At 63.3% G+C, this 57671-nt stretch carries 50 protein-coding genes (2 of these 50 only partly in view); 28 read left to right on the top strand and 22 right to left on the bottom strand.

From position 1 onward, the window contains the following. The 4 genes in view from HMI59_RS15700 to HMI59_RS15685 are tightly spaced (at most 2 nt apart) and all read right to left on the bottom strand, a layout consistent with a single transcriptional unit that may run on beyond the window. Window positions 1–46: the 5' portion of a Wadjet anti-phage system protein JetD domain-containing protein gene (locus HMI59_RS15700; protein ID WP_227471409.1), read on the bottom strand. Its footprint begins 1235 nt before the window's first position; only the first 46 of its 1281 coding nucleotides appear in the window; the start codon lies at window positions 44–46; its stop codon lies beyond the left edge, outside the window. Continuing rightward, window positions 36–3461, bottom strand: coding sequence for an ATP-binding protein (locus tag HMI59_RS15695; protein ID WP_193591812.1), 3426 nt, complete (start codon window positions 3459–3461; stop codon window positions 36–38). The genes HMI59_RS15700 and HMI59_RS15695 overlap by 11 nt, the downstream gene beginning before the upstream one ends. Before the next feature lie 2 nt (window positions 3462–3463). Continuing rightward, window positions 3464–4054 carry a DUF4194 domain-containing protein gene (locus HMI59_RS15690; protein WP_021472670.1) on the bottom strand — a complete coding sequence of 197 codons (591 nt, stop codon included), beginning with the start codon at window positions 4052–4054 and terminating at the stop codon, window positions 3464–3466. Then, window positions 4051–5505 (bottom strand): DUF3375 domain-containing protein, encoded by a 1455-nt coding sequence (locus HMI59_RS15685; protein WP_166187220.1) that lies wholly within the window; start codon window positions 5503–5505, stop codon window positions 4051–4053. The genes HMI59_RS15690 and HMI59_RS15685 overlap by 4 nt, the downstream gene beginning before the upstream one ends. A gap of 288 nt (window positions 5506–5793) precedes the next feature. On the opposite strand from HMI59_RS15685, the gene HMI59_RS15680 reads away from it, so the two are divergent. The 5 genes from HMI59_RS15680 to HMI59_RS15660 all read left to right on the top strand — a co-directional run bounded on the left by HMI59_RS15680 (window position 5794) and on the right by HMI59_RS15660 (window position 13904). Then, window positions 5794–5997: a cold-shock protein gene (locus tag HMI59_RS15680; protein WP_021472668.1), complete on the top strand. Its 204-nt coding sequence runs from the start codon at window positions 5794–5796 to the stop codon at window positions 5995–5997. 400 nt (window positions 5998–6397) lie between these two features. Continuing rightward, window positions 6398–8959 (top strand): helix-turn-helix transcriptional regulator, encoded by a 2562-nt coding sequence (locus HMI59_RS15675; protein WP_227471408.1) that lies wholly within the window; start codon window positions 6398–6400, stop codon window positions 8957–8959. A gap of 19 nt (window positions 8960–8978) precedes the next feature. Continuing rightward, a complete protein-coding gene (locus HMI59_RS15670) occupies window positions 8979–10229 on the top strand; it encodes an APC family permease (protein WP_193591811.1) in 1251 nt (416 codons plus the stop codon). A gap of 306 nt (window positions 10230–10535) precedes the next feature. Further along, the gene (locus tag HMI59_RS15665; protein WP_193591810.1) at window positions 10536–11795 is read left to right on the top strand and encodes a plasmid pRiA4b ORF-3 family protein; all 1260 of its coding nucleotides are present in this window, start codon (window positions 10536–10538) and stop codon (window positions 11793–11795) included. Between the two features lie 288 nt (window positions 11796–12083). Further along, window positions 12084–13904, top strand: coding sequence for an FG-GAP-like repeat-containing protein (locus HMI59_RS15660; RefSeq protein ID WP_193591809.1), 1821 nt, complete (start codon window positions 12084–12086; stop codon window positions 13902–13904). Between the two features lie 158 nt (window positions 13905–14062). On the opposite strand, the gene HMI59_RS15655 is transcribed toward HMI59_RS15660, so the two are convergent. Together HMI59_RS15655 and HMI59_RS15650 are read right to left on the bottom strand one after the other, a co-directional pair. After that, complete coding sequence (locus tag HMI59_RS15655) at window positions 14063–14956, bottom strand: hypothetical protein (protein WP_227471407.1); 894 nt, start codon at window positions 14954–14956, stop codon at window positions 14063–14065. A gap of 123 nt (window positions 14957–15079) precedes the next feature. Then, window positions 15080–15523 (bottom strand): MerR family transcriptional regulator, encoded by a 444-nt coding sequence (locus HMI59_RS15650; RefSeq protein ID WP_193591808.1) that lies wholly within the window; start codon window positions 15521–15523, stop codon window positions 15080–15082. A 144-nt stretch (window positions 15524–15667) separates the two neighbouring features. Between HMI59_RS15650 and HMI59_RS15645 the strand changes: the two genes are divergently transcribed. The 4 genes from HMI59_RS15645 (at window position 15668) to HMI59_RS15630 (ending at window position 18812) form a co-directional block, all read left to right on the top strand. Further along, the gene (locus tag HMI59_RS15645) at window positions 15668–16093 is read left to right on the top strand and encodes an Hsp20/alpha crystallin family protein (RefSeq protein ID WP_021474099.1); all 426 of its coding nucleotides are present in this window, start codon (window positions 15668–15670) and stop codon (window positions 16091–16093) included. 237 nt (window positions 16094–16330) lie between these two features. Then, complete coding sequence (locus HMI59_RS15640; protein WP_166187229.1) at window positions 16331–16771, top strand: J domain-containing protein; 441 nt, start codon at window positions 16331–16333, stop codon at window positions 16769–16771. Further along, entirely contained in the window at window positions 16768–17145 is a 378-nt protein-coding gene (locus tag HMI59_RS15635; protein WP_166187231.1) for a hypothetical protein, read from the top strand. The genes HMI59_RS15640 and HMI59_RS15635 overlap by 4 nt, the downstream gene beginning before the upstream one ends. A 335-nt stretch (window positions 17146–17480) precedes the next feature. Next, window positions 17481–18812 carry a DUF6350 family protein gene (locus HMI59_RS15630; protein ID WP_193591807.1) on the top strand — a complete coding sequence of 444 codons (1332 nt, stop codon included), beginning with the start codon at window positions 17481–17483 and terminating at the stop codon, window positions 18810–18812. A 30-nt stretch (window positions 18813–18842) separates the two neighbouring features. Here HMI59_RS15630 and HMI59_RS15625 read toward each other — a convergent pair whose 3' ends face one another. Further along, window positions 18843–19292, bottom strand: a complete 450-nt coding sequence (locus HMI59_RS15625) for a hypothetical protein (protein ID WP_193591805.1) — start codon at window positions 19290–19292, stop codon at window positions 18843–18845. 11 nt (window positions 19293–19303) lie between these two features. On the opposite strand from HMI59_RS15625, the gene purN reads away from it, so the two are divergent. Then, window positions 19304–19879: a phosphoribosylglycinamide formyltransferase gene (gene purN, locus HMI59_RS15620; protein ID WP_166187238.1), complete on the top strand. Its 576-nt coding sequence runs from the start codon at window positions 19304–19306 to the stop codon at window positions 19877–19879. 15 nt (window positions 19880–19894) lie between these two features. On the opposite strand, the gene HMI59_RS15615 is transcribed toward purN, so the two are convergent. The 3 genes from HMI59_RS15615 to HMI59_RS15605 are packed head-to-tail and all read right to left on the bottom strand — an operon-like array spanning window position 19895 to window position 23157. Further along, complete coding sequence (locus HMI59_RS15615; protein ID WP_193591804.1) at window positions 19895–21247, bottom strand: MFS transporter; 1353 nt, start codon at window positions 21245–21247, stop codon at window positions 19895–19897. A 37-nt stretch (window positions 21248–21284) separates the two neighbouring features. Continuing rightward, window positions 21285–22235, bottom strand: a complete 951-nt coding sequence (murQ, locus tag HMI59_RS15610) for an N-acetylmuramic acid 6-phosphate etherase (protein ID WP_193591803.1) — start codon at window positions 22233–22235, stop codon at window positions 21285–21287. After that, entirely contained in the window at window positions 22210–23157 is a 948-nt protein-coding gene (locus HMI59_RS15605) for an N-acetylglucosamine kinase (RefSeq protein ID WP_193591802.1), read from the bottom strand. Before HMI59_RS15605 ends, murQ begins: the two co-directional genes overlap by 26 nt. 140 nt (window positions 23158–23297) lie before the next feature. Between HMI59_RS15605 and purH the strand changes: the two genes are divergently transcribed. Beyond that, on the top strand, window positions 23298–24968 hold the full coding sequence (purH, locus tag HMI59_RS15600) for a bifunctional phosphoribosylaminoimidazolecarboxamide formyltransferase/IMP cyclohydrolase (RefSeq protein WP_193591801.1): 1671 nt from the start codon (window positions 23298–23300) through the stop codon (window positions 24966–24968). An 86-nt stretch (window positions 24969–25054) separates the two neighbouring features. On the opposite strand, the gene HMI59_RS15595 is transcribed toward purH, so the two are convergent. Continuing rightward, window positions 25055–26053 carry a serine protease gene (locus HMI59_RS15595; protein ID WP_193591800.1) on the bottom strand — a complete coding sequence of 333 codons (999 nt, stop codon included), beginning with the start codon at window positions 26051–26053 and terminating at the stop codon, window positions 25055–25057. Window positions 26054–26398: 345 nt separating this feature from the next. On the opposite strand from HMI59_RS15595, the gene HMI59_RS15590 reads away from it, so the two are divergent. Beyond that, window positions 26399–28618: an NADP-dependent isocitrate dehydrogenase gene (locus tag HMI59_RS15590; protein WP_021474111.1), complete on the top strand. Its 2220-nt coding sequence runs from the start codon at window positions 26399–26401 to the stop codon at window positions 28616–28618. A 71-nt stretch (window positions 28619–28689) separates the two neighbouring features. Here the strand turns inward: HMI59_RS15590 and HMI59_RS15585 are convergent, their stop codons facing one another. Continuing rightward, the gene (locus tag HMI59_RS15585; protein WP_193591799.1) at window positions 28690–29799 is read right to left on the bottom strand and encodes an FAD-dependent oxidoreductase; all 1110 of its coding nucleotides are present in this window, start codon (window positions 29797–29799) and stop codon (window positions 28690–28692) included. A 224-nt stretch (window positions 29800–30023) separates the two neighbouring features. On the opposite strand from HMI59_RS15585, the gene HMI59_RS15580 reads away from it, so the two are divergent. Then, window positions 30024–30458 carry a DoxX family protein gene (locus tag HMI59_RS15580; RefSeq protein WP_021474113.1) on the top strand — a complete coding sequence of 145 codons (435 nt, stop codon included), beginning with the start codon at window positions 30024–30026 and terminating at the stop codon, window positions 30456–30458. A gap of 34 nt (window positions 30459–30492) precedes the next feature. Here HMI59_RS15580 and HMI59_RS15575 read toward each other — a convergent pair whose 3' ends face one another. Then, window positions 30493–31563 (bottom strand): Gfo/Idh/MocA family protein, encoded by a 1071-nt coding sequence (locus HMI59_RS15575; RefSeq protein ID WP_193591798.1) that lies wholly within the window; start codon window positions 31561–31563, stop codon window positions 30493–30495. Window positions 31564–31803: 240 nt separating this feature from the next. Here HMI59_RS15575 and HMI59_RS15570 point away from each other — a divergent pair, with 240 nt between their 5' ends. The 3 genes from HMI59_RS15570 to HMI59_RS15560 are packed head-to-tail and all read left to right on the top strand — an operon-like array spanning window position 31804 to window position 34753. Continuing rightward, window positions 31804–32844 carry an efflux RND transporter periplasmic adaptor subunit gene (locus HMI59_RS15570; protein WP_193591797.1) on the top strand — a complete coding sequence of 347 codons (1041 nt, stop codon included), beginning with the start codon at window positions 31804–31806 and terminating at the stop codon, window positions 32842–32844. A gap of 2 nt (window positions 32845–32846) precedes the next feature. Continuing rightward, entirely contained in the window at window positions 32847–33575 is a 729-nt protein-coding gene (locus HMI59_RS15565) for an ABC transporter ATP-binding protein (RefSeq protein WP_193591796.1), read from the top strand. Next, a complete protein-coding gene (locus tag HMI59_RS15560) occupies window positions 33572–34753 on the top strand; it encodes an ABC transporter permease (protein ID WP_193591795.1) in 1182 nt (393 codons plus the stop codon). The genes HMI59_RS15565 and HMI59_RS15560 overlap by 4 nt, the downstream gene beginning before the upstream one ends. A 97-nt stretch (window positions 34754–34850) precedes the next feature. Here HMI59_RS15560 and HMI59_RS15555 read toward each other — a convergent pair whose 3' ends face one another. From HMI59_RS15555 to HMI59_RS15540, 4 genes are all read right to left on the bottom strand, one after another. Beyond that, window positions 34851–35948, bottom strand: a complete 1098-nt coding sequence (locus tag HMI59_RS15555; protein ID WP_043427207.1) for a sugar-binding protein — start codon at window positions 35946–35948, stop codon at window positions 34851–34853. 69 nt (window positions 35949–36017) lie between these two features. Next, the gene (gene mmsB, locus HMI59_RS15550) at window positions 36018–37289 is read right to left on the bottom strand and encodes a multiple monosaccharide ABC transporter permease (protein ID WP_193591794.1); all 1272 of its coding nucleotides are present in this window, start codon (window positions 37287–37289) and stop codon (window positions 36018–36020) included. A 47-nt stretch (window positions 37290–37336) separates the two neighbouring features. Continuing rightward, window positions 37337–38896, bottom strand: a complete 1560-nt coding sequence (mmsA, locus tag HMI59_RS15545; protein WP_021474120.1) for a multiple monosaccharide ABC transporter ATP-binding protein — start codon at window positions 38894–38896, stop codon at window positions 37337–37339. Window positions 38897–39028: 132 nt separating this feature from the next. Further along, entirely contained in the window at window positions 39029–40216 is a 1188-nt protein-coding gene (locus HMI59_RS15540) for an ROK family transcriptional regulator (protein WP_062095646.1), read from the bottom strand. Window positions 40217–40445: 229 nt separating this feature from the next. Here HMI59_RS15540 and HMI59_RS15535 point away from each other — a divergent pair, with 229 nt between their 5' ends. Further along, a complete protein-coding gene (locus tag HMI59_RS15535; protein ID WP_193591793.1) occupies window positions 40446–41276 on the top strand; it encodes a carbon-nitrogen hydrolase family protein in 831 nt (276 codons plus the stop codon). Here HMI59_RS15535 and HMI59_RS15530 read toward each other — a convergent pair. Further along, window positions 41273–42868, bottom strand: a complete 1596-nt coding sequence (locus HMI59_RS15530) for a PucR family transcriptional regulator (RefSeq protein ID WP_193591792.1) — start codon at window positions 42866–42868, stop codon at window positions 41273–41275. The genes HMI59_RS15535 and HMI59_RS15530 overlap by 4 nt on opposite strands. Next, window positions 42858–44090 (bottom strand): alanine racemase, encoded by a 1233-nt coding sequence (gene alr / locus HMI59_RS15525; protein ID WP_227471406.1) that lies wholly within the window; start codon window positions 44088–44090, stop codon window positions 42858–42860. Before alr ends, HMI59_RS15530 begins: the two co-directional genes overlap by 11 nt. Before the next feature lie 195 nt (window positions 44091–44285). Between alr and HMI59_RS15520 the strand changes: the two genes are divergently transcribed. Beyond that, window positions 44286–45716 (top strand): amino acid permease, encoded by a 1431-nt coding sequence (locus tag HMI59_RS15520; RefSeq protein ID WP_227471641.1) that lies wholly within the window; start codon window positions 44286–44288, stop codon window positions 45714–45716. Continuing rightward, window positions 45713–47422, top strand: coding sequence for an NAD(P)/FAD-dependent oxidoreductase (locus tag HMI59_RS15515; protein ID WP_193591790.1), 1710 nt, complete (start codon window positions 45713–45715; stop codon window positions 47420–47422). Before HMI59_RS15520 ends, HMI59_RS15515 begins: the two co-directional genes overlap by 4 nt. 7 nt (window positions 47423–47429) lie before the next feature. On the opposite strand, the gene HMI59_RS15510 is transcribed toward HMI59_RS15515, so the two are convergent. The 3 genes from HMI59_RS15510 to purU form a co-directional block, all read right to left on the bottom strand. Next, window positions 47430–47951 carry a gamma carbonic anhydrase family protein gene (locus tag HMI59_RS15510; protein WP_021474128.1) on the bottom strand — a complete coding sequence of 174 codons (522 nt, stop codon included), beginning with the start codon at window positions 47949–47951 and terminating at the stop codon, window positions 47430–47432. An 83-nt stretch (window positions 47952–48034) separates the two neighbouring features. Beyond that, entirely contained in the window at window positions 48035–48712 is a 678-nt protein-coding gene (locus HMI59_RS15505) for a class I SAM-dependent methyltransferase (protein WP_193591789.1), read from the bottom strand. 90 nt (window positions 48713–48802) lie between these two features. Next, window positions 48803–49651, bottom strand: coding sequence for a formyltetrahydrofolate deformylase (purU, locus tag HMI59_RS15500; RefSeq protein ID WP_166185056.1), 849 nt, complete (start codon window positions 49649–49651; stop codon window positions 48803–48805). A 239-nt stretch (window positions 49652–49890) separates the two neighbouring features. Between purU and glyA the strand changes: the two genes are divergently transcribed. The 9 genes from glyA to HMI59_RS15455 form a co-directional block, all read left to right on the top strand. Beyond that, a complete protein-coding gene (gene glyA, locus HMI59_RS15495; RefSeq protein ID WP_217376012.1) occupies window positions 49891–51183 on the top strand; it encodes a serine hydroxymethyltransferase in 1293 nt (430 codons plus the stop codon). Next, window positions 51177–52067 (top strand): bifunctional methylenetetrahydrofolate dehydrogenase/methenyltetrahydrofolate cyclohydrolase, encoded by an 891-nt coding sequence (locus HMI59_RS15490; protein ID WP_193591788.1) that lies wholly within the window; start codon window positions 51177–51179, stop codon window positions 52065–52067. The genes glyA and HMI59_RS15490 overlap by 7 nt, the downstream gene beginning before the upstream one ends. 176 nt (window positions 52068–52243) lie before the next feature. Further along, a complete protein-coding gene (locus HMI59_RS15485; RefSeq protein ID WP_193591787.1) occupies window positions 52244–53173 on the top strand; it encodes an ABC transporter ATP-binding protein in 930 nt (309 codons plus the stop codon). A 10-nt stretch (window positions 53174–53183) separates the two neighbouring features. Then, on the top strand, window positions 53184–54038 hold the full coding sequence (locus HMI59_RS15480; protein ID WP_193593783.1) for an ABC transporter permease: 855 nt from the start codon (window positions 53184–53186) through the stop codon (window positions 54036–54038). Continuing rightward, window positions 54035–54868, top strand: a complete 834-nt coding sequence (locus HMI59_RS15475; protein WP_193591786.1) for an ABC transporter permease — start codon at window positions 54035–54037, stop codon at window positions 54866–54868. The genes HMI59_RS15480 and HMI59_RS15475 overlap by 4 nt, the downstream gene beginning before the upstream one ends. Window positions 54869–54934: 66 nt before the next feature. Then, window positions 54935–55501, top strand: a complete 567-nt coding sequence (locus tag HMI59_RS15470; protein ID WP_166185065.1) for a hypothetical protein — start codon at window positions 54935–54937, stop codon at window positions 55499–55501. 10 nt (window positions 55502–55511) lie between these two features. Continuing rightward, complete coding sequence (locus HMI59_RS15465; RefSeq protein ID WP_062095664.1) at window positions 55512–56345, top strand: exodeoxyribonuclease III; 834 nt, start codon at window positions 55512–55514, stop codon at window positions 56343–56345. 22 nt (window positions 56346–56367) lie between these two features. Then, on the top strand, window positions 56368–57477 hold the full coding sequence (gene trpS / locus HMI59_RS15460) for a tryptophan--tRNA ligase (protein WP_166185068.1): 1110 nt from the start codon (window positions 56368–56370) through the stop codon (window positions 57475–57477). 4 nt (window positions 57478–57481) lie between these two features. Continuing rightward, on the top strand, window positions 57482–57671 hold the beginning of the coding sequence (locus HMI59_RS15455) for a 2'-5' RNA ligase family protein (protein ID WP_021474139.1). It continues 488 nt past the right edge of the window; 190 of the gene's 678 nt are visible here — the first part of the coding sequence; it begins with the start codon at window positions 57482–57484; its stop codon lies off the right edge, out of view.

Genomic DNA, 57671 nt, shown 5'->3' with positions numbered 1-57671 from the left:
AGTCAGCCAACGAGGTCCACCGGGAAGCAGCTGACTTACCCGGCACGCCGCTCCCGTTCCTCACGGTACTCAGTGATGGTCATGTTCCGAAGTTGGGAATCGTTGCCGTTGGTGTTTGCAACAAAGCCCACGTGTGCCACAAACGGCTCGATGACGTTGATCTTCTGCAACGGAGTGACGATCAGCAGTTGGAGCTTCATGCGTTGGAACAGCTCCATGCCGTACCGTGCGGACTCGTCGGAGCCTCGACCGAAAGCCTCGTCGATCACCACGAACCGGAAACTCCGGCCCTTCCCGGAACCGCCTCCCCGCGCAGCTCCCTTCCCGGCCGCGAGCCCAAACTGGAATGCCAACGCCGCCGCCAGGATGGTGTACGCGAGCTTTTCCTTCTGTCCACCGGACTTGCCGCCCGAATCCGTGAAGTGCTCGAATTCCTCGCCGGTCTCCGTCCACCTTTCGGAAGCTGAAAAGGTAAACCAGTTCCGCACGTCAGTGACTTTGGCCGTCCAGCGCTCGTCAAGACTGGTGAAGCCTTCGCGACCCCGAAAGCGTTCGATCAGACGTTCAACCTGCAGATACTTCTGCTCCGAGTACTGCTCGTCGTCGCCAATGGTGCCCTCGGAGCAAGCACGTAAGTCAATGCCGAACTGCCTCACATCAAGATCTGACGAGCTCTGGTGTTCCAGTTGGATATGACGGCCCGGGTTGTATTGGATCTCCGAAAGCGACTGGTTGATCTCGTTGATGCGGTTCACAATGTCCTGCCGCCGGCTGTCCAGGAACGCATTGAACGCAACCACCTCGTGGATGGTGTTCTGCGTCAGCGAGTCCTTGAACCGTGCCTCGAACCTGGGCAGATCATCACGCTCCAGCTGCTCAAGCAAACGATTGAACTCCTCCGCGGACTCCAACGTCGCGTCGATGTCCGTGGTCTCGTTGGGGTATTTATGGCGGAAATCAGACATAAGCCGGATCGTGGTGGCACCCGCCGTCGCGATACGTTTCGTCAGAGCATCGATCCTTGCCGTCAAGCTCGACCGGACAGAGCTCTCGGCGGCGCCGGTGTTGCGGTACGTCAGGGCTTTATCACCCAACGCCTCGGCGGTGAGCTGCGCTACGGCGGCCAGCACATCGCCGTCGTCCGTCAGTGGTTGTTCGACGAGAGTCAGGCGGCATTCCTCGATAGCCGCAGCGATTTCCCGGGCAGCATTCTCATTGCCGCCGAGCCTCTGCTGAACCTTGTCCGAGCGCTCCTGCAATCGCTCAATGCGGCCGGACACCTCCAATTCCTTAACAGTCAGCTGCTGCAACACACTGCTGGCCGACTGAAGCTCGAGCTTTTCATCCTTGAGCTCCTGAACCCTGCGGGCGGTCAGCTGCCAGGCGATGTCGGAAAACTCAGCCACGGAGCCGACGTTGCCCAGCAATTGCCGTAACCGGCCCATGTCACCGAGCCCGGCGTCCACCTTCGCCAACTGGGTGCCGACGCTGCGATGCTTGCCATCGATGTGGTCACGCTCGGCCCTGATGCGGACGATCTTGTCGTGGTTGTCCCAGCCGAGCACGAAGGTGCGCCGGTCCATGAGGCCCTTGCGGTCGTCCTTCTCATGCCGCCCCCGCGCGCCCTTTATCTGACCATTGATCGTCAGGGCCTTGGGATACCGGCGGAACTCATCCATGGTGTCGCAGCACATGTAATCGAACCGTGCGCTGAGCTCGTCCAACAGGAAATCCCGGAACGGCGTGCCCTGCTTGATCGCGATCTTCGCCCCTAATGTCCCAGGTGCGGGCGGACGCGATGAATAGGAGTCACCCACCTTCCGGTACACCAGTCGGCCTTTGAGATTGTTGGCATCCACCCACGAGCTAACAGCCGCGTAGTGTTCCGTTGACACCAGCAGGGACAGCGCAAAGCTCCGCAGCGTGCGTTCGGCAGCACCCTCCCACTCGGCCTCGCCTTCGCGGACCCGCAGCAGCTCCGCCGCGTAGGGGAGCGCGGACTCGGCAATGCCAGTGCCGTCACAGATACGACGCCGGAGCTCAAGTTGCGGACGTTCGAGCAAGGTGGGGCGGGAGCCAAGGCTGGCAAGCTCGGCGTCCAGATCGTCCCGTCGGGCGGCTAGCTCGTTGAGCTCTGAATGCAACGCCGTGCGCTGCTCCTGCAGTTTGGCCGCCTTGGACGCGAGGTTTCCCTCCACCTCGCCCAGCCGGGACCGGTTCGCGTCAAAGAGCACTCGGTCTTCGGGGGCATTCAGTCCAAGCTCGACGGCGGCAGCCGCGTAATCCTCGAAACGGTTGCGTTGCTTCTTCGCCGACTCCTCAAGTCGGGAGACCTCCGCGTCAATCGCGGCGAGCCTGCCACCGCCGTTTGTACGGATGTCCTCCTGGACGATCGCGAGCTCGTGCCGGAGCCTGGCCACGTCCGAGGCCAGCTGGGCGCTGTCTTCGCGAAGCTTCTGACCAGTCCGCTCCAGCTCCTCCTTATGTTCGAGGCTTAACGTAAGTTGCTGGTCAATGAACCAGGGATGCAGCTGGTCGCGTTGCCTGCGGGCCTGGTTTTCTTCGGAACTGAGCTTCCGGTGGGTGGCGGCGCCATCGCGGATCGGTTTCAAAAGCTCGATCTGGTCTTTTGCCCGGACCACAGCCTCGTGCGCTTTCTTCAGATCGTCAAAATGGCTGATCAGCTTGTTGATCCGTGTCTGGACGTCATCGTCTTCCAGCATGTTGGTGCGCACGAAGTGGGTGATGTTCTCCACCTGCTTCATGGAAACAGTGCGGTGGAACAGCTCCATCGCCTGGTTGCCGCTGATGCCAAAGTGGCGCTTGAAAGCTGCAGCATAGGGATCGAAAGTGTCGTGGACAGCGACGCCCGCGGCGCGGAGCTTCTTCTTCAACTTGGCGGGGTCCTGCCCGAAGTTGGAGAAGTCATCCGCGATCGATTGCTCGCCCTCGGCAAGGGAATAGAAGCGTGTGGGCTGGCCGGCCTCCTGCATGGTCCAGAGGGTGATGCCCAGCGTGATGGTCTTGTCCATGACGGCGTTATGGAAGACCCCAAGGACAACAGTGAGCGTGCCGGGCGCTCGCAAAGCAACCGGCTTCGAGTACTCGCCGCCCGTACTGCGCGTGCTCTTATGGAAGCCCCTCACATAAGACATCAGGGTCCGTTCACGCTTCTGAGCCCCTGCCGCCTTGTTGTACTCGATCCGGTTGGCAGGAAGCAGGAGAGTGGTGATTGCATCCACTACGGTCGACTTTCCCGAGCCGATGTCGCCCGTCAGAAGGCTGTTGGCCCCGTCCAAACGGAACGTGCGCACACCGCCGTGGAACGTGCCCCAGTTGAGCAGCTCCAAACGGTGGAGTCGGAACCCGGGCGGAAGGCCGCCGTCGTTCGCTTGCTCGTCGGAGGGTTCCTCGGAGGGTTCCTCGAGGGAGAAGAGGCTGTCCTGAACGTCAGTGCTCATGGTTATTTGCTTCCGGTGAGTGATTCACGGTAGTCGGCCAGCCGCGCGTCGAACTCTTCCAGCCACTGAGCATCAACGTATGCCTTCAAGATGCGCGCTACCTCGTAAGTCCCCGTTTCGCCGCGGAGCTTCCTCAAGAAGCCGAGCTCCACCACCTTCTTGATGTTGGTGCCTAGCCGGTCCAGAATCCTGGCCTCGTTGCTGGACTCGGGCAGGAACACTGCCACCATGTCCTTTAGCTCCTCTTCGGTCATGATCAACCGGAGTTCACTGCTGTTGGTATCGAACTCCAACAACCGTTTCCTGAGTAAAACAAGCAGCAAGCTCACATCGAAAGTAAGCTGCCTGCGGGGAATGAGCCGCGGGAGCGTGCCCTCGGGATCCTCCCGGGACCTCAGAAAGGCGTAGCCCTCGGATTCGTCTAGAATCAGGTTCAGCCCCAGCACTGCCACATAATCGCGCACCTGGGACGTCAAGGCGAGCAGCGATTGCCAGACCTTCTCATCCGTCTCCGCGTAGACCACACCCTTGAACAGTTTGGTCACGATTCCCGGCAACTCTTCCGGGCTGGACGTTTCGCTTGCAGTATTCATGCCGGCCTCACAAAAATGATCTGATCGATGACTGCTTCCCGGACGCTGCCATCCTCCAAAGTCCAATGGAGGCGCTGCGTAGTTTCGGGGTTGATGCTGGCCCAGTCCGACTCCGCAGCGAGCTGGTAGTACGCCACAATCTCCGCGAGCCCTTGGGACAACGGATGGGCCGCCGTGATGTCCGCCAGCGTCGCCTGGCTCTCCTCCTCGAGGACACTTTCGATATTGAATTTCAGGCGCTCACGGTCCACATGAAACTGACTGAACAGCGCGCTCGCATCCAGGTCCTGATCATCCGCGGTAACAACATCATCCATCACCATCACGCGGCTGCCCGGCTCGTAAAGAGGCCGCTCGAACGGTAAGGCGACGTCCACGGAGGACGCTTCAATCTCCATGGCAAAGTTCGACGGCGGCTGGTCCCGTTGGTCCAGCGCGTTCGCCTCGATGCTTCGGATAAGTTGCATGATGCGTTTGTTCTCGAGGAAGACTTTGTCGTCCAAGAGGCGTCTCATCTGTTGTGAGAGCTGTCTAACCGTGGCCTGAGTTTGCTCCACTGCGGGTAGCCAATCCTGGTGGAGGTTGGTGATGGTGTGGAGGTTATCCATCCGGGCCAACGCCTCGATCTGGGTAGCCCTGTGGAGGAGGTCGTTGAGTTCTCTCCTTAGCTGCGGAGACATGAGGTAGTCCCAGAAACCCTGGAAAGTGCGGCCTTGGAGCGAGCTTCCGATGTCTTGCTGGTTGGCGAAGATCGAGTCCAGGAGTTCTCCTTGGCTGCCGTCCCACGTAGCAATCTGCTCACGGACCTGTCTGTCCAGTTTCCGGAAGTTCTGCTCGACTTCGCGGAAGTCGGAGAGCAGGTCCTTTGCCAGGGTGGTGAGCTGTTGAAAGTGGTCCAGGGCCTCCGGTGCAGTCATGACTTTGAGGTCTCCCTCACGAATCCGCTGCATCTCGGCATCAATCTGGTCCCGTTGCTGTTGAAGTTCAGCCAATCGCACGTCCGGGTCTGTCTCTGACTGCTGTACGAGGGTCTTCAACACGGCAAAGATGCTTGTCAGCCTCGATTGGGTGGCCACGAACTCGCGGCCTTTGAGGCTCTCAACCCACCGCACCACGTCTTCAGCCGCCGGTGTGAGGTCGTAATGCGGCTCGTCTTCGCCTTGGACGTAGTACTTTCGCAACCAAGCGCGCTCAGACGCCGCCCAGTCATCCAGGTACTCCGAGGCGTTGCGCGGAAACTTCTCCTCCCCATAGGTCTCCCGCACGCCGAACAAGACGTCGTCCAGAACGTCGATCAGTTGTTGGCGCCCGACGTTCCGCTGATTGGGGTCCGTGAAGGCGGATATGAAGAAGTGCAGGGCGAGGGGCGCGTTTTGGGCTCGAAGCAATGCCCAGCCTGGATGCTTTTCGCGCAGCGCGTTGATCGCGTAGTAGTCCATCTGGCCCTTCAACAGTTGGTCCTTCTTGCCTTGGACAGGGTTCCTGTTTCAAAGGCTAAGCCAGATCCCTGACAGTTTCTTCTTGCTCTAACCCCCATCGGATTGATTAATCTGCTCCAGCACTAGCTATCCCCGCAGAAGTCTGTAGACTTGACGGTGTTGTTGTGTTTGGCATTTCGTAGTTCAGGCAGTCCCCGCGGTCCTTTGGATCGCGGTCTACTGAAGTAACGGTGGAGAACACCCCACACCCGGAGACCCGAAAGTCGGGAACAATCTCCACCTTCAGTAAGGACTGAAATTATGGCTACAGGTACCGTCAAGTGGTTTAACGCTGAAAAGGGCTTCGGCTTCATCTCCCCGGAAGATGGCAGCCAGGACGTTTTCGCTCACTACTCCGCAATCAATTCCTCGGGCTACCGCTCCCTCGAAGAGAACCAGAAGGTTTCCTTCGACGTCGAGCAGGGCCCCAAGGGTCCCCAGGCAGTGAACATCCAGGCTATCTAGTCTTCGGATAACTCAAAAGCAGGGCCGGTCTCATGACCGGCCCTGCTTTTTGTCGTGCCCTTCGTATATATGTACTACTGGGTCGGGTGCCCATAGAACACATATCCACATAGCGAATTACACCCATGTAATTTGCTTCCGGAGGCCCATAACGTTGAGTTCAACAGGCCGATACGCAAGGGGTACCGATGATCTGCCCGACCATGAACCAGACCCAACTCCAACCACAGTTGCACCACCTAGAGGATTCGAACCACCACCTAATTCGCAGGAAACAGGCCGCTTTTCCGGTCCAATCGGCCTGTGCAGGGCCCTTTTGGACCCCTAGTCCCGATTTTCGGCTTTAGTCTCCGGGGTGAGCCACATGCCGGTGATGGTGGGAAACAGAAGGTTGGATCGGGTGTTCGATACAGAAGTTCAGCGCATCCTCGATTACGTGGGGCATGGCATCGGCGTGCGCATCGTAGGTGCCCCGGGCAGCGGCAAAACAACGGTTGCCTCCAGCGCGGTGTTCAACCTGGAGAAGACCGGGTTCACCATTCACGCGGTCACCGGACTGAGGACCCACCGGGCCATCCCGTACGCCGCCGTCAAAGGCCTCGGCATGGAGATGCGGCCTGGCCGCAGCGGAGTGCTGGACCTGGCGGACGTTCTTGCCAGCCAGCTCGCCAAAGCCGGCAAACATCTGTTGCTCGTGGACGACCTTCACTTGCTGGACAATGAGTCATTGGCTGTCCTGGAAGCGGTCAGGCAACAGTCGGCCGCGCCGATGATCGCCACAGTACCGGAAACGCACGCTTTCACCCGTGGACAATTGGCAGTTCTCAATCAAGGCCGTGAGGCTGTCCTCCAACTGGATCCGCTGCATTACGAGCAGGTCCACGCGCTCGTAGCACGCGTGCTGGGCGGTCCTGCTGACATTGATACCACTGCCAGAATCCTCACCAAATCGGGCGGCAACCCGCGGCTCGTCGTACGGATCGCGGAAACGGCTTCCCTGAGCAACCTCCTTGTCCGGCGCGATGGAACATGGCAGATGTCCGGCACATCCCTGTGGAACGACCACCTCCGTGGGACCGTCGAGGCTCTTTTGGCAGAGCTTCCGCCGGAGGACGTCACCGCCCTGCACAGCATGGCTATCCTCGGAACTGCCCGGATTGATGTCCTGCAGAAGATCGTCTCCGCGGACGCCTTGGACAGCCTTGAACGCCAGGGATTCCTCTCCATCATGGATGACCACCACAACGGCACCATCGCAGCCATCAGCCCACCGATGATCGTGGACTATTTCCGGGGCAGACGCACTCTCCGCGATCGGCACATGTTGAGAAGCAAAATCGCCGGCATGCTCGACTCCACACCACAGATACCCGGTATCGAAGCCACCACGGCGGACTGCCTCCCTCGGGTGCTTTCGGCGTTGCGTTCGGAACGCGGCAACGATGACGCCGTCACGGCCAGACACTTCCACGAGCACAGTGCCGTCCGCGAACGGTCGCGCTTCGAACGCTGGGAGCTCAACAAGACGGCCGCCAACGCAGCTGCCCTGCTGCGCGTTTACTGGGGAGCCCCGGTGGACCCGCTACGGGCCGCGCGCGTCGTCAACGAAACATCAACGCACGACGCCGATCCCGCCGACCTGCTCTTCCTCACCATCACGAAGGCGCTCCTTGCGATGCCGGCAGGCGGCCTGAGCTCCGCCGTCGAGGTTTTGCTGCAGTTTGCCGAAGCGCATCCGGCGCACAAAGCAGAAGCCGAAGCGGCCATCCAGTTCCTCAGTGCCTCCCACGGGCGGGTGCCGCCGCCGGATGCGGGAAGTTCGCCGGATGGAAGTTCCGAGGAGAAGCCCGGAACGCTCGCAGTCCTGACCCGCGCGCTATTGGAGCTGTACAGGTGCAAGCCACTCGAAGCACTCCGAATTGTTGATGAAGCAGAGGATGACGAACTCTTCCCACACCTGCGGCCATTCATCAAAGGCTTCGGACTGTTCGCAGTGGGCAGGGTGGATGAATCGCTGGTCTTCGCGCTCGATTGGCGCGCCGAGGCCCGGAAGAACCTGGACCAGTTTGGCGTGGTGACCAGCAGCTACGTCGCCGCCCACGGGTTGCTGTACAGCGGACACTTCGACGAGGCGGAATACCTTATGAGCAGCGTCTTTGCCATGGGGCGACCGGGCTTCGTGGTGGACATTCTCTATGACGCCATGCTCCGCCTCGCCGGCCTGCGGCAGGCGACCACCACAACCACGGCCACAGTGTCCATTGCCGCGCAGGCGCGGGCGGGAGTGCCCGACGTCGGGCCGTTGCCTGGGGTGGGCAAGGGCGTTTACGTGCTCATTGCCAAGGAGAACCAAAAGCCCGCCGGCTTCGATCGGCAAGCCAGCAGGCTCATCAAGCAGCAGTTGAGGAGCGGCTACACTCTGGAAGCGATGATGGCCGCGATGCTGTTCACCTGCCTCGTCCCCGGGCGTCCGGTGTTGGACCTGCTGCAGCGGATAGTCCGGGAAAGCGGAGTCACCGTCCACGAGCAGTTCACCGCCATCGCCTCTGCCGTGGTGGAGGCAGACCATCAGCTTCTTGGCCTTCTCCTGAAGCATTACGAGCCGGACACGGACGTGTACCAAATCGGCATGCTCCTGAGGAGTGCCCTCAAACGACGCGTGGTGGAAGGGGACAATGCCGCAGCCGAAGCGTTGGCCAAGGCATCGTCATCCTTTGCCGCCAGATTCCCCAGTGCCAACGAACAGCTGGCATTCAACACGTTCGAGGCCAGCTCGCTGACTGAACGGGAGATCGAGGTGGCAGCGCTTGCCGGCTACCTGTCCAACGTGGAGATCGGGGAGAGGCTCAGGATCAGTGCACGGACGGTGGAAAACCACATCTCCAATGCCCTCCGGAAGACGGGAGCCTCGTCAAGGACAAGTTTGTTCATCCTGGTGGGTAATACATTTCCGCCCAAGTGATCCTCGATAGGCTGGCTGGGTGAACAACCCTCCCGCCCTGGCCCGCAGACTCGGTACATTCGACGCTTCCCTCATTGGCCTCGGTTCCATGATCGGAGCCGGAGTCTTCGCGGCCTTCACGCCCGCAGCCGCAGCGGCCGGATCAGGTTTGCTGGTGGGGTTGGTTGTGGCCGCGTTCGTGGCCTTCTGCAACGCGACGTCGTCAGCCCAGCTGGCTGCCGCCTATCCCACATCCGGTGGCACGTACGTCTACGGCCGCGAGCGGCTCGGACCATGGCCGGGTTTCCTGGCAGGCTGGGGATTCGTCATCGGCAAGACCGCCAGCGCCGCGGCCATGGCAATGACCTTTGCCGCCTACGCCGCGCCTCCCGGTTGGGAGCGACCGGTGGCGATTGCCGCCGTCGTGATTCTCACGGCTGTGAACTATCACGGGGTGACGCGGACAGCGGGCCTGACCCGGATCCTTGTCATTGCCGTGTTGGCTGCCTTGGCGGTGGCAGTTGCGGCGTGCTGGGGCGGGTCCGGGCCGGCGCTCGACAACGTGCTGGGCGAAGGGCTGCTGGCGAACGGTTGGTACGGGATACTCCAGTCGGCCGGGCTGCTTTTCTTTGCTTTCGCCGGGTACGCGAGGATCGCGACCATGGGCGAGGAAGTCATGGAGCCGCGGCGGACCATCCCCCAGGCCATCATTATTGCGCTGGGCATCACCGTTGTTGTCTACGCCGTGATCGCCGTGACCTTGCTTTCAGCACTGGGGCCCGACGGCGTGGCCGGTAACCCGACGCCGTTGGCGGCCGCCGTCGAGAGCGGGACCTTGGCGTGGGCCTCGCCGGTGGTGCGCGTCGGGGCTGCCGTTGCCTCGCTCGGCGCGTTGTTGGCACTCATTGCCGGCTTGGGGCGAACGAGTCTTGCCATGGCACGCGAGCACGATCTTCCGCACGCCCTCGCCGCCGTTCATCCCCGTTACAAGGTTCCCCACCGGGCCGAACTCACCATCGCCGTCGTGATCTGCCTGGTCATAGTCGTGGCGGATCTTCGAGGGGCCATCGGGTTCTCGTCGTTCGGGGTGCTGCTGTATTACCTGGTGGCTAACATTGCCGCGTTTACGCAGCCCGACGCGGACCGACGGTATCCGAAGGTGCTGCAGGTTTTGGGTGCGGCTGCGTGCGTCGCGCTGGTTGCTACGCTGCCGCCGCTGTCTGTGGCGCTGGGCGTGGCCATGTTCGTCGTCGGCATCGTGTACCGGATGGTGCGGCTGCGGACTCGATAGGTGGGGCACGGCTCCACCATGGGGTTAGGAACGATGGAGCCGTGCTTTGTGCTCCCTACGCCTGGAACGGATGGGGGTTCCCGCCGGACACCGGGTCTCCCGTTCCGGAAGCACACTCCGAGAGTACGGGCAGATTTTGGGCCTAGGTGTCGGTTTTGTTTTTCTAGGTGGTGGAAGAGGGCTATTCCGGACCCTTTCAGGTGCTTTCGCTTCCCGCGGTCCAAAATTTAGGTGGTCAGAGCGGCTCTCTAGGTGGTGGGGGCTCGTGTTGGCCGCCTGATCGGACCCGGCTGGCAGAATGGCCGTATGACTGACACCCGGGTACCCGCCGTCAAATTGCGCATCACCATCAGCGAAACTGAGCCGGCTATCTGGCGGCAGTTGATAGTCCCGGAGAGCGCAACCCTTGCCGATCTGCACGAGGCGATCCAGGCGGTGTTCGGCTGGAACAACGCACATCTCTACATCTTTTACGGAACGGAGCCCGGGGGAAAGCGGCGAGCCATTGGGATGCTCGACGACGACTCACCGGAAGGTACAGAATCCTCGGCAGAAGTTGGGCTGGTTGAGTTGTTCAACCCGTCCTCGCCCGGTAAGTCGGCGTTCGAGTACGAATACGACTTCGGTGACAGCTGGACTCACCAGATAGATGTCATCGGGGCAGCAGAGCTACCGGCCGATACCGTGCTCTGCACTGGCGGCGCGATGCGCGGGCCGGTGGAAGACTCCGGCGGTGTGCACGGATACGCCAACGTAGTCCGCGTCATAGGAGATCCGAACCATCCTGAACATCGGAATGCCGTTTCCTGGTTCGAAACGGTGACCGGGGAGAAGGCCACCGGGTTCGACCCATCCGCCTTTGACCTGGAGGGCGTGAATACGGCGCTGGATCGACTTGCGCGCAGGCTTTGGGCGAAGCCACCCACGCCGGAAGATAGGAACGAGGTCCTTGCACCCCTCCTCTGGCTTTTGCGGGAAGCCGATCCGGACGGGCTGGACCTCACATCGGCAGGATGGCTTAAACCGGCGATCATCAAGCGGATGATGACTGAACTCAACTGGGACGACGATTGGTTCGGGTCCGGCCGCAACGAGGTCAACATTCCCCATGTCATGGACCTCCGGGAACAGCTGCAACGGTGGAAGCTGCTGCGGAAGAGCAAGAACAAGTTGCTGCTCACTCCTCTGGGCCGTCGTGTGGTGCAGGACCCCGCGGCGCTCTGGGAATTCGTGGTGGACCGGCTCGCGTCCCCGGACACACCTGCGGACGATGTGGTGATGAGGCTCCTTGTTCATTGGGAGCTCACTGGAACAAAACCAGACTGGAGGACGATCGACGAGGTGGTCTGCTCCGAGCTTACTTTCCGCGGCTTTGTCATGAAGGACGGCAACGGCGGCATCCCGTTGGACCTGGCCCGCGATCTCTATTTGGACGTACGGCGGCCCCTTGGCCTGTTGGCTCTTTGGGGCTCCCGCATGTGGAAAGGCCCAGAGCCGAAGCTATCCGACGCCGGCATCAAGTTCTTGCTGGACGTGCAGCGACGCTTGGACGCCAGCCACCGCTGACGTGGCTGAATCGGCAAGGATTCTGCTTGACCCGATTCACCGCCCAACGTGCTCATCGTCCCCACGGCTTCAACGCTCGTCCCGACGGTTGGCCGGCTGCCTTCGAACAGATGCCCTCAAAGGGAAGAGTAGGTAAACAGCAGGTTCTCCTTTTTGTCACAGGCCGGCGATAGACTCACGGTCTACGGACGCGCTGGGGCGTTCCTGATGCTGGGGGTCTTTTCAATGAGTGCAGTCGGGGCTGGATTACGCGCGCTTAGTCACGGACGACGGCGGCGCCCAGCGGCGGTGCGGTCTGTCGCCGTCGGGCTTGGGCTGGCGCTGGTTGGTTCGCTAGGGCTGGTAGGTTCGCCGGCCATCGCGGACGCGGTTACTGACGTAGTTCCCGTCGGCACTAAGCCATCAGCAGTGGCCGTGAACTCCGTGACCGGCAAGGCCTATGTAGCCACGGACTATGGTGTTTCCGTGCTGGACGGTGTGGAGTCAGCGGGGATTCTGTACCAGGGAGACCGACCCATAGACGTTGCCGTGAATGAGGCAACGAACAAGATCTACGTCAGTGAGACCGACGGGTCAGTTGCGGTGGTGGACGGCGTTTCCCGAGCAGTTGCATCCGTGCCTGTTGGCTCGTCGCCGGGTGTTGTCGCGGTCAATCCGGTGACGAACAAGATCTACGTTGGCGTGAAAAGCGGGGTGACCATCATTGATGGTTCCACCTTGGCTACGTCGTCAGTGTCGCTCTCGGGGGGAGCGCAGGACATCGTCGTAAACCCGGCCACCGGCAAGGTGTACGTCCTGTCCGGCGGAACAATCCAGGTTCTGGGACCTGGCGGAACGGTAACTGCCTCCGTCAACATCGGAGCCGGCGGCATTTTGGCGCTCGCGGTAAACCCCGGGACGAACAAGATCTACTTCACAACTCTGGGCCGCTATGGTGCCGGGGTTCGCGTGATCGACGGCGCTACAGACACGGTGACGGATACCATCCCTTCGGCCAACTTGGTCGGTCAGCTTGCCGTGAATCCGGTGACGAACACGGTCTACGTGGCTGGTGACAGCACCTCGATCGATGGCTTTGTTCAAGTCATTGATGGCGCGACGAAGAAGCAGGTCGCCCAGCTCCGGACTGCATCGCGCATTCGGGACATCGTGCTTAACCCGGCCAATAACAAGGCGTACGCGAGCCTGTCCGGCAGGGGAGTGATGGTGGTGGACGGCGACACGCTTCGGATGAGTTCGGTCTTTACGGGCCAGGAGCCCATTGACGCTGCCGTGAACGCAGCCACGGGTCAGGTGTATGTGGCTAACAACAACAGTTCGTCGGTGTCCATCATCGATCCTGACGTCACCGCTCCGGTGAAGAACGACTTCAATGGCGACGCGCACTCGGACGTCCTGGCCCGGGATGCTGCCGGAGCGCTTTGGCTGTATCCGGGCAACGGATCCGGTGGGTGGCTTCCCCGTGCGCAAGTGGGCGTGGGCTGGAACGTGATGACGGTCTTGGTATCGCCGGGTGACTTCAACGGTGACGCTCTGCCCGACGTCCTGGCTCGTGACAGTGCCGGGGTGCTTTGGCTGTATCCGGGCAATGGGTCCGGTGGTTGGCTTCCGCGGGTTGCTGTTGGCCAGGGATGGAACGCCATGACCGAGATTGTCGGCATCGGTTCGTTCTACGGTGGCGGTTTCGCTGACGTTGCAGCGCGGGACGCTAGCGGGACTTTGTGGCTTTACCGGGGAGACGGCCGTGGCGGCTGGCTCCCGCGGATGTGGATTGGGTCAGGTTGGAACGGCATGTCCGAGCTCACTGGCGTAGCGGACTTCAACGGCGACGGCGTCACTGACCTCGCTGCCCGCGACAGCTCCGGCGCTCTGTGGCTCTACCCGCCGAACGGCATCGGTGGATGGCTTCCACGACAGACGATCGGCCAGGGCTGGAACGTCATGAACTCCCTGGTCGGAGCCGGGGATTTCGACGGCGACGGACGGGCCGACGTCCTTGCCCGCAACGCTGCGGGTGAGCTGTGGCTGTACTCCGGCGCCGGAGGAACGGCGTGGCCGTCAGCCAGCCGGGTGGGCACGGGGTGGAACGGAATGACGGCGATTCTGTAAGACGAACATTGTCTCAATGATTCGAGGAATTGAGACACGACTATTAGGACGACGAATGCCCCGGCAAGAGTTGGATACTTGAGACCACTACCCGATGTGGGTTTAGTGACGAAGAACCAATTTCTCGCCGGGGCATTCCTATGTCTTGCTGAGGGAGCCTACTTTACGGCTACGAATACCTTGTCGCTTAACATGCCTGCTCGAATTGCAAGAACGCCGTCTCCGGCTGTCGCGCTCGGAACTTCAAAGGCATCGTTGCCAGTGGCTGTGCCACCCTTGTACAGCGTGCTCAAGTTGTTGATGGAATCGGGTGCCACGACCATCTTTTCGGTCCCGTCCACCGTTGTGCCATCTGCGGTTACGTAATCAACTGAGACGAACATGGGGGTCTGGCCGTTAGGGTCGTCCCCTTTATAAGTGACGGAGTAATTAACCAGAATATACTCCGACCCCGCAGCGGGCGGGTCGTTGAACGAGTTAGCAGCTACCACGGCGTCGGTAGCGGCGAGCGTCACCGAGTTGACTACCACGCGCCATTCGTCAGACTCGATGACCGAGCCGATTGGGTATGGATTCTCTCGGGTTCCAGCACCGGCGTTTGTGTTGGTTTGAGCGCCTGTGGTGGCTCCCGCCTCGTTGGAAGGCGCCACCACAGTGGTATCTCCGCTGCCGAAGGCGTTGTCAAAGGAGGTAGCGACCACCGCGGTGAAGACGATGAACCCTACGATGGTGCCCACAACGGAGGTGATGAGGGCCGCGATTCCCATCCATTTGGCTTTGTCTTTGAGGAAAAGGGAGACGATAGCCAGGATGAAGGCGATGGGAAGCAGGACCCAGCCGATTATAAGAGCGCCAGGAACACACGCAAAGATGAATCCCAGCACTGCGGTTATGAGTGCGATCAGTCCAAGAACATTGAGTTGCTTTTTTGGTGCAACAGGCGGCGCCGGCATTGTATATGCAGGGGCATTACCGGCCTGCTGATAGGGCGGTTGATAAGGGTGGGGCGAGGGATGCTGAGCGCCGTCCCCCGGGAGCTCTGGAGTTGTCATGGCATAACTATGACAGAGCACAACGTTTCCAGGGTTTTTAGACACGAAGCCCCAACATCCCGGCATATTTATGACACCCCGGAGAGTTTATTCTTTTGTGGTATTGACTGAACTCCAGCGCATTTAGTCCCCGCCGCGCGCCTTCTTTAGATCCGCCCGCAGCCCTTTGTTGTCAGCACGCAGCTCGCGGTTGTCTTCCGAGAGCCCACGGTTGTCTTCCACCAATCCGCGGTTCTCTTCCTCGAGTTCCAGCACCAGCTTCACGCCGGCCAGGTTCAGTCCCTCATCAAGGAGCGCCCCGATCCGCCGCAGCGTCTTCAGGTTCCGTTCGCTGTAGCGCCGGGTGCCGCCGTCGGTCCTTTCCGGCGTGAGAAGGCCCTTGCGCTCATACAGCCGCAGGTTCTGATGCCCTGTGCCCACCAGCTGGGCCGCTACGGAGATGGCATAGACACCTTGGTCGTCCCGCGAACCCGGCGCGCCGTCCGGTGCGGAACCCCCGCCCGAAGTGCCCCCGGCACCCGGCCCACCGCCGTCGTACTCCTTGGAAGGCCCCTGTAAACCAGCCATCAAGTTCACTCCAAAAAATCTCTTGAGAAACCACTTGCACCACTCTCATGCGAGTGCTATAAAAAATCTATACCAACCACCACAGATCTGGAAGGTTGGAACCACAACAGAATCGCATCAAGATTTGAAGGAGTGAGAACCACAATGCTGATGCGCACTGACCCGTTCCGCGAATTCGACAGGCTCGCACAACAGGTTTTTGGCACAACAGCACGCCCGGCCGGCATGCCGATGGATGCATGGCAAGAGGGTGAAGAATTCATCGTCGCTCTCGACCTGCCTGGTGTAAGCCCCGAGTCGATTGAGCTGGACGTCGAACGCAACGTCCTGACCGTCAAGGCCGAACGAAAGTCACTCGCCGGCGAGGATACCGAGATGCTCGCGGCTGAACGCCCCCAAGGCGTCTTCAGCCGGCAGCTCATTCTCGGTGACACCCTGGACACCGACGGCGTCAAGGCCAGCTACGACGCCGGCGTCCTGACGCTCCGTATCCCGGTCGCCGAGAAGGCTAAGCCGCGGCGCATCGAGATCTCGGCCAACGGACAACAGCGCCAAGAGATCAACGCATAATCGAACCCGCTCCGCCGGGGCCTCCCCGGGGGTGGCCACCGACGGAGCGCGCAAGCGGGAGCATCAGACCGGCCGCATCGGAAAAATGGGCGCAGGCTTCGCGCCACGCCATAGCGCTTGTTGCGCAGCGGAAACACGGCCCCCGACGTTGCCTCCCGAAAGGATGGCCCCCGTCCGAACTGCGAAGTTCGCCCGGGGGCCATCGCCCAGTCCACAGCAACTTCACGGGAACCGGCCTTGGGGAACAGCCAGCCTGACTACTACGCGATCCTCGGTGTCGAGCCGACAGCATCGGCCCGCGAGATCACCCGCGCCTACCGTTCGTTGCTGCGCCGGCACCACCCGGACACTCGGCAGGCGGACCACGACGGCGGGGCCTCCGAAGCTTCCAACCTCCACCGCTTGCACGCGATTATGCAGGCGTTCGTCGTGCTGTCTGACCCGGTGCGGAGAGCCGAGTACGACCGCACCCGTTCCGGGTCGCCCCGAATCGGCGCCGGGACACCCGTCAACGTCCGCATCCACCGCACGACGGCGGCAACGGAACCACATGCTGCGGGGGAGGACTTCAGGCGTGCTCCGTCTGGAAGCGGCCCCGACCGCAGTGAGCCCCTGATCTTCGGACCCACCCGATGGTCACCCCTTCGCGGCCACCCAACACCAAGGAGACGTACATGAGTGCTTGGCGTTCGTACGATAGCCACCTGATCCCAGCGTTCTACGAGCGCTTCGAGCAACGCTGGGGGAAGGGAACCGCACCATTCCTGGACCCCGAGGTCCACGAGCAGCCCATGCCTCGCGCGCAGTGGATCAACGTGGACACTGGAGCTGCGGTGGCGGTGGTCCCGATCTGGACGGAGGACCCCCAGCACCGCTCCTTCGGAGTCTTCTATCTGCCGCCCTCCGGGGACATTTGGATCCTCCGCCCCGGGCCTACCACGTTCGTTGAGCCCGTTGCCGGCGCTTCACGGGAGCAGGTGTCCCTGCGAAACGATGCGTTCAAGAAGGCCGTGAACCACGCGAAGGAGTTCATCTACGGGCCCCAGCCGTGAGCCAGACCCGCCCAAGGGTGAGATCCCGGCACTTACCGTGCGTCTAAGTGCCGAGAGCTCACCCCTCGCGACGCCCCAAAAGGCAAAAAGAAGGCTGGTGCAACCTGGAGAGTATCCGTAGGTGGTTGCACCAGCTGCTAGTACGACGTTCTGTTATTAGTTGTGACACTTATTCATTGGCCGCTCCTAGTTCCCGGCTTCGACTTTCCGGGCCTTCTGAAGTCTGTGACGCCATCTCCAATTTTACGGCCCTAACGCCCAAATTGCACGGAAAATGGGGGTCCCGCCGAGTGCCTGCCGGGGGAGCGGGGAGCCCCGTGGCACGATAGATCACGATGAAACTGCGCGCTGATCAGACCGGAAACCGTGGCCTCCCGATGCCCCTTTGGCTGCAGGGTGGTCTGGAAGCGGGGCAGGCAGCCATCCTCTCGGCCATCGTTGTGGTGCTTCCCCTGGTGGGAGTGTGGGCCACGGATGGATTCCAAAACCGGAACGTCGATGCTTTGGCTCGCCTGGCCGGGCAAGCCTGGCTCCTGATCCACGGAGTGCCCCTTCATCTGGCGCAGGTGAACCTCGGGACCGCGGCCCAGCCGGGTTCGGGAATGCTGTCCCTGATCCCGCTCGGCCTGACGCTCATTCCTTTTCTTCTGGCATGGCGTGCCGGCCGCAGGCTTGCCCGCGCCTCCTATACCGACCAGCTCTGGCAGGCGTTCCTTGGCGCGTCCGTGGTTTATGCCGCCTTCGGGACCGCGACGGGCTTCGTGTGCCGCACCCCGGACGTGGTCATTAACCTGTGGTTGGCGATGACCATCCCGTTGATTTCCTTCGGCCTGGGCATGGTGCTCGGGGCCCGGCGTGAGGCGGGTTCGTGGAGCCGCCTCATCGGCGTCGACGCCGTCGCGTGGCTGGCCAAGACCAGCCAGCATTCACGCTGGGCAGGTTCGTACGTCGGCTCTGCGTTGAAGGCCGGATTCGTCGCCACCATGGCCGCAGTCTCCCTGGCAGCCCTGCTCCTGGCGGTAGACATCGTGTGGCACTGGACGGACATCATCGCCGTCTACGAAGGACTGAAAGCCGGTGCCCTGGGCGGCGCCGTATTGACCATTGCGCAGCTCGGGTTCCTGCCGAACCTGGTGATCTTCACTCTCGCGTGGTCCTCCGGCGCGGGTTTCTCGCTCGGCGTGGGCTCCACCGCCGGACCTTTGGGATCCGCAGTCGGACCCCTGCCTGCTGTACCCATTTTTGGCGCGCTTCCCGCGGGCCAGCTCGACCTCGGCGGCATGGCCCTCGCCCTCCCCGTGGTGGCCGGCATCCTGGCCGGCTGGTGGTTCCTCCGTGAGGGCGAGAACCACTTTGACGAGTGGCTGTCCATCAAGATCAAAGCCCGGTGGTTCACGGCGGCCGCTTCAACCCTTTTCCTTGGTGCGTTCATCGGCGTTGTGGCGGGCGCGCTCAGCGGTGCGCTGGCGTGGATCGCCCGCGGCTCGGCCGGGATTGGCCGGCTCACGGAAATCGGCCCCAACCCGCTGTGGACGGCAGTCTGGGTGGCAGCCGAGGTGGGTATCGGCGTCGTGATCGGTTACGCAGTGGGGCCGTGGCTGGAACGCAGCCAGAAGCTGCGCGAAGCGAACCTGGACGAACCAGCGCTCGACGACGAACACGCCTAAGCCGCCCGGCGTCCGCTCAGCGGAAGGAGGCTAGCGCAACGCGCCCGGCATCGACTTTTCCAACTCGGACAAGCACTGCGACTTCGCGGTCTCCGTCAGCGCCGACCGCGTGCAGTCCTGGTACGTTGTGACCTGCTTGAAGAACAGGGCAGTAGTCAGGATCAGCAGGCACATGATCGCCGAGACAACCAATCCGGAAATCGTCCCGAACAACACCAACTTGGAATGCTTGTACTTCACGGCACGGACCAGGACGACGATCCCCAGGACAATGCCGGCGAGGGTCAGGATGGCACTGAGCCACACATAATTGACGTTCAGCGAAAACACGAAGAACGATCCCAAAGTCGACAACAGGAACGCCCGGAACAGGATCTGCGTCACGCCAAGAGCGGATTTTTGCGCCTCGGTGCCCGGCTGCGGGCTCGGCCGGGGACCGACGTCGGGATTCATGTTTTCCAGCCTACGCGAGCCGCCCATAAGCTAGTGCAATGCGCATTGTTGTCCTCGTGTCCGGTACTGGCTCCAACCTCCAGGCTGTCATCGACGCCGTGAAGTCAGGTGAACTGGATGTGGAGATCGCTGCCGTCGGCGCGGACCGCCCTGACACATACGGCGTGGAACGCTCCGACGAGGCCGGGATCGAGACGTTCGTAGTGAACTTCAACTCCTTCGAAACCCGGGAGGAGTGGGACACTGCGCTGCGCGACAAGGTCCTTTCCTACAAGCCGGACGTCGTGGTGTCGTCGGGCTTCATGCGCATTGTGAGTGCCGACTTCATCGACGCCTTCGACGGCAAATACGTCAACACCCACCCAGCGCTGCTGCCGTCCTTCCCGGGCGCCCACGGGGTCCGCGACGCCATGGCTTACGGCGTGAAGGTCACCGGCTGCACCGTGCACTGGGCCGACGCCGGGGTGGATACGGGCCCGATCATTGCGCAGGAGGCCGTGGTGATCCAGCCGGACGACACCGAGGAAACCCTGCACGAACGCATCAAGGTAGTGGAACGCCGCCTCCTGGTGCAGACCCTGGCAGACCTGGCCGCCGCCCCTTCCCCCAACTAGGGAAAGAAGGGAGTCCTACGACAGCTCGCGCTGCTTCGTCTCCGGGGCGAAGAATGCCATCCACAACACGGACAGCAGGACAAGCCCGCCGGCGAGGGCGAAGGACGTCGCCAAGCCGAACTCCGGCCAGAAGTAGGAGGCAAACACGAGCGGGCCGAAGCCGGCGCCGATCCGGGAGAACGTCGACGCCCAGCCGAAGCCGGACCCACGGAGTTCAGTGGGATACAGCTCGGACACGTAGGCGTACAGGACGGGAATGGCCACCTGGACCATGAACCCGAACACCAGCAGCCAGGCCACCGCGGCCGAGGGCACGTCCACCACGAACGCCACGATCACCAGCGTCACGGCGGACAACGGACCAGTGATGGCCAGGATCCACTTGCGGCCCACACGCTCCACCAGGAGCGCCGCGACAATAACGCCCAAAAGCCCGACGGCGGCCATCCCCGCCGTGGTTACGAAGGCTTTGTACTCCTCGAACCCGGCGCCGATGAGGATTCGCGGCATCCACGTGAGGGACAGGTAATAGACCAGCAGCACGGAGAAGAACAACGCCCACGCAGCCGTAGTGACCTTCCAATTGAACGCCCAGATGTTTCGGAGTTGGAGCCACGCGCTGCCGGGGGAGAGCCGCGGCGCATCCTTTGGTTCGGGCAAGCTATAGGCACGCGGCGTGGCACCGGTTGCTTCCACGAGGCCGTCGATCACCGCAGCCGCTTCAACGCGACGACCCTTCCTGATCAGGAACAGGGGCGATTCGGGAACGGACCGCCGCACCCAGAACACCAACAGGGCAGGGATCACCATGATGACCATCGTCAGCCGCCAGTCGGCAAAGGCCGCCACCAGGCCGGCGGAGACGAATCCGCACAGGGCCGCGCCCACGGGCCACCAACCGTCCATGGCAGTGAGGACTTTGCCCCGCTGTTTTCGGGGTGTGAATTCCCCTACCAAGGCATAGTCCACCGGGATGCAGCCGCCCAGGCCGAAACCGGCCATGAACCGGAAAATGCAGAACCACACGATGTCCGGCGCCAAGGCACCCAGCACCGTGAAGAGGCTGAAGATCAGGAGCGTGGCAGTGAAGGCCTTCTTCCGCCCGATCGTGTCCGCAATGGTGCCCCACGCGAACGCGCCCACGGCCATGCCGATCAGGTTCGACGTGCCGATCCACGCGGCGTCGGCCGGTTGCAGGGACCAATGTTTGGACAGCAGGGGAATGAGGATGCCGTTGAGCGTCACATCCCAGGCGTCGAACATGAAGCCGAGGCCGCCAATGAGGAAGATCTTGCCCTGGACCTTCCACCGCCAAGGCAGTTCCTGCACCACTTGTTCGCCGCTGGGCACGGTCGTGTACGTATTCATGAGGCCTCCTGCATGCAACTTTAGGCCCTCAGCACCATTACTTTCGGGTTTCGATGGCCCTCCGCAGGAAACCGCCGGCTTCCTCCAGCGCGGGCTTTGCATCGGCAGGATCCATCCCGGTCAGCAACACCAGAATCGCGGCCTTCACCGAACCCCCAACCGAGTCCAACGCCGCCGCAGCTTCCGAGGCTGAGACACCGGTGGCGTGCTGCACGGTCCGCTGCGAGCGGGCCTGCAGCTTCTCGTTGGTCGCGCGCAGGTCGACCATCAGGTTCCCGTAGGTCTTGCCGAGTTTCACCATGACCAAGGTGCTGATCATGTTCAGGACCAGCTTCTGGGCCGTCCCGGAATTGAGCCTGGTGGAACCCGCAATGAACTCCGGCCCCACCGGCACCTCGATCGCCACGTCGGCCAGATGACTCACCGCCGAGCCTTTGTTGCAGGCGAGCGACGCCGTGAAGGCACCCCTTTTCCGCGCCTCCTCCAACGCACCGATCACGTAGGGCGTCCTCCCGGAGGCGGTAATACCCACGACGGCGTCCGCTTCCGTCACGTTGATATGGTGCAGGTCCCGCGCGCCAGCGGTGGCGTTGTCCTCGGCGTACTCCACGGGTTTCCGGATCGCCTCAGGGCCTCCTGCGATAAGCCCGACGACGAGTCCCGGCGGGGTGCCGAACGTCGGCGGGCACTCGCTGGCGTCCAGCACGCCCAGGCGCCCCGCGGTCCCGGCGCCCACGTACAAAAGGCGCCCCCCGCGCTGGAGCCGCTCCGCAACGGCGTCGACGGTTTGCACAATCGCGGGACCCGCCTCGGAAACGGCGGCGTGCACCCCGGAGCTGTGGGCGAGCATGGCAGCGACGAGTTCGTCGGTGCCCAGGATGTCCAGGTCTTTGAGACTGTCCGTCGCAGCCTCGGTTTGCAGTCCGGCGAGTTCGGTGCGGAGACCTGCGAGTTTGTCAGCGTCAGTCGGGCCAGTTTGTTCCGTCACGGTGGATGTACCTTTCCTGGAGGAGCCCGCGGCGCTGCGCTGCGAGGGCGGCGCCGTCCAGGCCGTCCCCGAGCGGGGCCACCACTTCAATCCCAGCCGAAGCCAGGGACTTCTGCAAGAGTCCCTCGAAGAACTCCGAGTTGGCCACGCCGCCAAGGATTGCGACGCGTGGCGTCCCGCTCGGATCGCCGCTGGCGGCCAGGAGCACGGTGCGGGTCAGGCCCCGGCACGCCTCGCTGACAATGCCGTGTGCGACGGCGTCACCCGCCTCCGCTGCGTGCAGCACCAAGGGCGCGAAACGGGCCATCGCCCGGTAAGGGTTATCCATTTCGGCCAACCAGGCGGGCAGCATGGTCGGGGACTCAACGAGTGCCCCCGCTGCCGCCGAGAGGGAAGTGGCGGGGCCGCCGTCGAACGCCAACAAAACGGCCTGGAGTCCTTGCTGGCCGATCCAGCGTCCGCTGCCGAAGTCGCCGAGGTACGGGCCCCAACCGTCGGCCCGGTGCAGGACGCCCGCCTCATCGAAGCGGAATGCCACCGCACCCGTTCCCACGATCAGCGTGGTGCCCGGTCCGCCCTGCAACGCGCCCAGATGGGCGGCAGTGGCATCGGAGAGAACGGCCGCAGGAACACCGAAATGCCGCGACAACATGGTGGCCAGCTCCCGGGACTTTGCCTCCGAAGCCTCGACGCCGGCCACGGCAGTTCCGACGCCGGTGAGGGTGCTGACGGGCAGGCCGGGCGGGAGCAGGGTGGTGGTCTCCAAGACGAGGTCGAACGCCAAGGTGGGACCGTTCTCCACGTGTACTCCGGGGAATCCGTGCTGGTCTGCCGCGCCCAACAATTCATCACCCGAGCGAAGCTCAACGCGGCAGCGGCTCTTCCCTATGTCGGCAACAAGAACGACGTCCGTGGCATCCATGGGTCAACCCTATGATGCGCCACTCCTTGTGGGGCCGGAGACGCAAAATGAGGCCGCCATCGAAACACGATAAACTGCCCCTATCCCCACTCAACGCGACACCACCCGCGCTATCTACGCGACCTAAGACGGAGACTTTTGTGAGCTTGACGCAGCTTGACCGTGTTCCCATCCGCCGTGCACTGATCTCGGTTTACGACAAGACGGGACTGGAGGAGCTCGCAAAGGGCCTGCACGCAGCCGGCGTCGCGATCGTGTCCACCGGCTCCACGGCCAAGAAGATCGCCGCAGCCGGCATTCCGGTGAAGGAAGTCGAAGAAGTCACCGGCTCCCCGGAAATGCTGGACGGACGCGTCAAGACCCTGCACCCGCGCGTGCACGGCGGCATCCTCGCCGACCGCCGCGTCCCGGCGCACATGGAAACACTCACCTCCATGGAAATCGAGACCTTCGACCTCGTGGTGGTGAACCTGTACCCGTTCGTCGAGACCGTGAAGTCCGGCGCCGCACAGGACGACGTTGTTGAGCAGATCGACATCGGAGGCCCGGCCATGGTGCGCTCGGCCGCAAAGAACCACGCCGCCGTCGCCATCGTCACGGACCCCAACTTCTACGGTGCCGTTGTTGACGCCGCCGCACACGGTGGATTCGACCTCAAGACGCGCCGCCGCCTGGCGGCGAAGGCCTTCGCCCACACTGCGAGCTACGACAACGCTGTTGCTTCCTGGACTGCCAGCCAGTTCCTGGACGAAGACGGAGACGGCGTCATTGACTGGCCCGCCTACGCAGGCCTGGCCTTGGAGCGTTCCGAGGTCCTCCGCTACGGCGAAAACCCGCACCAGCAGGCTGCCCTCTATGTGGACAAGGCCGCGCCGGCCGGCATCGCCCAGGCTGACCAGCTCCACGGCAAGGCCATGAGCTACAACAACTTCGTCGACGCCGATGCCGCCCTGCGCGCTGCTTTCGACTTCGCTGAGCCCGCCGTAGCGATCATCAAGCACGCCAACCCGTGCGGTGTTGCAGTTGGCTCCGCTGATGCTGCAGACCCGATCGCCGACGCCCACGCCAAGGCCCACGCCTGCGATCCCGTATCCGCTTTCGGTGGCGTCATCGCAGCGAACCGCACCGTCACTGCAGGCATGGCCCGCACGGTCGCGGACATCTTTACCGAGGTTGTCATCGCTCCGGACTTCGAACCGGAAGCCGTGGAGATCCTCTCCAAGAAGAAGAACATCCGCCTCCTCGCCCTGCCCGAAGGCTACGGCCGCTACCCCTCCGAGATGCGCCAGGTATCCGGCGGCGTCCTGGTTCAGATGACGGACAAGGTGGACGCCGACGGCGACAACCCCGCCAACTGGACCCTCGCCGCCGGCGAAGCCGCTGACGACAAGACCCTGGCGGATCTCGCTTTCGCGTGGACTGCCTGCCGGGCGGCCAAGTCGAACGCCATCCTGCTCGCGGACAACGGCGCAGCAGTGGGCATCGGCATGGGCCAGGTCAACCGCCTCGACTCCTGCAAGCTGGCTGTTGAGCGCGCCAACACGCTTGGCGTCCAGGTGGAGTCCGACGTCGAAGGTGCCGGCGGTGCCTCCAACGCCAGCGGTGCCAACGCTCCTGAGCGCGCACGCGGTGCCGTGGCAGCTTCGGATGCCTTCTTCCCCTTCGCTGACGGACTGCAGATCCTGATCGACGCCGGTGTCCGCGCCGTCGTCCAGCCGGGTGGATCAGTTCGCGACGAGGAAGTCATCGCTGCCGCGAATGCTGCAGGCATCACGATGTACTTCACCGGCGCACGCCACTTCTTCCACTAGTCCCCACCCACCCAGCGCAACGGCGGCCGCCCCCGAAAGGGGACGGCCGCCGTCGTACTTAACAGGGGCCTGCTACAAAGGATCGGTTACGAAGCCGCAGCCGCCGTGTAGGTGGACTGGATCACGGAGCCCCAATACGGGCCGTACATGGTGCTGGAGTTGCTGCCGTAGCCGTAGGAGTTCACGGAGTTCTGGTAACCGCTGGAGCTGTTGCCGATGAACCACGGACCGCCCGAGGATCCACCGGTCATGTTGCACGGGATGCCCTGGGTGAGGAACTGCGGGTTGTAGGGATCGTTGGTGGCGGTGCCGGAGCAGCTCTTGAGGGATTCACCGTTGAAGGGTGCAGCTGCCGGGTAGCCGAAGGACTTGTAGCTCAGGCCGCGGGCGGCGTTGAACTGGACACCGGAGGAGCCCACGACGTCTGCGAGCCTCTTGCCGTTGAGGGTGTTCACCACTGCGAAGGCGGTGTCGTACTGCATGTTACCGTTGGACGCCCACTGGGTGGGGGAGTAGAGGGCCTTGGCCGTCCACTTGCCGTACGGTGCGGAACCGTTCAGGTAGGCGGGAACGAAGACCAGGTTGGTGGCGTACGCTCCGGGGCCTTCGTTGACGCAGTGGCCGGCGGTGGACACGGTGCTCTTGTTCGCTGCCGTGACGGAGTTGCCGGAGCAGACGTAGTTGGAGCCGCCGAGGGTGAAGAAGATCTTGCCGATGTGCTTGACCGGCGTCTCGGACTGGTTGACCTTGAGGTTGATGTTCTTGTCGGCGGCGGCCTGCTGGCCTTCGATGCTGGTGACGACGCCCGGAGCTTCGGCCACCGGAGCCTTGCCGAGGTTCAAGAGCCCGCTGCGCTGCAGGGCTTTGCTGGCAAGGACATCGCCGCTCTTGGCGGACTTCATCCGCTCCGGGGTCCAGTAGTCTGCAGCGCCGTTGTCTGAGGCTACGTGGCGGCTGACCGCAGCGCCGTTCGAGTCGGTGTCCTTCGCGGGGGCCGCGTTTGCGCTGGTTGTTCCAACCAGGGCGAGGATCGCGGCGGCGGACAGACTCAGAAGGCTTGTGGCCAGGGTCTTGGTTTTTGTCACGTTGTTCCTACCTAATCGAGGGAGTGAGGCGGCCAGTGATGGCGACCGCCGACTGACGGAATCGAAGCTACCCGCCGTGTGACAAGTTTGTAAAGAGATGTTTCAGATTTTGTGATATTTTGCTGTCACTTGGACCGGGACGGCTGGCGGGGAGGTACGACGGCGGGAAGTCGCCACTGTTGTTTGGCCTGCCGTCGCGCTTTGCGACGGTCCGGAGGTACGGGCAAGGTGCTTGTGAAAGCGGTAACGCAAGGCGTGATCCCGGACACGAACGGCCCTCAAACAGGTGCGCTCGGGTAAGTTAGAGATGTTGAAATCTGCAGACTTTCAGGGAGAACCCCGCCAATGGCCAAGATTATCTATACCCACACAGACGAAGCGCCGATGCTGGCTACCTACTCATTCCTGCCGATTGTGGAAGCGTATGCCTCGACCGCAGGTGTGGAGGTCGAGACCCGCGATATCTCGCTGGCCGGCCGCATCATCGCCGTATTCGGCGATTTCCTGACTGAGGAGCAGCGCACGGGCAATGCCCTGGCTGAACTTGGCGAACTGGCAAAGCAGCCGGAAGCCAACATCATCAAGCTGCCCAACATCAGTGCTTCCGTCCCGCAGCTCAAGGCCGCCATCGCCGAGCTCCAGGCCCAGGGTTACGCCCTCCCGGACTACCCGGACAACCCCTCTTCCGACACTGAGACGGACATCCGTTCCCGCTACGACAAGATCAAGGGCTCCGCCGTGAACCCGGTCCTGCGTGAGGGCAACTCGGACCGCCGCGCGCCGCTGTCGGTGAAGAACTACGCCCGCCAGAATCCGCACTCCATGGGCGCTTGGACCGCTGATTCCAAGACCAACGTGGCCACCATGGGCCAGAACGACTTCCGCTCCAACGAGAAGTCCGTTGTCATCGAAGCCGATGATGCCCTCTCCATCCAGCTGGTCCGCGAAGACGGCTCCGTCAAGGTCCTCAAGAAGGACTTCCCCGTTCTGGCCGGCGAGGTTGTGGACGGTACCGTCCTCCGCGCCGAAGCCCTGGACGAATTCCTCAAGGCCCAGGTTGCCCGTGCCAAGGAAGAGGGCATCCTCTTCTCCGCACACCTGAAGGCCACCATGATGAAGGTCTCCGACCCCATCATCTTCGGCCACGTCGTGAAGGCCTACTTCTCCGAGCTGTTCGACACCTACGGCAAGCAGCTGGCTGCCGCAGGCATCAACCCGAACAACGGCCTCGCCGCGATCCTCAATGGTCTCGACGAACTGCCCGAGGATGTCCGCGAAGGCGTCAAGGCAGCCATCACCAAGGGACTCGAAGAAGGTCCCGCCCTGGCAATGGTCGACTCGGACAAGGGCATCACCAGCCTGCACGTTCCGTCCGACATCATCGTGGACGCTTCCATGCCCGCCATGATCCGTTCCTCCGGACACATGTGGGGCCCGGACGGCAAGGAAGCCGACACCCTGGCAGTCCTCCCGGACAGCTCCTACGCCGGTGTGTACCAGGTTGTCATTGACGACTGCCGCGCCAATGGTGCGTTCGATCCCACCACCATGGGCACCGTCCCCAACGTCGGCCTCATGGCCCAGGCCGCCGAAGAATACGGCAGCCATGACAAGACGTTCGAGATCGAAGCAGCCGGAACCGTCCAGCTCGTGAACCGCGCAGGCACCGTACTGATCGAACACCAGGTTTCCCCGGGCGATATCTGGCGCGCTTGCCAGACCAAGGACGTGCCGATCCGTGACTGGGTCAAGCTGGCTGTGACCCGCGCCCGCGCTTCGGAGACCCCGGCCGTCTTCTGGCTGGACAAGGGCCGCGCCCACGACGCCAACCTGATCGCCAAGGTCAACGAGTACCTCAAGGACCACGACACCGAGGGCCTGCAGATCGAGATCCTCTCCCCGGAAGAGGCCACCGCCTTCACGCTGGAGCGCATCCGCAAGGGCCAGGACACCATCTCCGTTACCGGTAACGTGCTCCGCGACTACCTCACGGACCTGTTCCCGATCCTCGAACTCGGCACCAGCGCCAAGATGCTCTCCATCGTTCCGCTGATCAACGGCGGCGGCCTGTTCGAGACCGGTGCCGGTGGTTCCGCCCCGAAGCACGTCCAGCAGCTGGTCAAGGAAAACCACCTCCGCTGGGACAGCCTGGGTGAATTCCTCGCCCTGGCCGTGAGCTTCGAGCACCTTGCCACCACCACCGGCAACGCCCGTGCCCAGGTCCTGGCCGACACCCTCGACCGCGCCACCGGCACGTTCCTGCTGGAGAACAAGTCCCCGCGCCGCAGCGTCGGCGAGCTGGACAACCGCGGAAGCCACTTCTACCTCGCCATGTACTGGGCGCAGGAACTGGCCAAGCAGTCCTCCGATGCAGAGCTGGCAGCAGCCTTCGCACCGATCGCCGAGGAACTGACCTCCAACGAGGACGCAATCGTCGGCGAGCTTAACGCAGTCCAGGGCCCCGCCGTCGATCTTGGCGGTTACTACCGTCCGGACGCTGCCAAGGCCGCTGAGGTCATGCGCCCGTCGGCAACCTTCAACAAGGTCCTCGCGACCCTGAAGTAAGCCCCCAACTGACTCGCAGTTGCGGTTGTTTTGAGAGCTCAGAACAACCCCGACTGCGAGTCAGTTTGCGTTTAACGGTCCGCTGCGAACCGTGCGGGAGCCGTGCCGCCGTCGACGATGTCCTTCAGCACCCGGCCGATCGCCGGGGTGAACTTGAACCCGTGGCCGGAGAAGCCCGCGCCCACCACCAGCGGGCCGAACCGGTCCAGGACGAAGTCCTCGTTGGGCGTGGTGGTGTAGGTGCAGCTGATGGGAACCGCCGTAGAAGGGTCGACGCCGGGAAGCCACTCTTCGGCGTAGCGCACCAAGGCTTCGAGCTGCTGGGGGATGGGCTGGAACGTGCGCTCGTCGGGATCCATGACGGGCCCTACGCCGTGCCAGCCCGCCTTGACACCCTCGCCAGGGGTGAGCATGCCGTAAACGGGGCTGTACCAGTATTCGTAGAGTTCGTTGTTGGGATCGGGGTCCGGGTTGTGGTTGAAGCTCGGCCACACCAACGTGTTGTCCACCGGGGTGAAGTGCGCAGGCTGTTCCTGGGTGACCACCAAGGCCGGCAGTTCCGCCAGTCCGTCGAGCACTTTGGTGGTCCAGGCACCTGCCGTGACCACAACCCGCCGGGCCGTGTAATCCTCTTCCTCCGTCACCACCACCACCGAATCGGGACCGTCCACGCGAATGTCGCGGACCGGCGTCGAGTATTTGAACACTGCGCCCTTGGATTCGGCGGACGTCCGCAGTGCTTTCAGCGCGTCAGCTGAGCGGACCCGGCCTGAACCCGGGACGAACAGCACGTCCGTGGCGAAGTTCATGCCCTTCCAGCGGTCGGCGGCCTCTGTGGGGGAGATGAAGTAGCTTTCGATTCCGCGTTCCTGGTGAGCCGCGTGGATTTGCTGCAGCTTAGGGGTGTTGCCGTGGTTGGCCAGCCCCACCAGGTCCAGGAGCGGAGCGCCGTGTTCGGCCGCAAGCTCATCCCAAAGGATCTTGGACTCGGCCAGGAGGTCCAGGTATTCGGCCTCCGCGTAAGCGGTGTTGAAGTTGCGGGTGGCCCCGTGGGAAGCACCAATGTGGTGCCCGGCTTCGAACTGCTCCAGGAGGATCACGGATTTGCCGGCCCGGGATAACTGCCATGCGGCAGCCGATCCCATGGCTCCGCCGCCGACTACCACCACATCAACCTGCATACCCGCTCCATTCCTCGCGCGGCTCCTGGATCCGGGGGCCACCTCTCATTCTGCCCCCACTCACCCAACTGGGTCGCAATTGTGCGCGTTTTGACGTCTCTAAACGCGCACAATTGCGACCTACTTGGGTGGGGCGCGCAGCGGGTTGGGTGGGTTGCGCGGCGGGTTGGGGCGGCGGCGGGCCGGTTTGGTGAGCCGCGCTTGGGCATGGAAGATTGGGATGCGTGAAATTCCTTCACCCGTCTCCCAAGTCCTCTTCCCGCGGCATCACCATCCTGCGCGTCGCGTTCGGTGCGCTGCTGCTGGTCCACGGCGTGCAGAAGTTCATGGCGGGACACGCAGCGTTCGCCGCCTCCGTGGCCGCGATGGGCGTGCAGAAGCCGGACATCATTGCCTGGCTGGTGATCGCCGGCGAGCTGGGCCTCGGCCTGCTGCTGGTGCTCGGTGCGCTGACCCGGGTGGCCGGCTTCCTCGCGGCGATCCTCATCGGTTCCATCTGGTTCGTCACGGAAGCGGGCAAGCCTCTGCTGACCGACGCGTCGGGCGTTACCGCGGAGCTGCTGATCATCTACTTCGCGATCGCAGTGTCCCTGATTTTTCTCGGCCCCGGCGCCCTGTCCCTGGACCGGAAGCTGGCGAAGCAACCCGCCCGCCGTTAACTCACTTGGGTTAAATGAGGACGACGACGGCGGCCTACCGGGCGTCGTTTGGGTACCGGATGCCCAACTGGGACCGAACGCCGTCGAAAAGCCGCATGACGTTGATGGAATCCTCAAGCGGCATGGTCGGGCTTTCGGTCAGCCCCTGTTGGATGCAGCGGGTCACCTCCCGGAGTTCGTAGGTGTAACCGATGCCAACGACGTCGAACCGTTCATGGCGTGGCTCGTCCCAACCCACCCGAACCACCAGCTCACGCGGGTTGTTCACGGATCCGATCGTCTGCACATAACCGAGTCCGCCGGCGACACTGGCGTTGCGGGGTCCGTGTGCCGTCAGGGACGAGGTCAGTTGGGCCTGGGCGCCGGTGTCGTAGCCGAGGGTAAGTGCATTCTGGCTGTCCACTCCGTCCTCGTTCAATGATGCGATGGCGGTCACGGACTGCGGAAAGCCCAGTGTGCCGAGGGCCCACAGCAACGGGTACACGGTGATATCCAAAAGTGCGCCCCCGCCGTCGTTGAGGGCCCAAAGGCGGGCCGTGGGATCGTACGGGGCAGGGAATCCGAGGTCGGCCGAAACCCACTGGACCTGGCCTATCTCTCCGGAGGCGGCAATAGCGAAAGCGCGTTGCATGCTCGGAAGGAAGCGGCTCCATACGGCCTCCATAAAGAAGACCTTCTGTTCCCTGGCCAGCCTGACCAGCTCCGTGGCTTCCCGGGCGTTGATGGTCAGGGCCTTCTCGCACAGCACATGCTTGCCGGCGCGCAACGCGGCGGATGCTATGTGGAAGTGTTGTGCATGGGGAGTGGCGACGTAAACGACGTCGACGGCGGGATCGTCGAACATGCGCTGGTAGCCGGGCACCCCGCCGTCGTCTCCGTACCCTTTACTGAAACCGACGGTTTGGGCAAAGGCGTCCGCCGCTTCCTGCGTGCGGGAACTGACCGCGTAGAGCTCGGCATCCTCAAGGAGCGACAGGTCCTGCGAGACGCTGCCGGCGATGTTCCCCGTTGACACTACGCCCCACCGCAGGCGCCGCCCGGTGGCAGCTCGGGGGTCCTGGTTGATCTGGGTGGACAGCCATGGTTTGGCGATAGGGAGAGTCATGCCTCACAGTCTCTCACTGCTGTCCAGCAGTCCCGGGGTAATTCGCGGGTCTGAGGGCCAACGGCTCAAATCTCCCTGACACGCTAAGCATCCTGTTCATCATTCCGGATGACGGCGACCGGCCAAGGCTTCGCTTAGGCTGGAGCAATCATCCCTCGCAGAGGTTCTGTGGGGAGTTACCGAAACGGAGCAGGGATGGGTGTTTTTCGGCGTGTCATTTTGCCGGTTGCCTGGTTATTGGTGTTTGCCATCATCGCAGTGGCATTGGTCAAGATCGCTTTCATTGACGGACTTAAATCCACAGCTTCAGAGCCGGCGCCACTGGCGGAAGTAGCCATTCCGACCGTTCCAGCCACGCGGGCCACGATCACCAATACAGTGCAGATCAAAGGCACGGTGCAGAGCGATGCCGCGGAATCCGTGCGCAGTACGTCAGCCGGCAGCGTCAATAAGGTCTTCGTTGAACAGGGGACCACAGTGTCCCAAGGCGACCCCCTGTTCCAGGTCAAGGCCGAACGGGCCGTGACCAATCCGCAAGTGTCCAAGGACGGAACACCGCCGAAGCCGGTCTATGACTATTTCAACGTCGTAGCCCCCGGCACCGGGACGCTGCAGTCGCTCAGTACGCTGATCGACCAGCAGGTCAGCGTCGGCGAAACTGTCGGAAAGATCGACCCCGGCACGTACACTGTTGCCGGATCCGTCACCGCCGCGCAGCAGTATCGACTGCTTGGCAAGCCCGGTCCCGCGGAGATCGAACTGGTAGGAGGCCCGGCGCCGTTCCAGTGCGGTGAGGTGACGCTTAAGAACAACGCATCCGACGACGGCGGAACCGGCTCAGTGGGCATGTCCGGCTCGGGCGGGGGTCCCGGCATGGGCGTCGGATTTGCCATGGCTGGCCCAGGGGGCGGCGGGGGACAGCAGGACGGCGGCAGCACCCCCACGGGCACGCTAAGTTGCGCCGTGCCGTCGGACCAGCAGGTGTTCGCCGGCCTCGGTGCCACCATGACGGTCAGCGCGGGAGTAGCCACGGATGTTGTCACCGTGCCGTTGACCTCGGTGAAGGGCAGCGTAAAGGACGGTGTTGTCTGGATCGCGGGTTCAAGCGGAGGAGCACCGGAGCAGCGCCAAGTGCAGCTCGGCTTGAACGATGGCTCCGCTGTTGAGGTGGTGTCCGGCTTGTCGGAGGGCGAGCAGGTCCTTGAATTCGTTCCGGGTGCTCCGGCTGCGCAAGACCCGATGATGGGACCTGCCCAGGGCACCTACATTCCGGCGGGCTAGGCATGACCTCACTAAGCCCGAGCGAAACCCTGGTCAGCCTCCGCGCGGTGACACGCTCTGTGACGCTGCCCGATGCCCAGCACCTGCACATCCTTCGAGGCATTGACCTGGAGGTGCTCAGCGGCGACCACACAGCAATCGTTGGAAGGTCCGGCTGCGGCAAATCAACCTTGCTCAATCTCCTCGGTCTCCTGGACGTTCCAACATCCGGCGAGCTGGAGTTCCTTGGGCAGCCCGCGGAGCGGCTCGGCAGTAACGCCAGGGCCCGGTTACGCGGCTCAACGGTGGGGTTTGTGTTTCAGCAGTTCAACCTCTTGCCGGGGCGCAGCGCCTTGGACAACGTCATCACGCCGCTGCTCTACGCCAAGGGCAGGGACTTTTGGCGTCGCAGGGAGCTCGCCATGAACATGCTGGACCGGGTTGGTTTGGCCGACCGCGCCAACACTATGCCGAATATGCTCTCCGGTGGTGAACAACAGCGCGTGGCCATCGCACGTGCCTTGGTCCGCGGGCCACGTCTCATTCTCGCGGATGAACCAACCGGCGCTCTCGACGTCGAAACCGGACAATCCGTTATGGCCCTTCTGGATGCAGTGGCCACTGAAACTGCCGCCGCCCTTGTGACGATCACACACGACGTCAACGTGGCTGCGCTCGCCCGCGCCTGCTATCGGCTCGATTCCGGTGTCCTGGGTCCTATGAGCCTTGAAGAAACAGGAGCGCCAGTATGATCGGCTTCGTGTCATCGTTGGTTGAGGCATGGCAGGAACTGCGCATCAACAAGGTCCGCATACTCCTGGCCCTGATGGGCGTGGCATTGTCCGTTGCTGCCTTGACGTCCGTGGTGGGGGTCGGAAACCTGGCCAGAGAAGGCTACAAAGAGCAATCCGAACGGAACGGCGGCCGGGTGGCTACGTTATCCCTCGGTGTGTACGGGCCCTCCTCTCCGGACCCGGCGACCCTGGAGAAGGCCTATCAGGGCGTCCAGCAACGCTATGGGATCACCACATCCACCCATGTGGGGCGCACGCAGGCCGAGTTCCAGCTTCCGCGTGGCGTCACGAAGGTGGACACAACCATCGTGGACGTCGGATATGGCGTGATCCACCGTGTTCCCTTGATGCAAGGAACGTGGTTTGCCTCCGATGACCACCGGAGGTTGGCGCCCGCCGTCGTGGTCTCCGAAGCCTTCTATAACAGGGCTGGCAGGCCCAACCTGGCCAACAACCCCACGGTTACCGTCCCGGGTGATCATCCGGCAACCGTGGTGATCATCGGCGTCGTTCCCGACGTGTGGCCCGATACGCCGCCGGCCGCGTTCATTCTCACCGAAGGCGCGGCCATGGCGGGCATGAGGTCGGAAATGTCCGAATTCAAGATCTGGGTGGGGGAGGAGCAGGCTGAGGCCCTGGCGGCCGCCATCACCGCCGATCTCCAGAGTCAGTTTCCGGGGTTCTCCGCGCAGGCCAACCGCATGGACTATGCGGCGCACGGTGATCCGCTCGGGCCGGCCCAACTGGTGATCGGCGGCGTCGCAGGACTGGTTCTCCTCCTCGGTGCCGTGGGCATGCTCAACATCTCCATGGTCACCGTGCGCTACAGGGTGCGGGAGATCGGCATCCGCCGGAGTTTCGGTGCTACCTCCGGCCGGATCTTCTTCGGGGTCATGATGGAGTCCGTGGTGGCCACTGCCTGCGCCGGACTGCTGGGGGTCATGGTGGCAGTTGCCGTGGTGAAGAATCCTTGGATCCAGTCGAAGGTGGCGCCGAGCCTGACAGAATATCCGCCGTTTCCGATCGATGCCGCCCTGCTCGGGTTCGGTGCAGCCGTCCTCGTTGGAGCACTCGCCGGAGCGATTCCTGCACTCGTGGCAGTGCGGGTCAAAGTCATTGATGCGATCCGGTTCTGACCTCTTCAACGGCGGCGAACCCCAAAACCGCGGAATGCAAAAAGCCCCGGTCCGCCTGTTCTGGCGGGCCGGGGCTCCTTGCTAAGGGGTAGCGCGACTACTTGGTGATCGGGCCGAGTACCGGATCGTCGACGTAAGCCGTCTTGACGTTCTCAGCGGTGACGATCTGCGGAGGCAGGAGGTACGCCGGAACGGTCTTGACGCCGTTCTTGTACGAATCCTTGTCGTTGATCTCCAGTTCCTTGCCGGCCTGCAGGTCCTTCACCATGGTGATGGCGTGCTCAACCAGTTTGCGGGTGTCCTTGTTGATGGTGGAGTACTGCTCGCCGGCCATGATCGACTTGACGGACTCAACCTCGGAGTCCTGGCCGGTCACAACGGGGAGCGGCTTGCCGGCAGCCTTGACGGAGGTCAGGACTGCGCGGGCCAGGGTGTCGTTCGGGGAGAGAACACCGTCGAGCGAAGCGGAGCCGTAGCTGCCGGTCAGCAGGGTGTCGGCGCGACGCTGGGCGTTTTCAGCCTTCCAACCCTGGGTAACAGCCTGCTCGAAAGCGGTCTGGCCCGAGAGTACCTTGAGGGTGCCGTCGTCGATCTTCGGCTTCAGGACGCTCATGGCGCCGTCGAAGAAGACCTTGGCGTTGGCATCGTCAGGAGAACCGGCAAACAGTTCGATGTTGTACGGGCCGGAGGGCTTCTTGGCCTTCAGCCCGTCCAGCAGTGCCTGTCCCTGCAGCTCGCCAACCTTGAAGTTGTCGTAGGCCACGTAGTAGTCCACGTTCTCAGTGTTGAGGAGCAGACGGTCGTAGGCGATGACGGTTGCGCCGGCATCCTTGGCCTGCTTGAGCTGGGTACCCAGCTGGGCGCCGTCGATGGCACCCACAACGATCACCTTGGCACCCTTGGTGACCATGGCGCTGATCTGGTTCTGCTGCTCGGAAACGCCGCCGTTGGCGAACTGAACGTCCGGCTTGAAGCCGGCCTCGTTGAGGCCATCGTTGAACAGCTTCTCCGCGAGGACCCAGTTCTCACTGGTCTTCTGCGGAAGTGCGACGCCGATCAGCGAGTCCTTGGGGAACGCTTCCCCGCCAGCTGTGCTGCTGCTTGAGCCGCTGTCGGAGCGGCCGCAGGCTGTCAGCGCCAGTGCCGCGATGGCAGCGACTGCTGCTGCCTTTCCTGCTTTACCAAACATTCGCATATCTTGGTTCACTTTCTGTTTTGGTGGGGTGGAGCGAGTCTTCTGGGTAATGAAGTTCGTGTATGAAGCTCAGGCTTCCTTGGAGATGACTTCCTTGGTGGAGGTGGTCTCGTCCGGCTTGATGTCGTTGTTGTTCCGCTGGAAGTTCTTCATCAACATGCCCGTGATGGAGCGCTTGCCCTGGGACTTGTTGTAGACGTCGAAGGCGACTGCTGCCAGGAGCACCAGGCCCTTGATGATCTGGGTGAGGTCGGCGCCGACGCCCAGCAACTGCAGGCCGTTGTTCAGGACAGCCATGACGAGGCCACCGACGATTGAGCCGATCACGGTACCCACACCACCGGTGACGGCTGCGCCACCGATGAAGACGGCTGCGATTGCATCGAGTTCCCAGCCGACGCCGTCGAACGGACCCGAAGCGGTGGAACGGCCGACGAAGATCATGCCTGCAAGCCCGGCCAGGACGGACATGTTGAGCATGACCAGGAAGTTGACCTTCTTGGACTGGACGCCGGACAGTTCAGCTGCGTGGCGGTTGCCACCCACGGCGTAGACGTGGCGGCCGATGACGGTCTTGTCCGCAATGAAGCCGTAGATGAGGACCAGGACGGCGAGGATCAGGCCGGGGATGGGGAAGGAGGTTCCGGGACGGCCGGTTGCGAACAGGTACGTGGCGTAGAGGATGGCACCGCAGATAAGGACCAGCTTGGTGACCTCAACCCACAGTTCGGGAACGTCGGCGCCCAGGGCTTTGCTGGCAGCCCGGGCCCGCAGGGACATGACGACGACGAACGCGGCGGCAACGAGGCCGATCAGGAGGGTCAGGTTGTTGAAGCCTGTGTCAGGCCCGATTTCCGGGAGGTAGCCGGAACCGAGGTACTGGAAGTCGCTGGGAACCGGGATGGTGTTGGACTTGCCGACGAACTGGTTGAAACCACGGAACAGGAGCATGCCTGCCAGCGTCACGATGAAGGCCGGGATGCCTACGTAGGCTGTCCAGAAACCTTGCCAGGCACCGATCAGGGCTCCCAGCGCGAGTCCGAAGAGCACGCCCATGTACCAAGGGATTCCCCAGTCACGGATGGCGAGGGCCACGGAAACACCGACGAACGCGGCCACCGAACCTACCGAAAGGTCGATGTGGCCTGCAATGATGACCAGCACCATGCCGATGGCCAGGATCAGGATGTAGGAGTTGCCGTTGAACAGGTTGATCACGTTGCCGGGGGTCAGCGTGCGGCCCTCGGTAAAGATCTGGAAGAAGATGATGAGTGCCACCAGGGCGAAAATCATGCCGAACTGGCGGGTATTGCCACCAAATAGCTTCTTGAGCGCGTTCATTGTTTTGGTCCTTGAGTCAGGAAGGGGCGTTTCGGGGCGACTGGGGGTCAGGCTGCGGTCTTGCGGTTGGACGTCATGAGCTTCATCAGGCTTTCCTGGCTGGCTTCGTCCTTATTAAGGACACCTGTGATGGCGCCTTCAAAGATGGTGTAGATCCGGTCGGAGAGGCCCAGGAGCTCGGGGAGTTCCGAGGAAATGACGATTACTCCCTTGCCCTGATCTGCCAGGCGCTGGATGATGCCGTAGATCTCGTACTTGGCGCCGACGTCGATGCCTCGGGTCGGTTCGTCAAGGATCAGCAGGTCAGGATCGGTAAACATCCATTTGGCCAGCACGACTTTCTGCTGGTTTCCGCCGGAGAGCTTTGCCACGCCCTCTTCCACGGAGGGAGTCTTGGTCCGAAGGGACTTCCGGTATTCCTCTGCGACCTGGAATTCCTTGCGGGTGTCCACCACGGAGTACTTGCTGATCTTGTCCAGTGCCGCAGCGACGGTGGTGGTCTTGATGTCATCCAGCAGGTTCAGGCCCAGGGACTTGCGGTCTTCGGTCACGTAGCCGAGGCCGGCGTCGATCGCTGCCTTGACCGTGCGGAGGTTGACCCGCTTGCCGTCCTTGTAGACCTCGCCGGAGATGAACTTTCCGTAGGAGTGGCCGAAGAGCGACCGTGCAAGCTCGGTGCGTCCTGCGCCCATGAGGCCGGCGAAGCCGACGATCTCGCCGCGGCGTACAAAGAAGTTGGAACCCTTGCAGATGAGCCTGTCCTGGATGACCGGGTGGCCAACCGTCCAGTTCTTGACTTCGAAGAAGACCTCGCCGATCTTCGGTTCGTGGTCCGGGAAGCGGGATTCCAGGGTGCGTCCCACCATGCCCTTGATGATCCGGTCTTCATCCACGCCGTCGCGCTTGACGTTGAGGGTCTCGATGGACTTGCCGTCGCGGATGATCGTGATCTCGTCGGCGATCTGCTCGATCTCGTTGAGCTTGTGGGAAATGATGATGGACGTAATGCCACGGCCCTTGAGGCCGAGGATCAGGTCCAGCAGGTGCTGCGAATCGGATTCGTTCAGCGCGGCCGTGGGCTCATCGAGGATCAGGAGCTTCACGGACTTGTTCAGTGCCTTGGCGATTTCCACCAGCTGCTGCTTGCCGACGCCGATTTCCTTGATGGGGGTATCCGGGTCTTCACGCAGGCCTACGCGGGCCAGGAGCTCTACGGAACGACGCCGGGCCTCGGCCCAGTCGATGACGCCCCACTTGGTGGGCTCGTTGCCGAGGAAGATGTTCTCCATGATGGAGAGTTCCGGGATCAGAGCGAGCTCCTGGTGGATGATCACGATGCCGGCGGCTTCGCTTGCCCGGATGTCCTTGAACTGCTGGACTTCGGCTTGGTAAACAATGTCCCCGGTGTAGCTGCCGTAGGGGTAAACACCTGACAGGACCTTCATGAGGGTCGACTTGCCTGCACCGTTTTCTCCACAGATTGCGTGGATCTCGCCGGCTTTTACCCGCAGGCTCACGTTCGACAAGGCCTTCACGCCGGGGAATTCCTTCGTGATCGAGCGCATCTCCAAAAGGATGGGATCACCTTGCGTGTCGAGGGTTGTCATCAGCCCTTGCGCCTCCAATGTCTGACTTCGTTGTCGGCCCCGCGGCGGCGGAGCTGTCTGATGAAAAAGTAAACTGTAAACACCATCTTGTCGTCAAGACTTGAACACAAGATGGTGCTAACAATTTGGTTACTAGCCGGTAATACCGGCGTGTTGGAACACCAGTGCGGCTGCGCCCAAGGCCTCTGCGCGCGCGCCGAGCGAGGACATGGCGAGATGCGTCGTCTCCCCGACGACGGGCACTGCGTGGCGTACAAGGCCCCTTCGTATGGGGTCCAGCAGCAGGTCCCCGAGGCCGGCGAGGGGGCCGCCCACCACGATGACTTCAGGGTTGATCAGGTTGGAAACGTTGCCCAGGGCACGCCCTACGGCAAGCCCGGCATCGTCCACGACGCGCTGGGTGGCGGAGTCCCCTGCGAGGCAGTTGCGCACGATGTCCTGGGGCGTCAGGAGGGCGTCCTGCCCCCGGCTCAGCAGCTCGATCATGGTGGTGGTGGACGCAATGGTTTCCAAGCATCCGCGGTTCCCGCAGCGGCAGACAAGGCCGTGTTCGTGGATGGTGGCGTGGCCGATTTCTCCGGTGATTCCAACGTTGCCGTAATAGGGCGCGCCGTTCAGGATCAAGCCCGCGCCGATGCCCGAGCCGATCTTGAGGAACATCAGGTTGGACACACCGCTGTGCGGTCCCCAGGTGACCTCTGACAGGGCGCCCAGGTTCGCGTCGTTGTCAACAAAGACGGGGCATTGGAGCGCTTCTTCGAGTCTGTGGAGGATGTCGATGCCCACCCATTCGGGGAGGATTGCCCCCTGCGCTACGGTGCCGCTGCGGCGGTCGATGGGCCCCGGGATGCCGGCTCCGGCCCCGACTACCGCGCTGGGGTCGATGCTGTTTTCCTCAAGGAGTCTCCCCAGGAGACGCACAGCTGCGGCGATGCCTTCTTCTGCCTTGTGGCCGAGCGGCAACTCGATGTACTCCTCGGCGATCACGTGGTAGCCGAGGGAGGCCAGTACCACCCGCAAGTGGCGCCTGCCGAAGTCGATTCCGACGGCAACAGCCCCGTTGCTGTTGAGCCTGACGTTCGTGGCGCGGCGGCCTGAACTGGTGGTCGGCTCCGTGGAGACGAGGCCTGCATCCTGCATGATTTTCACAATGTTGGAAACGGTGGCCGTTGACAGGCCGGTCTGCCGGGAAAGCTCGGCCTGGGTGGATGGCCCGCTCAGTAGGCACTCGATGATCCGCTGCTGGTTCAGGTGGCGAAGTGCGGACTGTGAGCCGGGTTTTCTCGGATGGCTCTTCGTTGAGCGCTGCGTAGCGGGCATGACAAGAAGAGTGCCCCACAAAGAGCCTTGTAGTCAAGAAGTGAACACAACGAGTCAACCTTGAGCGACATACTCCAACGCAGCGACGCCTGTAAGGCCGGGCGATGTGCCCTGCCTGCCAAGCATCCGGGTCCAAACGTCCCAACCCGCGATGGCCCGGCACGCCTAGGCTGGAACCAAGTACCCCGGACCTACCAGCGCCGGGCCCCGGAGAACCAAGGTGGTAACGATGCTGCTCTCAGTCCTGCAGGCCAACGCCTCCGTCCTGGACGTGGACACAAACCTTCGGACTATTGACGACGCCGCAGAACGGGCATCCAAGGCAGGGGCTGCGTTATTGCTGACGCCCGAGCTCTTCCCGGTGGGCTATGCGCCGCTCCGGATCCACGCTGAGATGGATCCGGCCACCTTGTCCGGGATCCGCGAGCAGCTTGCCAGGATCGCGAGGACTCATGGCATCGCCCTGGTGTACAGCCTCCCGGCATCTGCCAAAGTAGCGCACGACGACGGCGCGGAGCCAGCGTCCGCGGAGGGGCGCTGGCATATCTCGGCTACTTTGTTGGACGCCTCCGGGGAAGAAATCCTGACTTACAACAAGGTCCACCTCTTCGGCGAGGAAGAGCACAAGGCGTTCGTCGGCTCCCAGGAACCTCCCGCCGTCGTGGATTTCAACGGCATCCGCACGTCGATGCTGATCTGCTACGACGTCGAGTTCCCGGAAGCCGTGCGCGCGGCAGCAAGCCGCGGTGCGGAACTGCTGCTGGTACCCACGGCATTATCCGCCGGCTTCGACAACGTGCCCCAGGTCCTCATCCGCGCGCGGGCGCTGGAGAGCCAACTGCATGTGGCCTACGCCAACCACTCCGGACACGAGGACATCTACAACTTCCTGGGCGGAAGCGTCGTAGCCGGTCCCGACGGTTCATTGCTCGCCGCGGCGGGGGAGGGGGTTGCGTTGCTTTTCGCCGAGGTTGGAACGGAAGCGGTCAAAGCGGCCCGTGCCGAGGTCCCTTACTTGAAGGAACGCCGCCCGGACCTTTACGCGACATGGGAAATCTAGGTGGTACCCGGCGTCTGCTCCTCCACATACTGCAGGGCGAACCACAGCTCCGCCCGCACCTGCGCAGCGTTGAGGTCCATGTCCAGTAGTTCCGCAATCACGCCGATCTGGCGCCGGACGCTGTTGCGGTGCAGGCCCAGCAGTTTGGCGGACGCGTCCCAGCTGCCGTTTTCGGTAAGCCACCCACGCAGGACGGACAGCAGTGGATCGCGACGCTCGGGCTCCAAGGAAAGCAGGGGACCCAGCAGGCGCTCGGCGAGCATGGTCCCTGCGTCCCGGCCCAGCAGTCCTGTCACGGACCAGTTCACCTCATCGACGCGGGCGCTCACGCCGGTGGACAGCACGCGCGGCCTTAACGAGCCCACGCGCTGGTAGGCCGCCGATAAACCGCCCAGCTCGGTGGGTTCGCCGATCACCAGTCGCCAGCCGAGTTTCTCGACATCTGCCAGCAGGGAATCATCAACACGCAGGCGGGTGATTGCGGCGAATCCGTAGTCCGTGATCTCCACGAGCTTGGTGTCGAACAGGCGACGCCATTGCAGCAGTTCACGCACTGGTCCGTCATCCACGGAACCGTCAACCCTGACGCCCTGGATGACCCGCATCTGGCCTGACCGGGTAGAGGACAGGCTTTGTGCCAAGAGGTCCTTGAGTCCGTTGAGTTGCTTGGTCCCGCCCGAGACCAGCGTTTCCGGATGAAGCAGCATGGCCGTGGCCAGTTGGCTTGGCGCCAGTGAACCGCTGGTCCGCTGCCGCACCAGCAACTCCAACAACCCGACGGCCGACTGCACCACGTTGTTCTGGGCCGGCGTGAGCGCAACGTCCGAACCCAGGATGAGCGCCCCGAGGTTGGCGTCCTTGGTGCTGCGCAGCGGATGCCCCACCACCAGGGCCGACCCCGGCTGTTCGAACCCGTCCATCTCCACCCGCGGGCCGCTGCCGGACAGCAGCCGTTCCAGCATGGGTGCCAGCAGGGAATGGTCGACGCCGGTGCTGCCGCCGGTGCTGTGGCCGCGGGCCCGGATGCGCCCGTCCGCGCCGAACAGCACCGCCCACACCGGCACCCGCTGAACCAGGGCGGCGAGGAGTTCGTGCTCGGGCCTGGGGGAGAGGACTGCCCGCATCAGTTGGCGGTTTGTTTCCGCGAGCTGCCGGAAAACCCGTGCATTGTCCGACTCCAACAACTGCGAAAATTCCAGCCCGATCGCGGCGAACGGCAGGGACTCGGGCACTTCGAACAAGGTGAGGTTGTGCGTTCGGCAAGCGTCAAGCAGGACGTCGGGAACGGCGTCGAAATAGGGCCTGATACCGAACCCGAGTGCGGCCACCTTCGCATCGACCAGTCTTCGGACATATGCGTCCACTTTGTCCGCCGAGCCGCCCTCGCCCAGGAACGGCAGCCCGGAGGTAAGCAGGAACTCACCCTCGGGCAGATACGGCGTCGGATCCTCAAGCTCGCTCGGTTCCACCCAGCGCAGCAGCGAGGCGCCGCTGCCGCCGTCGTGAAGCATCTTCAACTCCGGCGGCAGCTGCTCCAGGAACTGCTCAAGCGTGACGAAACTCAGGCGGGCGGCGGCGGGTTCAGGCAACATTGCCCTGCCCGGCGGCGGCCGGCTCCTGGTAGTCCGGGCACTGGTATGCGCTGCTCCGGTAGGCACGCGGCAGCCGCGGCGCGATCCGGTTGATGATTTCATCTCCATGGCTGCCGATCGCGGCACCCCAGTCATCCGCGCTCGCGGCTCCCTCCGCGGGGTCGCCGAACAGGACTGCAGTGTTCCCGACGTCGATTCCCGTGGCATCCGGTCCCAGATCAACCATGAACTGGTCCATGCAGACTTTGCCGATCACCGGCACCCTCCGCCCTGCGATGTTTACGACGGAACGACCGCTGATGCCCTTCGGAATGCCGTCCGCGTACCCCAAGGGGATGAGGCCAAGGTAGCGGGGTTCGTAGGTGATGGCTTGGTGTTCGTAGCTGACCCCGGTTCCCGCCGGGACCTTCTTGACCATCACCAGGGGAGCTGTGACGCTGAGGGCCGGGCGGAGTCCGAAGTCAGCCGGATCCAGGTGGTCCGCCGGCGCCAGGCCATAGATGGCGAGGCCGGCGCGCACCATGTCGAAATGGAATTCGGGCCGTTCCAGGATGTTGGCCGAGCTGGAAACATGCCTCAGTTCCGGCGTCAGCCCGGCTTCCCGCGCCGCGCTGACGGCGTCCTCGAACCCGGCCACGGCTGCTGCGTTGCCGGGGTGGGCGGGAACGTCTGCCCAGGCCAAGTGCGTCCACACGCCGCGCACGCGCAGGGTCCCTTCCAGTTCGGCCTGGCGCGCCCGCGCCACCAGTGCGGCCCAGTCCTCCTTGCGCGCGCCGCCGCGGCTGAGGCCGCTGTCCAGTTCCAGATGTACGACGGCGGGACGGCCCAAGTCCTTCGCGATGCCTGCCAGCACGTCCAGTTGGTGGACGCTTCCGAGTGACACATCGATGGAGTTTTCGAGGGCTTCGCGGATGGTGTCGCTCGTCTGTGATGCCAGATACAACCAGGAAAGGATGGGTTCGGTGATACCGGCTTTCCGCAATTCGATGGCTTCCGACAGCTGCGCGGTGCCAAGCCAGTGAGCCCCCGCTTCGATTGCCGTGCGGGCCACTTCCACCAGGCCGTGACCGTACGCATTGCCTTTGACGACGGCCATGAAGAAGGGCGCCTTGGCCCGTTTCTTCAGGGCTTTGACGTTGTCTGAAATAGCAGACAGGTCCACGCTGACCTGGCCGGAAAGAGTCGCCGCAAGGGGCGATAATTGATGTGCATTACGTCTCATGGTGGATCACTATAGGTCATTTTGCACCAGCCTGAGAGTTGGCCCACATGCCAGTCTTGATGAGGGGAAACCGACAACTACTCAGAAGGGACGTCAACGGTGACTGTGCCTGTGAACACCCAAGACCCAACCCCGGCAAGCCTGGCCCGGCTTGGCCTCGGCGCCCAATTGCTGCGCCGGAAGCCCATCGCGCAGATGGCCGGGGAAGCCGGAAGCAGCGAAAGCGGCACGCCCCTGGTCCGCAGTTTCGGCGTCCTGCAGCTGACCATGATCAGCGTCGGAGCCACGCTCGGCACCGGCATTTTGGTCATCCTCGGCGAATCCGTCCCGCTGGCCGGTCCGGCCATCTGGATCTCGTTCGTCATTGCGGGCCTCGCGGCATTGCTCTCGGCGGTCTCCTACGCGGAGATGGCCGGGCTGGTGCCGGTCGCCGGTTCCAGCTACTCCTACTCCTACGCCACCATGGGCGAAGGCATGGCCTGGATCTGTGGCTGGTGCCTCGTACTGGAATATGCCGTGTCCGTGGCGGCGGTCGCCGTCGGTGCCGGACAGTACGTCAACGAGACACTCGCCGCTTTTGGGCAGGTCCTGCCTGACGCGATGAGCCAGCCGCCGGGGGACGGCGGCGTCGTGAACATTCCCGCGATGGTCATCGTGCTCCTGGCCATGGCCCTGCTGGTCCGGGGAGCCCGGGAGAGCGCCTGGATCAACACCGCGATCGTCGCCGTCAAGGTGGGCATCCTCCTGTTCTTCTGCGCGGTTGCCTTCACTGCTTTCAACGCAGGCAACTTCGAACCCCTCCTCCCCATGGGCGCAGCCGGAGTCTCCGCAGCGGCCTCGAGCGTCTTCTTCTCCTACATCGGCTTCGATGCAGCATCCACTGCCGGCGAAGAAGCCCGGAACCCCAAGCGGGACATGCCCCGCGCCATCATGCTCTCCATGGTGATCGTCACCAGCATCTACGTCCTGGTGGCCGTTGCAGCCATCGGAGCCAGGCCCTGGGGATGGTTCGACGGTACCGAAGCTGCGCTGGTGCAGATCCTGCACGAAATCACGGGTCAGCCCTGGATTGCCCTCGTCTTCTCCGTCGGCGCAGTCCTCGCGATCGCCAGCATTGTGCTCACCGTCCTCTACGGCCAGACCCGCATCCTCCTGTCCATGTCCCGCGACGGCATGGTGCCAAAGGTCTTCGGCCGCGTCTCCCGCCGCACCGGCACTCCGGTGACGGGAACGCTGATCGTGGGCGTCGCCGTCGCGCTCGCCGCCGGCCTGGTTCCCCTGGGAGCACTGGCAGACGCCACCAGCATCGGAACCCTCTTCGCCTTCGCCTTGGTCAACGTTGCGGTGATCTACCTGCGCCGCAACCGTCCGGACCTCAAGCGCAGCTTCCGGGTCCCGCTGTACCCGATTACTCCCGTGCTGGGAACGCTCATGTGCGCCTACCTCATGGCCAACCTCGGCGCCGATACATGGCTCGTTTTCGGTGCCTGGATGCTGGTAGGCACCGCGATCTACTTCGGCTATGGACGCCGGAATTCCAAGGTAGCCGCGCTCAGCGAGCAGGACTACCGTGAACTGACCACCAGGGCCGTGAGCCCGGAACCTGTGAAAGCAGAGAACGCATGACCATCGCCACCGAATTTCCCACTGCCGACGCCGCTGCCGGGGCAGCCGACCGCGCTGCCGAAGCGCCCATCACCATGCTGAACCCGGACTTCCCGTTCAGCTACGACCACTACCTCGCCCACCCGGCCGGCCTTGGCTCGGTTCCCGAAGAGCGTTACGGCACCGAGGTAGCCGTCATCGGCGCCGGACTGTCCGGCATTGTCACCGCCTATGAGCTGATGAAGCTGGGACTCCGGCCCGTGATCTACGAAGCCGACCAGATCGGCGGCCGCCTCCGGACGGCCAGCTTCCCGTCGGCACCCGGCGTCACGGCCGACCTTGGCGGCATGCGTTTCCCCGTCTCCGGCAAGGCCTTCTACCACTACATAGACCTGCTCGGCCTGGAAACGCAGGAGTTCCCCAACCCGCTGGCCCCGGTCACGTCCAGCACTGTGATCGAACTGGCAGGCAAGAAGCACTACGCCGCCACACCTGATGACCTGCCCGCTTTCTTCCATGAGGTAGCCGACGCCTGGAAAGACGCCATCAAGGATGGTGCCGCCTTCACGGAGATGCAGGAAGCCATCAAGGTCCGCGACACCAAGCGCATCAAGGAACTCTGGAACGAACTCCTGCCCGAACTCGACGAGCAGACCTTCTACGGGTTCATCGCCGCGAGCAAGTCCTTCAAAGACGCCGGTTTCGCGCACCGTGAAGCGTTCGGCCAGGTGGGCTTCGGCACGGGAGGCTGGGACACGGACTTCCCCAACTCCATCCTCGAAATCCTCCGCGTCGTGTACACCGACGCCGACGACCAGCACCGGCTTATCCGGGGCGGAGCGCAAAGGCTCCCCGAGGCACTCTGGAACCACGCGCCGTCGGACATCAAGCATTGGCCGGCCGGCACCTCGCTGGCGTCCCTGCACTCAGGTTCGCCCCGCGGCGCGGTGGACAACATCCGGCGCGCAGCCAACGGCGACCTGGTGGTCCGGGAAAGCTGGGGCCGCGAGGCGACGTACCCGGCAGTGGTGACAACGTGCCAGTCGTGGCTGCTTTCCACACGTATCCACACCGAAGAAGCCCTGTTCCCGTCCGAGCTGTGGACTGCCATTGAACGCTCGCACTACATGCAGTCGTCCAAGACGTTCGTGATGGTGGACCGGCCGTTCTGGAAGGACATCGATCCCGAAACCGGCCGCGAAGTCCTCTCCATGACCCTCACCGACCGCCTCAACCGGGCAACGTACCTGCTCGACGACGGCCCGGACAAGCCCGCGGTCATCCTCCTGTCCTACACATGGAACGACGACGCCCTGAAATGGCTCGCCCTCACCGCCGAAGAGCGCGTCAAGCTCATGCTGCACTCGTTGGAGCAGATCTACCCCGGCGTGGACATCGCCAGCCACATCGTGGGCCAGCCCATCACCGTGTCCTGGGAGGCCGACCCCAACTTCATGGGAGCGTTCAAGGCCAACCTCCCCGGCCACTACCGCTACCAGCAGCGGCTGTTCACGCACTTCAAGCAGGACAAGCTTCCGGAGAGCCAGCGCGGGATCTTCCTTGCCGGGGATGACGTGTCCTTCACCGCCGGATGGGCCGAAGGCGCCGTGACCACGGGCCTGAACGCCGTATGGGGCGTGGTGAACCACCTGGGCGGTTCCTCCGCAGCTGCCAACCCGGGGCCGGGTGAGCTGCTGGACGAGCTCGGGCCAATCAGCCTGGACTAGTTGCGGCCTAGGCGCCGTGCATCTGGCGGTGCGCCGCGGCGAGCTCCCTGTAGTGGGCGGCGTTGTGCTTTACGCCGTCGAACTCATCGTCGGTCAGTTCGCGGCGGACCTTTGCAGGCACCCCGGCAACCAGCGACCGCGGGGGAATGACCGTGCCTTCAAGAACCACGGCACCGGCGGCCACCAGCGAACCCGTGCCGATCACGGCTCCGTTGAGGATGGTGGCACTCATGCCGATGAGGCAGTCGTCCTCCACGGTGCAGCCATGGACCACTGCACTGTGGCCGACTGACACGCGCTCGCCGACCGTGCAGGGAAAGCCCGGGTCCGCGTGCAGGACCACGTTGTCCTGGAGGTTGGAGCCTGCGCCGACGCTGATCGCGGCCGTGTCCGCGCGAACGGAGACGCCGTAGAAGGCGCTGGAATCTTCGGCCAGCGTTGCCTTGCCGATGATCGACGCCGTGGGGGCCACAAAGGCAGTTTCATGGATGTCCGGGGTGTCCCCGGCAAAGGTGTAAGAGGGAGCCATGCCTCCCAGCTTAAGTCACGCCCTTCCCCAACTGGGTCGCAGCAGAGCACGTTTTGAGGGCTCAGAACGCGCACTACTGCGACCTACTTGGGGGCGGGGGTGCGCTTGGGGGAGGGGGTGCGCAGAACCAGGAACTGGTAGTGCTGGGCCCAGTTGCCTGCGCCGGGCCCGGATTCCTCACCGGTTCCCTCGGGCCACGTCTGGAAATGCTCCACACTGCCGTGCTCACCGAAGATCCGCTGCAAGGTCAGGTCGCTGCGGCGGCTGAAGAAGCGGCGGGGCTCGTCGAGGTCTTCGGGGTTCAGCACCTCTTCGTCGTCCCCGGACCAGAGCCCGACGCCGATCGGGGCACCTGCCGATGTGACCCGCACAAGTTCGCGGACGACGTCGTGGATACTGCTGTTCGGCACATGCAGAAGCGTGCTCATGCTCCATGCCGCATCGAAGGCGCCGTCGGGAAAGGGCAGGCTGCGGCCGTTCGCCACGGAACAGTCGAGTCCGTGGGCACGCGCCACATGGACACTCTCGGGGGATAGGTCGACCCCGGTGTAGTGCAGCCCGGCCTGGACAAAAGCCAGTCCTTCTACGCCCGTGCCGCAGCCCAGCTCCATCAAGGAGTGCCGGTGTTCACGTTTCAGCAGCCGAACAAACCACTCCCGGGCCTCAACACGGTGCGGCGTCAGGGAACGGGTATTGCGGAGCGCGGCGTGGCGGTCGTAGTAGGTGGCCAAGTCGGCGTCGGGATCGGGCATGCCCTGCATAGCCCCAGCGTAGATCGCCAAAGTGACTGGCAGTAGGGGTTGTTCTGAGCGCTCAGAACAACCCCTGCTGCCAGTCAGTTGGGAAGGGAGTTAGTTGAACACCACGGTCCGGGTGCCGTCCAGGAGTACCCGGTGTTCGGCGTGCCACTGGACTGCCTGGACCAGCGTGCGGCCCTCCACGTCCCGCCCCATCTGGACGAATTGGGCAGCAGTGCGGGCGTGGTCAACGCGGATCACTTCCTGCTCGATGATGGGACCCTCGTCGAGGTCTGCGGTGACGTAGTGGGCTGTAGCGCCGATGAGCTTCACCCCGCGGGCATGGGCCTGGTGATAGGGCTTGGCGCCCTTGAACGACGGAAGGAAGGAGTGGTGGATGTTGATGGCCTTGCCGTTCAACTCCCTGCACAGATCGTTGGAGAGGACCTGCATGTAACGCGCCAGGACCGTCAGTTCAACATCGTGTTCCTTGATCAGCTTCAGGAGCTCGGCCTCGGCCTGCGGCTTGGTGTCGGCCGTGACCGGGATGTGGTGGAAGGGGATGCCATAGAACTCGGCCAGCGACTCCAGGTCCCGGTGGTTGGACACGATCGCGGGCACCTCGATGGGCAAGGTCCCGGCACGCTGCTGGAAGAGGAGGTCGTTGAGGCAGTGGGCGTCCTTGGAGCACATGATGATGGTCCGGACCTTGCGGCCTACCGGATTGATCTGCCACGTCATCCCGAAGGACTCGGCAACCGGCCGCATGGCCTCCGTCAGTTCCGCCTGGGGGCTCGACGTCGTAACCTCCACGCGCATGAAGAAGTTGCCGGTACTGGGGCTTCCGTACTGCTGGGAGTCGGCAATGTTGCAACCGGCCTCAAGGAGGGCGCCGGCAACAGCGTGGACGATGCCGGGACGGTCGGGGCAGGACAGGGTTACAACGAAAGCGGAGTCAGTCACGCGGACAAGCCTACCCGCGGGGCCCTGTTGTATTGTTAACGGGTCGCAACTGGCGTGAGGTGGACAACCACCAGGGAGCGGCAATCACGAAGACCACGGATCGTACGCCTGGGCCGAGGGTCATGTTTTACCGGATGCATGCAGCGTGACCGATGCCTCTTGTCATTGAGAGGACGCGGGAATGCTGCTGCCGGTAGCCTGACCTGTAGCACCTCCCATTCCCTAGCCAGGAGATCTCCGTGACTACCACCACTTCAGCGTCTGTCAGTAACCAGCCGCTCGCCGAACTCGATCCCGAGATCGCAGCAGTCCTCGACCAGGAACTCGGCCGCCAGCGCGGCACCCTGGAAATGATCGCCTCCGAGAACTTCGCGCCGCGCGCAGTCATGGAAGCCCAGGGCTCCGTCCTGACCAACAAGTACGCCGAGGGTTACCCGGGCAAGCGCTACTACGGCGGTTGCGAGTACGTTGACGTTGCCGAGCAGCTCGCCATCGATCGCGTCAAGGCCCTTTTCGGTGCGGAGTACGCCAACGTCCAGCCCCATTCAGGTGCCCAGGCCAACGCCGCCGCACTGTCCGCCATGATCACCCCCGGCGACAAGATCCTCGGCCTTTCCCTGGCACACGGCGGCCACCTGACCCACGGCATGAAGCTCAACTTCTCCGGCAAGCTCTACCAGGTTGCTGCCTACCAGGTGGAAGAAGACACCTTCCGCGTGGACATGGACAAGCTGCGCGAGCAGGCCATCGCCGAGAAGCCGCAGGTCATCATCGCCGGCTGGTCCGCGTACCCCCGCCACCTTGACTTCGCTGCCTTCCGCTCCATCGCGGACGAGGTTGGCGCGCTCCTCTGGACGGACATGGCGCACTTCGCCGGCCTGGTTGCAGCAGGCCTGCACCCGAGCCCGGTGCCGCACTCCGACGTCGTCACCTCCACCGTGCACAAGACCCTCGCAGGCCCGCGTTCCGGCGTGATCCTGGCCAAGGAACAGTACGGCAAGAAGATCAACTCCAACGTCTTCCCCGGCCAGCAGGGCGGACCGCTGATGCACGTCATCGCGGCCAAGGCTGTTGCCTTCAAGATCGCCGGCGGCGAGGAATTCAAGGAACGCCAGGAGCGCGTGCTCGAGGGCGCCAAGATCATTGCCGACCGCCTCAACCAGTCCGACGTTGCCGAGGCAGGCGTGTCCGTCCTCACCGGCGGCACCGATGTGCACCTGGTCCTCGTTGACCTGCGCAACTCGCAGCTGGACGGCCAGCAGGCCGAGGACCTCCTGCACTCCGTGGGCATCACCGTGAACCGCAACGCCGTTCCGTTCGACCCCCGCCCGCCCATGGTCACTTCCGGTCTCCGCATCGGTACGCCTGCGTTGGCTACCCGTGGATTCGGCGCCGCAGAGTTCACCGAGGTTGCCGACATCATCGCCACAGCGCTGAAGTCCGGTTCCGCCACGGATGTTGAAGCCCTCCAGGCACGCGTGGACAAGCTCGCTGCTGACTTCCCGCTCTACCCGCAGCACGAGCAGTGGTGAACGCAGCACAGATCCTTGATGGCAAGGCAACCGCCGCGGCCATCAAGGCAGAACTGACCGAACGGGTTGCTGTCCTCGCATCCAAGGGCGTCGTTCCGGGTCTGGGGACCATCCTGGTGGGCTCGGATCCGGGCAGCACCTGGTACGTCGGCGGGAAGCACAAGGACTGCGCGGAGGTGGGCATCCAGTCCATCCGACGCGACCTTCCCGAGGACATCACCCAGGAGGAGCTGCTCAAGGTTGTCCAGGAGCTCAACGAGAACCCCGAGTGCACCGGGTACATCGTCCAGCTCCCGCTGCCCAAGCACATCGACCAGGACGTCATCCTGGAGGCCATGGACCCGGACAAGGACGCCGACGGACTGCACCCCATGAACCTTGGCCGCCTCGTGGCCAACGTGAACGGTGAGATGAAGTCCCCCCTGCCATGCACGCCTAAGGGCTGCGTGGAGTTGATGCGCCGGCACGGCATCGAGCTCAGCGGCAAGCGTGTCCTGGTGGTCGGCCGTGGTGTGACCATTGGCCGTCCCGTAGGCCTCCTGTTGACCCGCAAGGATGTCAACGCCACGGTGATCCTGGCCCACACCGGGACGGTGGATCTGCCTGCGGAACTGAAGCAGGCCGACGTCGTGATTGCTGCTGCCGGCGTGCCGCACATGATCAAGGCCGAGGACCTCAAGCCGGGCGCCGTGGTGCTCGATGTCGGCGTCAGCCGCGTGGAGGACGGCAACGGCAAGGCTGTTGTCACCGGAGACGTGGACCCGGCTGCGGCGGACGTCGCCGCATGGCTGTCCCCGAACCCCGGCGGCGTGGGTCCGATGACCCGTGCCATGTTGCTGGCCAACGTGGTGGAGAGCGCCGAACGCCAAGCCGGACTGGCGTAGCCGACACCAAGCGCAGCAAGGCGCCCGCTCCCTGTGGAGTGGGCGCCTTGCTCGTTAAATGGAATTTGATCCCACGATTTGCGGAACATCTCTTTCACATATTCCCCGGCGCTACTAGTCTGCTGAGGGTGCACAATGAAGCCACGCGTCCTGCGCCGTCGCAGGCCCGTCCAGACATGAATCCGCCAACAGTCATCAGCGCCCGCAACCTCACCAAGACCTACGGTGAGCTGATTGCCGTGGACAACATCTCCTTCGATGTGCCCGCGGGGGAGTCCTTCGGCCTTCTGGGTCCCAACGGCGCAGGCAAGTCCACCACCATGAAGATGATCGGCGGGGTCTCGCAGCGGACTTCCGGCACGCTGGACATCATGGGCCTGGACCCGGAGACACACGGCCCGGAGGTCCGGGCGCACCTGGGCGTGGTTCCGCAACAGGACAACCTTGACGAAGAGCTGAAGGTCCGCGAGAACCTGATCGTTTACGGGCGGTACTTCGGACTCCCGCTCAGCTACCTCAGGCCCAAAGCCGATGAGCTCCTGGAGTTCGCCCAGCTGACGGACAAGGCCAACTCCAAGGTGGATGCGCTGTCCGGCGGGATGAAGCGCAGGCTCACCATCGCGCGTTCGCTCATCAACGAACCGCGCATCCTGCTGCTGGATGAGCCCACCACCGGACTCGACCCGCAAGCGCGCCACATCCTGTGGGACCGGCTGTTCCGGCTCAAGGAAAGCGGCGTCACCCTGATCCTCACCACCCATTACATGGACGAGGCCGAACAGTTGTGCGATCGGCTGATCGTTGTGGACAAGGGGCGGATCATGGCCGAAGGGTCCCCGGCAACCCTCATCCGCGAACATTCCTCCCGCGAAGTACTCGAGCTCAGGTTCGGGTCCGAGCGCAACGGGACGATCGGCGTCGAGCTTGAAGGCATCGGCGACCGGCTGGAAACGCTGCCGGACCGCGTGCTCATCTACACCCACGACGGCGAGGCCGCGCTGGAACAGGTGTCGGCACGGGGGCTGCGCCCGTTGACATCGCTGGTACGCCGCTCGTCCCTGGAGGACGTGTTCCTTCGGCTGACGGGCCGGAGCCTCGTTGACTAGCGGGGACGGGATGGCGGGAAGCAAACCAACGACGCCGGTCCCTCCGCTGCGGGCTCACCCGCCTGCCGTCTCGGCGGCCAGGGCGCGGAAGTGGGGTTCGTTCTTTTACGCCGAACAGGTGCTCCGCGTCATGCGGAACTATGGCTGGTCAGTTGTCTTGTACAGCGTGGGGCAACCCGTGGCCTATCTCTTCGCGATGGGTGTTGGCCTGGCCAGCCTGGTGGATGCCAACAGCGATTCCGTGTTCGGCGGCGTCAGCTACCTGCAGTTCGTGGCGCCGGCGCTCCTGGTGTCCGCCGCTGTGATGACGGCGTCCGGGGAGTTCTCCTACCCGATCATGGATGGCTTCAAGTGGCGGCGGGTCTTTTTCGGCCCGCATGCCTCTCCGCTGGTCCCGGAGCAGATCGCCACGGGCCACATCATGGCCAGCAGCCTCAGGTTCCTGCTGCAATCGGTGGTGTACTTTGCCGTGGTTGCGATGTTCGGCGCATCCCCGGGAGCGTGGGGGTGGGTGTCGGCACTGGTAGCCACACTTGCCGCGTTGTCGTTCGGACTCCCGCTGATGGCCTATGCCGCCGGCATCACGCAGGACAAGGGGCAGTTCGCCCTGGTGCAGAGGTTCATCGTCATGCCGCTGTTCCTCTTCTCCGGAACGTTCTTCCCGCTGGATACCTTGCCCTTGGCAGTACGGTGGATCGGCTGGATTTCCCCGGTATGGCACGGGACGGAACTGGGGCGCGTCTTCACCTATGGCATGGAGGAAAATCCCTTGCTGACACTCGTGCACGTTCTGTACCTCCTGGCCACGGCAACGGCGGGCTTCATCCTGACCCGGCGCCGCTTCGTCAAAAGGATGGGCTCATGAGCATCCTGACCGGCGGGCACAGCGCTACGGACCTCGCCCGCGAACGCAGGTTCGGGCCCCTGTATTCGCGCAACGCCAAGGCCGTTGTGGCCAGGGGACTCATGGCCGCGAAGTCCAGCACCTGGCTGGTCCTGCTCTCCGGATTCTTCGAACCCGTCCTGTTCCTGCTGGCCATGGGAGTGGGGATGGGATCGATCGTCGGCACGGTCGAGGGCCCCGGCGGTACGGAAATCAGCTATGCGGCCTACATCGCCCCTGCACTCCTGGCGGTCTCGGCCATGAACGGAGCGATCTACGATTCCACGTGGAACGTCTTCTTCAAGATGAACTTCGCCAAGCTGTACCAGGGCATGCTCTACACCTCCCTCGGTCCGCTGGATGTTGCCATGGGCGAGATTTTCCTTGCACTGCTGCGCGGACTCCTCTACGCCACGGGCTTCACCGCGGTCATGGGCGTCATGGGACTGCTGACTACGTGGTGGGCGATCCTGGTGATCCCGGCGTCGGTACTGATCGCGTTCGGCTTCGCGAGCTTCGGCATGGGGATCACCAGCTTCATGAAGACCTTCCAGCAGATGGACTGGATCAACTTCTTCCTCCTGCCCATGTTCCTCTTCAGCGCCACGTTCTACCCGTTGAGCGTCTACCCGCAGCCCATCCAGTGGTTTATCCAGGCCATGCCCCTGTGGCACGGGGTTGAGCTGCTGCGCCAGATCAGCGCGGGATCCTTCAGCCCGGCCACGGCCATCCACGTGGCGTACTACCTGGTGATGATCGTCCTCGGCATCATGCTCACCACGGGACGGCTGCGCCAACTGTTCCTCAAATAACCCGTGGATGTTCGCCGTGCGTGGAAGGCGGCGCAGGCACCTCCGGGCATTTGAGACAATTGCACCATGCAATCTCTCGGTGACCCCCACCCAACCACGTCCGCATCCGCCCGGGGACCCTTCAAGGGCTTCCGCATAGGCGGCCTGGGAATGACCGTCGTCATCATCGCCTTCCTGGTGGCTGTGCTTTTCGCGGCCAACCAGAATGACGTCGTGGGCTGGGTCGTTGCCGTGGTCTCCTTTGGATGGCTGGCGCTCGCAACATTCGTGGTCTTCAGCATCCAGCGCGCCGCGAAGCGCGCCGGGGCCAAGCTGACTGAGGCCCAGAATGCGTTCGCCGCGGCAACCGGCCGCGCGCCGTCGTCGTCCGCTGCGGACCATGGCGGCACCCGGGTGGTGGCTGAACGCTCGCAGGCCGATGATGTCCGCGACTTGAAGCTGGACCACTCGTTCAAGATTGTCCAGGTGCAGGTCCGCGTCGTGGAGGAGGAGCGCGCCAAGGGTGCTGCCGCAAACCAGGACACCATCAACCGCGCACTCGAAACCATCGCCATTACGTCCACCAATGCACGGGACATGATCAAGTCCTCCGGAGACTCGGACGAACCGGTGGCCGGAACCATCATCGACTAGAGTAGAGCGGGTGAGTACGGCATTGAAGAAGGATTTCCTTCGCATCGCATCGGTCAACGTCAATGGCCTCAGGGCTGCCTACAAAAAGGGCATGGCGGAGTGGCTGGAGCCGCGCGACGTGGACATCCTTTGCTTGCAGGAAGTCCGTGCTCCTGACCAGATCGTCAATTCGTTGATCGGTGAAGGCTGGCACATCCTGCACGCGGAAGCCGAGGCCAAGGGCCGGGCGGGCGTCGCCATCGCTTCCCGCCAGGAGCCCACAGCCACGCGCGTCGGCAACGGCGATGAGTACTTCGACCAATCCGGGCGATGGGTTGAAGCGGACTTCCTCCTGACAAATGCCGCCGGTCAAGCCACCACGCTCACGGCCGTCAGCGCCTACGTGCATTCCGGGGAGGCCGGAACGCCCAAGCAGGATGACAAGTACCGCTTCCTGGACGCAATGACCACCCGCCTGCCCGAGCTGGCAAAGCACAGCGATCACGCGCTGGTTGTCGGTGACCTCAACGTCGGCCACACCGAGCTGGACATCAAGAACTGGAAGGGCAACGTCAAGCGTGCCGGCTTCCTCCCGGAGGAACGGGCCTACTTTGACCGCTTCTTCGGTGAAGAGATCGGATGGAGGGATGTTCACAGGGGCCTGGCAGGAGATGTCGCCGGCCCCTACACGTGGTGGTCCCAGCGCGGAAAAGCCTTTGACACTGACACAGGCTGGCGCATCGACTACCACCTGGCTACCCCGGCCCTCGCTGCCGCCGCTTTCTCGGCAGTAGTGGACCGGGCACCCTCGTGGGACACCCGCTTCTCTGACCACGCACCGCTGGTTGTTGACTACCGGCTCTAAGCTTGACGAAAGTTCCTACCCCATGAATACTGCTGAAACAGACGCTGCCGTCCTCCCGGCCGGCAGCCCCGCAAACCCCGCCCAGCCTGCCACAGGCGCCAAGCACCGCGTCCTTTCCGGCATGCAGCCTTCCGCCGATTCGCTGCACCTTGGCAACTACCTGGGCGCCCTGGTCAACTGGGTCCGGATGCAGGATGAGTACGACGCCGTCTTCTTCATTCCGGACCTCCACGCCATCACGGTCCCGCAGGACCCTGCAGAGCTTGCCCACCGCACCCGCGTCACCGCTGCCCAGTACATCGCCGGGGGAGTGGACGTGGAGAAATGCACCCTCTTTGTCCAGTCGCAGGTTCCCGAACACGCCCAGCTCGCCTGGGTGCTGAACTGCATCACCGGTATGGGCGAGGCCGGCCGGATGACCCAGTTCAAGGACAAGGCACAGAAGCAGGGCTCTGACCACGCGAGCGTCGGCCTGTTCACCTACCCCATCCTCCAGGCCGCGGACATCCTCTTGTACCAGCCGCACGGCGTCCCGGTGGGCGAAGACCAGCGGCAGCACGTAGAGCTCAGCCGTGACCTGGCCAACCGTTTCAACAGCCGGTTCGGCCGGACTTTCCAAGTGCCCGAGGCCTTCATCCAGAAGGAATCGGCCAAGATCTACGATCTCCAGAATCCCACCGCCAAGATGTCCAAGTCGGCCGAGTCGCCTGCCGGGCTCATCAACCTCCTGGATGACCCCAAGACCGTGGCCAAGCGGATCAAGTCCGCGGTGACGGACACCGAGACCGAGATCCGCTATGACCGGGAGAACAAGCCGGGCGTTTCCAACCTCCTGACCATCTACTCAGCCATCAGCGGTACCCCGGTGGAGAAGATCGTTGCGGACTACCAAGGCAAGATGTACGGGCACCTGAAGGTGGACCTCGCGGAACTGGTTTCCGGCCACCTGGCTCCCATTCGCGAACGCGCCAACGAGCTCCTGGCCGATCCCGCCGAGCTTGACCGCCTGCTGGCCCACGGGGCGGACAAGGCACGCGAGATCGCCTCGGTCACCCTGGCAGATGTCTACTCCAAGGTCGGGTTCCTCCCGTACCGCGGCACCGCAAACCTCAGCGAGCAGGGAGTCCGCTAAGTCCATGTGCGCCGCCGGCCAGCTCAACGTCACGACCGACCCCCAGCAGGGCGCCGGTCCGGACGATGCCCGCCAGCCGGAAGTCACCGGCACCGATTGCGGTGCCGGTGGCGCCATGTGTGTTGGCGTCATCCTTGGCTTCCCGCCGGAGATCGCCAAGGAGCTCCAGGAATGGCGGGCTTCCTTCGGCGATC

Source organism: Paenarthrobacter sp. YJN-5, from assembly GCF_015040095.1.
GTDB classification, from domain to species: Bacteria; Actinomycetota; Actinomycetes; order Actinomycetales; family Micrococcaceae; genus Arthrobacter; species Arthrobacter ureafaciens.
This window is presented reverse-complemented; position numbering and strand designations above follow the sequence as displayed.

What these genes read in the sequence shown, in the direction of transcription:
- HMI59_RS15695 (WP_193591812.1), bottom strand. Translation starts at nt 3,461, where the DNA reads ATGAGCACTGACGTTCAGGACAGCCTCTTCTCCCTCGAGGAACCCTCC.
- HMI59_RS15690 (WP_021472670.1), bottom strand. Translation starts at nt 4,054, where the DNA reads ATGAATACTGCAAGCGAAACGTCCAGCCCGGAAGAGTTGCCGGGAATC.
- HMI59_RS15680 (WP_021472668.1), top strand. Translation starts at nt 5,794, where the DNA reads ATGGCTACAGGTACCGTCAAGTGGTTTAACGCTGAAAAGGGCTTCGGC.
- HMI59_RS15665 (WP_193591810.1), top strand. Translation starts at nt 10,536, where the DNA reads ATGACTGACACCCGGGTACCCGCCGTCAAATTGCGCATCACCATCAGC.
- HMI59_RS15655 (WP_227471407.1), bottom strand. Translation starts at nt 14,956, where the DNA reads ATGACAACTCCAGAGCTCCCGGGGGACGGCGCTCAGCATCCCTCGCCC.
- HMI59_RS15650 (WP_193591808.1), bottom strand. Translation starts at nt 15,523, where the DNA reads ATGGCTGGTTTACAGGGGCCTTCCAAGGAGTACGACGGCGGTGGGCCG.
- HMI59_RS15645 (WP_021474099.1), top strand. Translation starts at nt 15,668, where the DNA reads ATGCTGATGCGCACTGACCCGTTCCGCGAATTCGACAGGCTCGCACAA.
- HMI59_RS15635 (WP_166187231.1), top strand. Translation starts at nt 16,768, where the DNA reads ATGAGTGCTTGGCGTTCGTACGATAGCCACCTGATCCCAGCGTTCTAC.
- HMI59_RS15630 (WP_193591807.1), top strand. Translation starts at nt 17,481, where the DNA reads ATGAAACTGCGCGCTGATCAGACCGGAAACCGTGGCCTCCCGATGCCC.
- HMI59_RS15625 (WP_193591805.1), bottom strand. Translation starts at nt 19,292, where the DNA reads ATGGGCGGCTCGCGTAGGCTGGAAAACATGAATCCCGACGTCGGTCCC.
- purN (WP_166187238.1), top strand. Translation starts at nt 19,304, where the DNA reads ATGCGCATTGTTGTCCTCGTGTCCGGTACTGGCTCCAACCTCCAGGCT.
- HMI59_RS15615 (WP_193591804.1), bottom strand. Translation starts at nt 21,247, where the DNA reads ATGAATACGTACACGACCGTGCCCAGCGGCGAACAAGTGGTGCAGGAA.
- HMI59_RS15605 (WP_193591802.1), bottom strand. Translation starts at nt 23,157, where the DNA reads ATGGATGCCACGGACGTCGTTCTTGTTGCCGACATAGGGAAGAGCCGC.
- HMI59_RS15590 (WP_021474111.1), top strand. Translation starts at nt 26,399, where the DNA reads ATGGCCAAGATTATCTATACCCACACAGACGAAGCGCCGATGCTGGCT.
- HMI59_RS15585 (WP_193591799.1), bottom strand. Translation starts at nt 29,799, where the DNA reads ATGCAGGTTGATGTGGTGGTAGTCGGCGGCGGAGCCATGGGATCGGCT.
- HMI59_RS15575 (WP_193591798.1), bottom strand. Translation starts at nt 31,563, where the DNA reads ATGACTCTCCCTATCGCCAAACCATGGCTGTCCACCCAGATCAACCAG.
- HMI59_RS15565 (WP_193591796.1), top strand. Translation starts at nt 32,847, where the DNA reads ATGACCTCACTAAGCCCGAGCGAAACCCTGGTCAGCCTCCGCGCGGTG.
- HMI59_RS15560 (WP_193591795.1), top strand. Translation starts at nt 33,572, where the DNA reads ATGATCGGCTTCGTGTCATCGTTGGTTGAGGCATGGCAGGAACTGCGC.
- HMI59_RS15555 (WP_043427207.1), bottom strand. Translation starts at nt 35,948, where the DNA reads ATGCGAATGTTTGGTAAAGCAGGAAAGGCAGCAGCAGTCGCTGCCATC.
- mmsB (WP_193591794.1), bottom strand. Translation starts at nt 37,289, where the DNA reads ATGAACGCGCTCAAGAAGCTATTTGGTGGCAATACCCGCCAGTTCGGC.
- mmsA (WP_021474120.1), bottom strand. Translation starts at nt 38,896, where the DNA reads ATGACAACCCTCGACACGCAAGGTGATCCCATCCTTTTGGAGATGCGC.
- HMI59_RS15540 (WP_062095646.1), bottom strand. Translation starts at nt 40,216, where the DNA reads ATGCCCGCTACGCAGCGCTCAACGAAGAGCCATCCGAGAAAACCCGGC.
- HMI59_RS15535 (WP_193591793.1), top strand. Translation starts at nt 40,446, where the DNA reads ATGCTGCTCTCAGTCCTGCAGGCCAACGCCTCCGTCCTGGACGTGGAC.
- HMI59_RS15530 (WP_193591792.1), bottom strand. Translation starts at nt 42,868, where the DNA reads ATGTTGCCTGAACCCGCCGCCGCCCGCCTGAGTTTCGTCACGCTTGAG.
- alr (WP_227471406.1), bottom strand. Translation starts at nt 44,090, where the DNA reads ATGAGACGTAATGCACATCAATTATCGCCCCTTGCGGCGACTCTTTCC.
- HMI59_RS15520 (WP_227471641.1), top strand. Translation starts at nt 44,286, where the DNA reads ATGGCCGGGGAAGCCGGAAGCAGCGAAAGCGGCACGCCCCTGGTCCGC.
- HMI59_RS15515 (WP_193591790.1), top strand. Translation starts at nt 45,713, where the DNA reads ATGACCATCGCCACCGAATTTCCCACTGCCGACGCCGCTGCCGGGGCA.
- HMI59_RS15510 (WP_021474128.1), bottom strand. Translation starts at nt 47,951, where the DNA reads ATGGCTCCCTCTTACACCTTTGCCGGGGACACCCCGGACATCCATGAA.
- HMI59_RS15505 (WP_193591789.1), bottom strand. Translation starts at nt 48,712, where the DNA reads ATGCAGGGCATGCCCGATCCCGACGCCGACTTGGCCACCTACTACGAC.
- HMI59_RS15485 (WP_193591787.1), top strand. Translation starts at nt 52,244, where the DNA reads ATGAATCCGCCAACAGTCATCAGCGCCCGCAACCTCACCAAGACCTAC.
- HMI59_RS15480 (WP_193593783.1), top strand. Translation starts at nt 53,184, where the DNA reads ATGGCGGGAAGCAAACCAACGACGCCGGTCCCTCCGCTGCGGGCTCAC.
- HMI59_RS15475 (WP_193591786.1), top strand. Translation starts at nt 54,035, where the DNA reads ATGAGCATCCTGACCGGCGGGCACAGCGCTACGGACCTCGCCCGCGAA.
- HMI59_RS15470 (WP_166185065.1), top strand. Translation starts at nt 54,935, where the DNA reads ATGCAATCTCTCGGTGACCCCCACCCAACCACGTCCGCATCCGCCCGG.
- trpS (WP_166185068.1), top strand. Translation starts at nt 56,368, where the DNA reads ATGAATACTGCTGAAACAGACGCTGCCGTCCTCCCGGCCGGCAGCCCC.